Source organism: Coprobacter fastidiosus, from assembly GCF_982245605.1.
Genome location: NZ_CEVCIF010000030.1, coordinates 1 through 45,805, shown reverse-complemented (window position 1 = coordinate 45,805; position 45,805 = coordinate 1). Strand labels below are relative to the sequence as shown.

The 45,805-nt window shown below is 39.2% G+C and carries 40 protein-coding genes and 1 tRNA gene; 18 read left to right on the top strand and 23 right to left on the bottom strand.

What is annotated here, in order from left to right:
- Nucleotides 1–85: 85 nt before the first annotated feature.
- Nucleotides 86–159: transfer RNA gene (locus tag AC0UMU_RS08955), tRNA-Asn, on the top strand.
- Between the two features lie 266 nt (nucleotides 160–425).
- Here the strand turns inward: AC0UMU_RS08955 and tyrS are convergent.
- The 5 genes from tyrS to AC0UMU_RS08930 all read right to left on the bottom strand — a co-directional run bounded on the left by tyrS (nucleotide 426) and on the right by AC0UMU_RS08930 (nucleotide 4,102).
- Nucleotides 426–1,718 carry a tyrosine--tRNA ligase gene (gene tyrS / locus AC0UMU_RS08950; protein ID WP_022600114.1) on the bottom strand — a complete coding sequence of 431 codons (1,293 nt, stop codon included), beginning with the start codon at nucleotides 1,716–1,718 and terminating at the stop codon, nucleotides 426–428.
- Between the two features lie 125 nt (nucleotides 1,719–1,843).
- Entirely contained in the window at nucleotides 1,844–2,500 is a 657-nt protein-coding gene (locus AC0UMU_RS08945) for a TatD family hydrolase (RefSeq protein ID WP_009318398.1), read from the bottom strand.
- A gap of 10 nt (nucleotides 2,501–2,510) precedes the next feature.
- On the bottom strand, nucleotides 2,511–2,732 hold the full coding sequence (gene yidD, locus AC0UMU_RS08940) for a membrane protein insertion efficiency factor YidD (protein ID WP_009318399.1): 222 nt from the start codon (nucleotides 2,730–2,732) through the stop codon (nucleotides 2,511–2,513).
- Complete coding sequence (rnpA, locus tag AC0UMU_RS08935) at nucleotides 2,729–3,154, bottom strand: ribonuclease P protein component (RefSeq protein WP_009318400.1); 426 nt, start codon at nucleotides 3,152–3,154, stop codon at nucleotides 2,729–2,731. Before rnpA ends, yidD begins: the two co-directional genes overlap by 4 nt.
- Before the next feature lie 183 nt (nucleotides 3,155–3,337).
- Nucleotides 3,338–4,102, bottom strand: a complete 765-nt coding sequence (locus AC0UMU_RS08930) for a response regulator transcription factor (RefSeq protein WP_009318401.1) — start codon at nucleotides 4,100–4,102, stop codon at nucleotides 3,338–3,340.
- 82 nt (nucleotides 4,103–4,184) lie between these two features.
- On the opposite strand from AC0UMU_RS08930, the gene AC0UMU_RS08925 reads away from it, so the two are divergent.
- Nucleotides 4,185–4,943: a DUF1349 domain-containing protein gene (locus AC0UMU_RS08925; protein WP_278714789.1), complete on the top strand. Its 759-nt coding sequence runs from the start codon at nucleotides 4,185–4,187 to the stop codon at nucleotides 4,941–4,943.
- A gap of 145 nt (nucleotides 4,944–5,088) precedes the next feature.
- Here AC0UMU_RS08925 and AC0UMU_RS08920 read toward each other — a convergent pair whose 3' ends face one another.
- From AC0UMU_RS08920 to ychF, 4 genes are read right to left on the bottom strand one after another with little or no spacing between them, the layout of a single operon-like run.
- Complete coding sequence (locus tag AC0UMU_RS08920) at nucleotides 5,089–5,844, bottom strand: uroporphyrinogen-III synthase (protein ID WP_009318403.1); 756 nt, start codon at nucleotides 5,842–5,844, stop codon at nucleotides 5,089–5,091.
- Nucleotides 5,841–6,791 (bottom strand): DUF4271 domain-containing protein, encoded by a 951-nt coding sequence (locus AC0UMU_RS08915; protein ID WP_009318404.1) that lies wholly within the window; start codon nucleotides 6,789–6,791, stop codon nucleotides 5,841–5,843. The genes AC0UMU_RS08920 and AC0UMU_RS08915 overlap by 4 nt, the downstream gene beginning before the upstream one ends.
- A gap of 8 nt (nucleotides 6,792–6,799) precedes the next feature.
- Entirely contained in the window at nucleotides 6,800–7,387 is a 588-nt protein-coding gene (locus tag AC0UMU_RS08910) for an LOG family protein (protein ID WP_022389853.1), read from the bottom strand.
- Nucleotides 7,388–7,402: 15 nt separating this feature from the next.
- Complete coding sequence (gene ychF, locus AC0UMU_RS08905; RefSeq protein WP_009318406.1) at nucleotides 7,403–8,506, bottom strand: redox-regulated ATPase YchF; 1,104 nt, start codon at nucleotides 8,504–8,506, stop codon at nucleotides 7,403–7,405.
- A gap of 238 nt (nucleotides 8,507–8,744) precedes the next feature.
- Here ychF and AC0UMU_RS08900 point away from each other — a divergent pair, with 238 nt between their 5' ends.
- Nucleotides 8,745–10,049, top strand: a complete 1,305-nt coding sequence (locus AC0UMU_RS08900; protein WP_009318407.1) for a mechanosensitive ion channel family protein — start codon at nucleotides 8,745–8,747, stop codon at nucleotides 10,047–10,049.
- A gap of 202 nt (nucleotides 10,050–10,251) precedes the next feature.
- On the opposite strand, the gene AC0UMU_RS08895 is transcribed toward AC0UMU_RS08900, so the two are convergent.
- Entirely contained in the window at nucleotides 10,252–11,997 is a 1,746-nt protein-coding gene (locus AC0UMU_RS08895; RefSeq protein ID WP_288641093.1) for a T9SS type A sorting domain-containing protein, read from the bottom strand.
- Nucleotides 11,998–12,197: 200 nt separating this feature from the next.
- On the opposite strand from AC0UMU_RS08895, the gene AC0UMU_RS08890 reads away from it, so the two are divergent.
- The 6 genes from AC0UMU_RS08890 (at nucleotide 12,198) to AC0UMU_RS08865 (ending at nucleotide 18,770) form a co-directional block, all read left to right on the top strand.
- Nucleotides 12,198–12,809: a TetR/AcrR family transcriptional regulator gene (locus AC0UMU_RS08890; RefSeq protein ID WP_122304290.1), complete on the top strand. Its 612-nt coding sequence runs from the start codon at nucleotides 12,198–12,200 to the stop codon at nucleotides 12,807–12,809.
- Nucleotides 12,810–12,871: 62 nt separating this feature from the next.
- Nucleotides 12,872–13,690, top strand: coding sequence for a class I SAM-dependent methyltransferase (locus AC0UMU_RS08885; protein WP_195596123.1), 819 nt, complete (start codon nucleotides 12,872–12,874; stop codon nucleotides 13,688–13,690).
- A gap of 121 nt (nucleotides 13,691–13,811) precedes the next feature.
- Entirely contained in the window at nucleotides 13,812–14,561 is a 750-nt protein-coding gene (gene gpmA, locus AC0UMU_RS08880) for a 2,3-diphosphoglycerate-dependent phosphoglycerate mutase (protein ID WP_009318412.1), read from the top strand.
- Nucleotides 14,562–14,578: 17 nt separating this feature from the next.
- Complete coding sequence (locus AC0UMU_RS08875) at nucleotides 14,579–16,387, top strand: ABC transporter ATP-binding protein (RefSeq protein ID WP_009318413.1); 1,809 nt, start codon at nucleotides 14,579–14,581, stop codon at nucleotides 16,385–16,387.
- Nucleotides 16,388–16,403: 16 nt separating this feature from the next.
- Entirely contained in the window at nucleotides 16,404–17,024 is a 621-nt protein-coding gene (locus AC0UMU_RS08870; RefSeq protein WP_022600130.1) for a class I SAM-dependent methyltransferase, read from the top strand.
- Nucleotides 17,025–17,039: 15 nt separating this feature from the next.
- Nucleotides 17,040–18,770, top strand: a complete 1,731-nt coding sequence (locus AC0UMU_RS08865) for an ABC transporter ATP-binding protein (RefSeq protein WP_009318415.1) — start codon at nucleotides 17,040–17,042, stop codon at nucleotides 18,768–18,770.
- Between the two features lie 149 nt (nucleotides 18,771–18,919).
- Here AC0UMU_RS08865 and polA read toward each other — a convergent pair whose 3' ends face one another.
- Nucleotides 18,920–21,700 (bottom strand): DNA polymerase I, encoded by a 2,781-nt coding sequence (gene polA, locus AC0UMU_RS08860; RefSeq protein ID WP_288641099.1) that lies wholly within the window; start codon nucleotides 21,698–21,700, stop codon nucleotides 18,920–18,922.
- Nucleotides 21,701–21,827: 127 nt separating this feature from the next.
- Here polA and AC0UMU_RS08855 point away from each other — a divergent pair, with 127 nt between their 5' ends.
- Nucleotides 21,828–22,802 carry a polyprenyl synthetase family protein gene (locus AC0UMU_RS08855; RefSeq protein WP_009318417.1) on the top strand — a complete coding sequence of 325 codons (975 nt, stop codon included), beginning with the start codon at nucleotides 21,828–21,830 and terminating at the stop codon, nucleotides 22,800–22,802.
- A gap of 73 nt (nucleotides 22,803–22,875) precedes the next feature.
- Here the strand turns inward: AC0UMU_RS08855 and deoC are convergent, their stop codons facing one another.
- The 8 genes from deoC to AC0UMU_RS08815 all read right to left on the bottom strand — a co-directional run bounded on the left by deoC (nucleotide 22,876) and on the right by AC0UMU_RS08815 (nucleotide 30,886).
- Nucleotides 22,876–23,757: a deoxyribose-phosphate aldolase gene (deoC, locus tag AC0UMU_RS08850; RefSeq protein WP_009318418.1), complete on the bottom strand. Its 882-nt coding sequence runs from the start codon at nucleotides 23,755–23,757 to the stop codon at nucleotides 22,876–22,878.
- 2 nt (nucleotides 23,758–23,759) lie between these two features.
- The gene (locus AC0UMU_RS08845; RefSeq protein WP_009318419.1) at nucleotides 23,760–24,086 is read right to left on the bottom strand and encodes a nucleotide pyrophosphohydrolase; all 327 of its coding nucleotides are present in this window, start codon (nucleotides 24,084–24,086) and stop codon (nucleotides 23,760–23,762) included.
- A 2-nt stretch (nucleotides 24,087–24,088) separates the two neighbouring features.
- Nucleotides 24,089–24,541, bottom strand: coding sequence for a D-aminoacyl-tRNA deacylase (dtd, locus tag AC0UMU_RS08840; RefSeq protein WP_022390205.1), 453 nt, complete (start codon nucleotides 24,539–24,541; stop codon nucleotides 24,089–24,091).
- A 250-nt stretch (nucleotides 24,542–24,791) separates the two neighbouring features.
- The gene (gene uvrC, locus AC0UMU_RS08835) at nucleotides 24,792–26,609 is read right to left on the bottom strand and encodes an excinuclease ABC subunit UvrC (protein WP_022390206.1); all 1,818 of its coding nucleotides are present in this window, start codon (nucleotides 26,607–26,609) and stop codon (nucleotides 24,792–24,794) included.
- Nucleotides 26,610–27,134, bottom strand: coding sequence for an adenine phosphoribosyltransferase (locus tag AC0UMU_RS08830; protein ID WP_009318424.1), 525 nt, complete (start codon nucleotides 27,132–27,134; stop codon nucleotides 26,610–26,612). It lies immediately after the preceding gene.
- Between the two features lie 84 nt (nucleotides 27,135–27,218).
- A complete protein-coding gene (mnmG, locus tag AC0UMU_RS08825; RefSeq protein ID WP_122304286.1) occupies nucleotides 27,219–29,093 on the bottom strand; it encodes a tRNA uridine-5-carboxymethylaminomethyl(34) synthesis enzyme MnmG in 1,875 nt (624 codons plus the stop codon).
- Between the two features lie 25 nt (nucleotides 29,094–29,118).
- Complete coding sequence (gene ybeY, locus AC0UMU_RS08820; RefSeq protein ID WP_009318429.1) at nucleotides 29,119–29,544, bottom strand: rRNA maturation RNase YbeY; 426 nt, start codon at nucleotides 29,542–29,544, stop codon at nucleotides 29,119–29,121.
- A gap of 109 nt (nucleotides 29,545–29,653) precedes the next feature.
- Nucleotides 29,654–30,886, bottom strand: a complete 1,233-nt coding sequence (locus AC0UMU_RS08815; protein ID WP_009318431.1) for a nucleoside recognition domain-containing protein — start codon at nucleotides 30,884–30,886, stop codon at nucleotides 29,654–29,656.
- A 620-nt stretch (nucleotides 30,887–31,506) separates the two neighbouring features.
- On the opposite strand from AC0UMU_RS08815, the gene AC0UMU_RS08810 reads away from it, so the two are divergent.
- The 4 genes from AC0UMU_RS08810 to rfbF all read left to right on the top strand — a co-directional run bounded on the left by AC0UMU_RS08810 (nucleotide 31,507) and on the right by rfbF (nucleotide 35,053).
- The gene (locus AC0UMU_RS08810; protein WP_288641105.1) at nucleotides 31,507–32,472 is read left to right on the top strand and encodes an NAD(P)-dependent oxidoreductase; all 966 of its coding nucleotides are present in this window, start codon (nucleotides 31,507–31,509) and stop codon (nucleotides 32,470–32,472) included.
- A 7-nt stretch (nucleotides 32,473–32,479) separates the two neighbouring features.
- Entirely contained in the window at nucleotides 32,480–33,187 is a 708-nt protein-coding gene (locus AC0UMU_RS08805; protein ID WP_009318433.1) for a DNA alkylation repair protein, read from the top strand.
- Nucleotides 33,188–33,281: 94 nt separating this feature from the next.
- Nucleotides 33,282–34,256: a glycosyltransferase gene (locus AC0UMU_RS08800; RefSeq protein WP_288641107.1), complete on the top strand. Its 975-nt coding sequence runs from the start codon at nucleotides 33,282–33,284 to the stop codon at nucleotides 34,254–34,256.
- 23 nt (nucleotides 34,257–34,279) lie between these two features.
- Nucleotides 34,280–35,053 carry a glucose-1-phosphate cytidylyltransferase gene (gene rfbF, locus AC0UMU_RS08795; RefSeq protein WP_009318435.1) on the top strand — a complete coding sequence of 258 codons (774 nt, stop codon included), beginning with the start codon at nucleotides 34,280–34,282 and terminating at the stop codon, nucleotides 35,051–35,053.
- Between the two features lie 85 nt (nucleotides 35,054–35,138).
- Here rfbF and AC0UMU_RS08790 read toward each other — a convergent pair whose 3' ends face one another.
- From AC0UMU_RS08790 to upp, 3 genes are all read right to left on the bottom strand, one after another.
- Nucleotides 35,139–36,836: a SulP family inorganic anion transporter gene (locus AC0UMU_RS08790; protein ID WP_288641108.1), complete on the bottom strand. Its 1,698-nt coding sequence runs from the start codon at nucleotides 36,834–36,836 to the stop codon at nucleotides 35,139–35,141.
- A gap of 270 nt (nucleotides 36,837–37,106) precedes the next feature.
- Nucleotides 37,107–38,234, bottom strand: coding sequence for an N-acetyltransferase (locus AC0UMU_RS08785; protein ID WP_288641110.1), 1,128 nt, complete (start codon nucleotides 38,232–38,234; stop codon nucleotides 37,107–37,109).
- Nucleotides 38,235–38,277: 43 nt separating this feature from the next.
- A complete protein-coding gene (gene upp, locus AC0UMU_RS08780; RefSeq protein WP_022600149.1) occupies nucleotides 38,278–38,931 on the bottom strand; it encodes a uracil phosphoribosyltransferase in 654 nt (217 codons plus the stop codon).
- 399 nt (nucleotides 38,932–39,330) lie between these two features.
- Here upp and pckA point away from each other — a divergent pair, with 399 nt between their 5' ends.
- From pckA to AC0UMU_RS08760, 4 genes are all read left to right on the top strand, one after another.
- Nucleotides 39,331–40,938, top strand: a complete 1,608-nt coding sequence (pckA, locus tag AC0UMU_RS08775; protein WP_009318439.1) for a phosphoenolpyruvate carboxykinase (ATP) — start codon at nucleotides 39,331–39,333, stop codon at nucleotides 40,936–40,938.
- A gap of 495 nt (nucleotides 40,939–41,433) precedes the next feature.
- On the top strand, nucleotides 41,434–42,096 hold the full coding sequence (locus tag AC0UMU_RS08770) for a succinate dehydrogenase cytochrome b subunit (RefSeq protein WP_031258198.1): 663 nt from the start codon (nucleotides 41,434–41,436) through the stop codon (nucleotides 42,094–42,096).
- Nucleotides 42,097–42,152: 56 nt separating this feature from the next.
- Complete coding sequence (locus AC0UMU_RS08765) at nucleotides 42,153–44,096, top strand: fumarate reductase/succinate dehydrogenase flavoprotein subunit (protein WP_009318441.1); 1,944 nt, start codon at nucleotides 42,153–42,155, stop codon at nucleotides 44,094–44,096.
- Nucleotides 44,097–44,118: 22 nt separating this feature from the next.
- A complete protein-coding gene (locus AC0UMU_RS08760) occupies nucleotides 44,119–44,874 on the top strand; it encodes a succinate dehydrogenase/fumarate reductase iron-sulfur subunit (RefSeq protein WP_009318442.1) in 756 nt (251 codons plus the stop codon).
- Between the two features lie 193 nt (nucleotides 44,875–45,067).
- On the opposite strand, the gene AC0UMU_RS08755 is transcribed toward AC0UMU_RS08760, so the two are convergent.
- Nucleotides 45,068–45,313 carry a hypothetical protein gene (locus AC0UMU_RS08755; protein ID WP_009318443.1) on the bottom strand — a complete coding sequence of 82 codons (246 nt, stop codon included), beginning with the start codon at nucleotides 45,311–45,313 and terminating at the stop codon, nucleotides 45,068–45,070.
- Nucleotides 45,314–45,805 lie beyond the last annotated feature (492 nt).

The window sequence follows — 45,805 nt, the reverse complement described above, 5'->3', positions numbered from 1 at the left end:
TAGAGCATCTGACTGTTAATCAGAGGGTCGTAGGTTCAAGTCCTACCTGAAGAGCTCTTTTTCTTTAAAGATTATATATTGTTATTCTTCAGTAGCTCAGTCGGTTAGAGCATCTGACTGTTAATCAGAGGGTCGTAGGTTCAAGTCCTACCTGAAGAGCGAAAAGTCGGTACATATCATACCGGCTTTTTTTATTTTCTTTTTGTTGTTGAATTGTATAAGGGTTGTGAACAAAATAGAAAAGCGATTTGATTCAAAATCAAATCGCTTTTCTATTGTTGTCTCACCAGGATTCGAACCTAGACAGGCAGAACCAAAAACTGCAGTGCTACCATTACACCATGAGACAATCCTATGCTTTGAGTCTATCTCAAAAGCGATGCAAAGATAGTGTAAAGATTTTTATTGACAAAATTCTTTACTTTTTATTTTGCAATAATTAAGAAATAGTTCTTTTTACCTTTTTGTACCAGAATATATTTTCCGTTTAATAGGTCCTTTTCGGATATTTCTTTGTCGAATTGGAGAAGTTTTTCTTTGTTGACAGATACTCCTCCGCCTTGAGTTATTTTACGCATTTCTCCTTTTGAGGGGAAGACGGCGGCTTTTTCGGTTAAAAGATCGACAGCTTTGATTCCCTGTATGAGCTCGTTTTTAGAGATCTCAAATTGCGGTACACCTTCAAATACGGCCAAGAGAGTGTCTTCATCGAGTTTTTTCAGTTGTTCCGATGTCGAGTTTCCGAAAAGAATATTCGAGGCTTCTACGGCAGCTTCATAATCTTCTGTAGAATGCACCATTATCGTAATTTCCTTTGCCAACCGTTTTTGTATAGGCCGCAGATGTGGTGCAGCATGTTGTTCTTCGATAAGGGCGTCTATTTCCTCTTTGCTGAGAGCTGTGAATATTTTGATATAACGTTCGGCATCGGCATCGCTTACATTCAGCCAGAATTGGTAAAATTTGTATGGAGATGTATAGCGTGGGTCGAGCCACACGTTTCCGGATTCTGTTTTTCCGAATTTCCCTCCATCGGCTTTAGTAATTAAAGGGCAGGTGAGGGCGAAAGCTTCTCCTCCGGTTGTCCGGCGAATTAATTCTGTTCCGGTAGTGATATTTCCCCATTGGTCAGAACCTCCCATTTGCAACTTGCAATTTTTTGTTTTGTACAAGTAGGTAAAGTCGTATCCTTGTACCAATTGGTATGAGAATTCAGTGAATGACAGTCCGTTGCTTCCCTCTCCGGCAAGACGCCTTTTTACGGAGTCTTTACTCATCATATAATTGACTGTGATATATTTTCCTACATCCCGGATAAAGTCCAAGAAAGAGAAATTTTTCATCCAATCGTAATTGTTGACCAACTCTGCAGCGTTGGGTGCATCCGACTCGAAATCTAAAAATTTGGAGAGTTGTTTTTTGATCGCTTCTTGATTGTGACGTAATGTTTTTTCATCCAGTAGATTGCGTTCTTGGGACTTCATAGAGGGATCTCCGATCATTCCGGTAGCGCCGCCGACCAGAGCGATAGGCTTGTGTCCGGCTCTTTGGAAATGCTTCAACATCATGACACTTACAAGGTGGCCGATGTGTAAAGAATCTGCAGTCGGGTCTATACCTACGTATGCAGTCGTCATTTCTTTCTGTAATTGTTCTTCTGTACCGGGCATTATATCGTGAATCATGCCCCTCCATTTTAGTTCTTCTACGAAATTCATTTTTTGACTATATTATGATATTTATCTATTGCAATTTGATAATTGTTGCTTCAGGGCAAAGATACATATTAAAAACAAAAAACGGAGTGTATGGCAGAACCAAAAGTTTTATTATGTATTTTTTCTTATCGGGATAAATCGAAAAGTTCGGAAAAGTTTGTACCGATCGATATGATGAGCTCGTTTTCCGGAATCTGCCGTATTTCGGCAATTTGCCGGTAAACGGTTTCGATATCGATATTACTGTCGTCGGTTTCGAGAAATAATCGGTGCAATGGTATTATTCGGGCGGTTTCGGGATTGAACTTGTGTCCGATCGAAATTCTGAAACCGTGTTGAATGAGTTCTGTTGCTAACTGAGGTTTTCCTCTGAATCCATGAATAATCCATTCTTGACGGGCTGCGGTTTCTTTTCGTAATTTTATCAGTTCATTGAAAGCCTTTACGCAATGGATAATCATCGGTTTTTTACTGTTCTCGGCAATTTCTATTTGTTGTTTAAAGATGGTTATTTGAATGTCTATCGGGGTATCGGTCAATTTATCGAGTCCGCATTCTCCGATTGCAAGCAGTTGCGGAGATTCTGCTATTCGGGATAACTGCAATGTCAACGACATCGGGTCTGTCGAGGCTATATGCCAAGGGTGTATGCCTGCGGAGAAATAGACACCCGGATATGCATCGGGGGAGGTAAAGCTATTTTTATAAGGCAGATTGCATATACTTAGTTTTCGATCGGTTGAAAGGGAAAGGTCGTGTGTATGCAGGTTGTAATAAGTCATATCATTATGTTTAAGGTACAGGATCATAACCGCTTCCTCCCCAAGGGTGACAACGGCAAATTCTTTTTATTGCCAACCAGAGGCCTTTGAACGGACCGTGTTTGCGAATGGCTTCGATTGCATATTCCGAACATGTAGGGACAAACCTGCAGGTTTGAGGTTTGAGAGGAGAAATACATGCCCGATAAAAGTAGACGGGTATTAATAGTAGTAAAGATAAAACTCTTTTCATGAATCATTCGGCTTTGGGAGATTTTTTTCGCAAGATTCTTTACATACCTTTTCTTTTAATTTTTGGAGTAAATCTTTTAGCTTTTTCTCCAATGTTTGATAATCGAGAATTTCCCTATCTAAATAAAGGATTGCCATATCCAAAGCTGTTTCTTGACTTTGAAGCGTATCGGTGAGAATATGTTTATTTTTTCGATAAGCTTCTTTTATTCGCCTTCGGATAAGATTTCGCTTTACCGCTCTTTTAAACCTCTTTTTAGGGATACTGACAAACATAGATACAGGAACATTGTCTGTATCGGAGACAGACCGATATACTATCCGGTAGGGATAGACGATGAATGAATTCCCTGATGTAAAAAGGGCATCTATCCGTTTTTTCCCGCAAAGTCGTTCTGCCTGTGTTAATTTGAAGTTTGCCATTCGATACCAATTAGAAAGCGAAAAATATGGTACAAAGATAGCAAAAATAGCTGGATTTAATTAGTAAAGTATCGGTACGGAATTTTTGGATACAAGAATATTCATTAATGGAATCTGTGCAATATCGATATTGAATGCCATTTTGCGGAGGATATTATGATTTGTCGTGTATTTTAATCGTATTTATATGATATTCAATCTAAATCCTACTTGAATCGCTGCTGCTGTATTGGAGACTTGTAGGGCAGAAAGAATATTTTGCCGGTGTCGGTAAACCGTGTTTGTAGAGATATTCAAAATGTCTGCAATTTGTTTGCTGCTGTGTCCTTTTGCCAATAACGTCAGTACTTCTTTTTCACGTGGGCTTAGTAATAAGTTGTCGTATAATTGATATTCTTTTTGCTGTACTACTTTACCATTCTTATTGTTTACGATTTGTCCTGATGTCAAAGTCGGGGTCTCTATGTAAGGTGTGTATGTGCAAAGTGATAGCCAAATGCTACCGTTAGGCAAACTTTCTAAATAATAAGAACGGTGCAGAACCGGAATCGTATTGCCATTTTGTAATTGAAAGTGAATGAGGCATATCGTGTTATAGTTTTTCCTTTCTCTGATTTCATTTGCACGTTGAAAATGAAAATAACGTAATTCTAAAACGTGTCGTTCGATCAAATCGTCAGCGGGGATGCAGTTGAATATTTCATCTTCAAAAGCAGAGTCGATAATTAGACCGTTTTGAGAGATCCCGATATTTTGACCGAAATTTCCGGCATAAATATAGCTCGTGTTTTTTCGTAAATCTGACAGTACGGCAATCCCGTTGTCTATTTGGACAAATGAGCGGACTTGCATTTTTCTGTTTTCAAGGATTTCATACTCCCATGTTGTTGTCCCAAAATCTTGCTCAGTGAGCAGTGACCTCAATTCTTGTTCCTGATGATTTGGCATAAATTGGTTAATTTTGACTATTGTCTTGTCGAAATAGAGTGACTAATTTTGCTGTACAAAAATACTTATAAAACATGAAATTATGAATAAAACATTTATTTATTGGACTTTATTAGGTATAAGTTTGTGCGTGAGCAGTTGTGAATCGCACCATAATCCTCAAAAAACTACAGACAAGGATAGTTTATCTACGATTGATCAAATTGATGAATTGAAAGGAACAGATTGTGATATTAAATTGGGTAATGTCATCTTTACTAAAGCTGTGAACGGCGCTGATACTTTGGTTCGGATTAAAGATAATGGAATATTGGAATTCAGGTGCGGAGGGAAGCGAGACTTTTTTTGCGATCCGAATGACGGAAAGTTGTCTAATAAGACCGCTCCGCTTTTGTTGACAAAAGTCGATAATACCCGACCTTTTACTTTTATGGCTAAAGTTTCACCTCAATTTACTGCTACGGACACTTATAATGCTGCGGATTTGTTTGTTTTTGTTAATGACACGATATGGCAGAAGTTTGCATTCGAGCAAGATGAGCGAGGTAAACACCGGATTGTCACTGTGCGTACGAGAGGAACCTCGGATGATAATAATCATGAAGAAATAGCCGGCTCTTCGGTTTATTTGAAAATATCTTCTGATACACATACTATAGCCAGCTATTATTCGACAGATAAGAAGACATGGCAGTTGGCTCGTTTGTATAAAAACGATTATCCTCAAGAGTTGTGGGTAGGTATTTGTAATCAATGTCCGCAAGGAGAGGGGAGTGTCAGTTTTTTTGAGGATATTTCTTTAGAACAAAGCAGTGTGAGCGATTTTCGGTTGGGAAATTGATTTGTATCTACTCGAAAAAACGCCTCCCTCTTTATTCATTAAGGATTAAAGAGGGAGGCGTTTTATTTTATAACATATTTTCATTTTAAGTTTGTTCGTTCACAGGATAGCCGGTTTTTGCAAACTCAAAAAGAATGGGGGTGTATTATTTCTTAGACGATTTGTTTTGTTCTTTAAAGAAAAGTTCCAATGCGGCTGTCATCGACGGGGCTTCCGGACGAGGAGCTTCGATGTCGAGTCTGAGTCCGGCATCCCTTACCGCTTTTGCCGTTGTCGGTCCGAAGCATCCGATTTTGATATCTTGCTGCTCGAAATTCGGGAAGTTTTTCAGTAATGAATTGATTCCTGAAGGACTAAAGAAAATCAGCATGTCATAATCGAATTTTTCTTCGGGAGCAAAATCGTTACTTACCGTACGGTACATTACCGCTTTTGTGTAATCGATTTTGTTTTTGTCAAGTAACGGATATTCGCCGTTATTGACATCTGATACCGGAAAAAGGAATTTTTCATCGGAATGTTTTATTAAGGCAGGAACAAGATCGTCCAGTTTCCCTGTATTTCCGAAAAAGATTTTTCTTTTTCGGTAGACGATATATTTTTGCAGATAGAGAGCTACCGATTCGGTCACACAGAAATATTTCATCGTTTCCGGAATCGTTACCCGCAATCCTTCACACAACTTGAAAAAATGATCAATTGCTGTTCTTGCCGTGAAAATAATAGCTGTGTAATCCAGAATAGAAATTTTTTGTTGTCTGAATTCTTTTGGGGTTATTTCTTCTACCTTAATGAAAGGACGAAACTCAATATTTACACCGTACTTTTCTGCAATGTCGAAATACGGAGATTTCTCAGAAGCTGGCTTTGGCTGAGAAACGAGTACTTTCTTGACTTTCAAAATGTTAGTATTTTAAATTCTACAAATTGGTAAATCAAAATCACACCTTTGTAAATTAGAAATAAAGGCATGATTTCAAGGGCGCAAAGGTACAAAATAAAGTACAGAATTCCATAAACATCTCTCAAAAAAATCTTAATCCCTTTATAAATAAAAATAATTCGGGAAAAAATGTAAGATATTGTAACTAATAAAAGCCCGATATTCAGAAAACCAGAGAGATAGATCATGCAGAAAATAATCGGGAATAAGATTATTCCTAATAATAAGTTGATAGATGCGTGATTGTCTATCCATTGTTTTGTGATGCCCGATTCTGTGAAAATAGAACCTAAAATGCGATATGCCGATTGTTGAAAATTGTAGTATAAGGTGGCTAAAACTGCAGCACAAAGTATTTCTTTGAAATATCCGATGTAGGTTAATTCAGGTTTTAGATAATGAATTAAAAATGTAAGTGCAATCCCTTCCATTACAAAAGTTTGAGCAAGTAAAATAAATCGTAACCGTGATTCGATAATCGTAGAATTATCTGCCATATCGGTACGGTTTCGATTGTTTTTTGATGCGGAAAAAGGCTGTGAAAAGAGCTTTATTCCTCGTCGAAAGGATGTTGCTACCAAAATGAAACAACAGAGTAAAATCAAAAATATTCCATCATTTTGAGAAGGATTTTCGATTTTTGGTATTCCTTCGAAACCTTCGGGAATGACAAGTGCGGCTTCTTTGTAATCGGTTAAAGGGTTGTCGATCGGAGCATAGCAATATGCCGACAAGCTTTCTGCGTATTGTGGCGTGAACTTGACGGAATCTTTTTTATAGTGTAAATCCCATTCGGGATGTGTGGTCCGTAATGAATCGGAAATAATTCTGTTACTGTCGGACAGGATGGGAGAGAGGGTGTCCGTTGTTATTACAGGGGCGATATGTATGCTGTCACTTGGCATTTATGCTGTTATATGGCTGCAAATTTACGTACGCTTCCATTCCAGTCGGGTGCAGAGTACAGAGCATCTATTGCATCTTGGGGAGTGGTAGCTACCACCCACATTCTCGTATGCTCCGTACGCATGAAATTTTGTTCAACGGCTTTTTCCAGTAGAGCGAGTAACGGATCGTAGTAACCGGCCGTATTAAGGATTACTATCGGATTGAGGTATAATCCTAATTGTTTCCAAGTGATGATCTCCAATAACTCCTCCAATGTTCCGCATCCTCCGGGTAATGCTATGACAGCATCGGACAAGGATGCCATACGTGCTTTTCGCTCATGCATAGAATTTGTAATTTCTATGTCTTGTAAACGTTCGTAGTGCCATCCTTCTTCGTACATAAAGCGGGGAATGATGCCGGTTACTTTTCCTCCGGCATCTAATACACTGTCTGCAATCGTTCCCATGAGACCTTGATTCCCTGCTCCGTATATGCAACGCAAATTATTCCGGGCAATAAGTTTTCCTAATTGCTTTGCCGCTTCGAAGTAGATAGCATCCACTTTTGAGCTTGAGGCACAATATACGCAAACTGATTGTATATTTCTCATTTGAATCGAATGTCCTTATACATTAAACCGGAAGTGCATGATATCTCCGTCTTGCACGATATAATCTTTTCCTTCTACATTCATTTTTCCGGCTTCTTTACAGGCTGTTTCAGATCCGTATTGGATATAGTCGTCATATTTGATGACTTCTGCCCGGATAAAACCTTTTTCGAAATCGGTGTGAATGATACCTGCGCATTGAGGAGCTTTACTGCCTTTAAGGTAGGTCCATGCCCGAACTTCCTGTACCCCGGCGGTAAAATATGTTTCGAGGTTTAGAAGGCTGTATGCTGCACGAATCAGTCGGGAGACTCCCGATTCTTTCAATCCGATTTCTTCCAGAAACATTTGCCGTTCTTCGTATGTTTCGAATTCTGCAATTTCAGATTCTATTTTGGCAGCAACTATCAATATTTCGGCATCTTCATCTTTTACCGCTTCCCGTACTTGTTCTACATATTTGTTTCCGTTTAAAGCGCTCTTTTCGTCAACGTTGCAAATATACATAACCGGCTTACTGGTAAGGAGAAATAACTCCCGAGCTATTTTCTGCTCGTCTTTAGTTTCGAAACTGACGGTACGGGCAGACTTTCCTTGTTCCAGAGCTTCTTTATACTTGCTTAATACATCGTATGCAAGCTTTGCATTTTTGTCACCTCCTGTTTGTGCTTGTTTCTGAACCTTAGAGATGCGGCTCTCTATCGTCTCCAGATCTTTCAATTGCAGTTCATAGTCGATGATTTCTTTGTCGCGTACGGGATCGACAGAACCGTCTACATGAGTTATGTTGTCATCATCAAAACAGCGTAATACATGTAAAATTGCATCTGTTTCGCGTATATTGGCAAGAAATTTGTTTCCTAATCCTTCTCCTTTACTAGCTCCTTTTACTAATCCGGCAATATCCACGATTTCTACCGTAGTAGGAACTATGCGTTGAGGATGAACGAGTTCTGCTAATTTATTGAGGCGTTCATCCGGGACGGTAATTACTCCGACATTCGGTTCGATCGTACAAAACGGAAAGTTTGCCGATTGGGCTTTTGCATTGGATAAACAATTGAAGAGGGTTGATTTGCCGACATTAGGCAAGCCGACGATACCACATTGTAATGCCATAGTTTATTTTGTTGAATTATTTTCGAAAATATTGTCTTGTTTGCTGAAACAATTCCGATAAGTTAACACCGGAAATAACAGTTATTCTTTCGACCTGCAAAGATAACCATTCTTTTGGTATATACGAATAGAAACAGGTTTGTTCGTTCGAAAACGATCTTTTGAGTTCTGTCTTTGGCTTTTTGTTGAACTTGTACCTCTCTCTCTTTGTTATTATCATGATAAAATGTTTATGATTATGGATGACAAATCGCATAAATTTGCCGGTGAACTTTTGGAGTGGATAAAGTCTATTCTTAGAGATTTGGGTATAGAGACCGGAAGAGTGGATGAAATGGAAGGTATTATATATACAGTTCTGATAGCACTGTTTGCTTGGGCTGTAGCCTGGATATTGCGGTATGTCCTCCATTACGTTTTTCTGAAAATATTAGGGAAAAGTAAAAATGAGATTCTTAGGGTATTGGTAGATCGGCGGGTCTTTTCCGGTGTAGCGCATGTTTTACCTCCTTTGATTATGCTGTCTTTGTTACCTTTGGTATATGACGATTACAGATCGCTTATCGGATGGGTAGAGCGTTTTTGTTGGATTTATTTGGTAATTGCTTTTTTAGTTTATACCAATACCTTTTTGTCTGCTTTGTGGCGGATATTTTCAAGTTCGGATGCTATGAAGGATCGACCTTTAAAAGGGCTCATACAGTTGGTAAAAGGTATTTTGATAGGCTTAGGGGTTATTATTGTCATTTCTATTTTGGTGCAACGTTCCCCGATGAAGTTGATTACCGGATTGGGAGCTTTTGCCGCAGTATTGATGCTTGTTTTTAAAGATAGTATTTTGGGGTTTGTCGCCGGAGTGCAGCTGGCCCAAAATGATATTGTTCGCAAAGGAGATTGGATCGTGATGCCGGGAGGTATGTTGAACGGTGTCGTTATCGATATAACTTTGAATACTGTAAAAGTCCAAAATTTTGATAATACGATTGTTACAGTTCCTCCTTATTCATTGATTTCGGGAACATTGCAGAATTGGAGGGGAATGGCGGAATCTGGCGGACGTCGGATAATGCGCGATTTTACGATAGATGTGACATCTATCAAAGTTTGTACTCCGGAGTTATTGGAGTCTTTAAAGAGCGTAGATTTCTTAAAATCGTATATTGAGGAGAAACAGGCAGAGCAGGCTGCCGGGAAAGTAGAGAATACTGATAATAGTAATGGCTTGGTAAATGGAACGATAGAAACCAATTTGGGATTATTCAGAGCTTATGTGGCTATGTATTTGCGTAAGCATCCTTTTGTTAATGGGGATTTGACATTGATGACTCGGTTGTTAGAACCGACCGAGAATGGTATACCTTTTGAAATATACTGTTTTTCTGCGAATAAGAATTGGGTGAGCTATGAATCTATACAGGCCGAAATTATGGAACATGTGGCAGCTGTTGCCGCTCGTTTCGAATTGCATATTTATCAAAATGCTTCGGGGCATGATTATATTGTTTCTGCCTATATTACTGCCGGTAAAGAGCCTCCGGTCTAAAGAGCCAGTCGTACATTTGTACGTCTAAATTTTCCAATAAGAAAATTGTATCCGATCATTTTTGCATTTTCTTCCGGTCTGTTTTCCCATTTTTCTTCGTTAGATAGTCCGCTATCCTCCTCGTAAAAACAGAAAAACATCTTTGGAAGAAACTTTTAAAACTGACCTGAACAAAATTTAGACAAGTTCTTAATCGGTATATTTATTTCTTTATAAACCGAACACTATTTTGTTCTTTTTCCGAGTCGATAAGGATCATTAAATAATTGCCTGTGGGGAGATGAGAAACATCTACAATGGCGCATTGATATAATGGTAAAACAGATATTAGTTTCCCTTCCGAAGAATAAATTCTGGCCTCTTCGAGCTTTCGTTCTGTTCCGATAAAAAGACGGTCGCTTGTCGGATTAGGGAAGATGGTTAACGTCTCGTTTTTAAAAGAGGATACTATTCCTTCTGTAAAATCCAAGGGAATATATTCTCCAGCCAAATGGGCGAGGTAAGCTTCTAATGCTGTATATCCGCTGTCGGTGATTTTATTTCGATCTGAAGGATCTTCAGGGTTCAGTCCGTTTTCAGTTTCCCATATATCATCCATTCCATCGTTGTCGTTGTCTGTTATATTACCATAGGTGCTATATTCGGGATATCCTCCGACGGCAGCCGGGTCGTCAATAATTCCTAATGTTTTTTGGTAATAACGACTTGTTTTGGTTTCCGATTCGAATTCTGATGTCCCATATCCTGATGCCGTTCCGTTTTCAGTTTCATCTATAATACGTCTATCTACCTCGTCTAAGGGATGAGCTCCGGCTTTTGCCAATACACTCTTAAAGGCATCGGAAGCTGTTTCTGTTTTTATTTGGTAAGGAGTTTTTATTTCAAATGGTGTTTCTACAATGACTTGTTCCTGAAGGTCTGTCGGGTAGGCGCTTTTATCGATTCCTAAGGCATTATCGGTCGTGAAACTATCATTTCCTTCCATTATATTTCCAGAGGCATACCATTGACCTACTTTACGATACGAATCCCCTCCGTAAGAGGCTTGTACAAAATAAGATTTGCTTTTTGCAGGACGTGCAAGTCCCGGTTTATAATAGTTGCCTACCATGTTGATTTCGTTCTTTTCACCTTTTGTTATGTCTCCTCCGTAACAAGAATTTGCTTTTCCCCAGTTATAGATGACATTGTTGACATAGTCTGTAAGAATTTTGTAATCGTTTGTTTCGCGATCGTCTCGTGCACCGTTAAAACGCGGCATGCGATTATGGCAGTGGGCGAGCAGATTATGATGGTAAGAAGAGAAGTCCCCTCCCCATTGGGTGGCATAACTGCGAGAACCTTTGATATGTCCTGCCGAATATAGACCTTCATGTATAATGCACCATTGTACCGTAGTGCGTTTATTATCGTACATTGTCATATTTTCTTCACACGACCATCCGAAAGTGCAGTGATCTACAATGACATCTTCGCAGTTCTCAATCCCGATTGATCCTCCGTCGGTATGTGTACCGTCATCTTTCAGTCCTATTCGAAAACGAAGATGACGTATGATGACGTTTTTTGATCCTCCGAGATTGACTTTTGCTCCTCGTATACAGATACCGTCTCCGGGTGCAGTTTGCCCGGCTAAAGTATAACCGTTTCGAGCACACTTCAGCTCTTCTTTTAATTTTATGATTCCTGAAGTTCTGAAAATAACGGTGATAGGTTCTTCCGGATGTTGAGAGAGAGCCCATCGAAGAGAGCCTTCTATCGGTGTTTCTCCTGTAGCATAATCCTCGGTTGTCGTGACGAAAACTACTTGCCCTCCGCGTCCTCCGGTTGCAAATTTTCCGAATCCTTCTGCTGAGGTGAAAGCTGGTACTTGAGCTTTTGATGAGATTGCAAAGATGAATGTCAGGACAATAATACTTGCTTTGATTATATGTTTTCGATCTTTCATGATATAGGAAATTTACAAGTTTATTTTATGTTGCAAAAATACCGGTAATGCCGGAGGATAATGTGTACTTTTTGTTATTGTTGTAGGATTTTTTGCCTACTCTTTGTAATGATATTTTTATGATGATAAATACCGATTTTTAGGTATTGATATATGCTTATCGGCTTTTTAATTTTGTTCTGTTAAGTCAAATCGAACTTATGCAAGCAGAAAAAGAATATGTGAAGAAAAATATATTGGCTGCAGCGACACCGTTGTTTTATGCAAAAGGGTATGTAAAAGTTCCTATGCGCAAAATTGCGGAAGCTTCCCATGTGGGGTTGAGTAATATTTATAATTATTATGATAGTAAAGAGGATATTTTTCATGAAATAGTGCGTCCTGTAGTGAATTGTTTTTATGAAATGCTCGACGAACATCATGGGAAGAGGGGTGCGGATATACTGGAAATGTTCACGAATGATTATCTCCGGTCTGTTATAGATGAGTATGTTTCTATTGTCAATAAGTACAGGGATTTGTTGTTTTTGCTTTTGTTCAGGTCTCAAGGTACTTCGTTGGAGAGATTTAAAGAGGATTTTTCGGATCGTTCGACTATGCTGGTGAAAGATTATTTTTTGAAGATGAAGTGGAAACACCCGGATTTGAATATTGATGTTTCGGACTTTACGATACGTTTGCATACTGTTTGGATGTTTACGATGTTGGAAGAGCTGATCGTTCACAGGAGAACACCGGATGAAACGGAAAAAATAATAACGGAATATATGATTTTTTGTGTTACAGGTTGGAGAGAGCTTATGAAGAGATAGGCTCTCTTTTTTTTGAATGAAATTGAATAATGTTCGTTTTTAATTATTGAGACAAGAAAGATATGAAAAAAAAAATTGAGTTTGAAAACATTGTGGCGGAGACTCTTCTTATACCACTTTACATGAGGGCTAAAGAGGGTAGGAGAAAGGATGCTGTTCTGAAAGATGAGTTGGCTGAACAATTGATGGAGAGTATAGAATATGATTATTCAAGGTTTGATGGTGCAAAGTTGAATGAAATCGGTTGTGTCGTAAGAGGCAGGTATTTTGATGATGCCGTACGACGTTTTATTTTCGATAAAATAAAACCGGTTGTTGTGAATGTGGGATGCGGATTGGATACTCGGTATCAACGACTGAAAGAGTATGGTGGTGTCATGTTTTATGAATTGGATTTGCCGGAAGTGATCGATTTGCGTAGAAAGTTGATACCGGAATCGGATTTCGATAAGTATATCGCAGCTTCGTTATTAGAAACGAAATGGATGGACGATTTGAAAGAGAAACACCCTGAAAGTTCTTTTATTTTTATAATAGAAGGGGTACTGATGTTTTTTTATGAAGATCAGGTGCGTTCGGTGCTGCATAATTTAGCAGAACGTTTTTCAGGGGGAGAAATCTGGTTTGATGTATGTGGAAGTATGATGCATAGGTTTCACGTGAAACCGGATTCTCTTAGAGGGCATAAGGTACAGATCCGTTCTGGTATTAGCGATGGACATCTCGTAGAGCAATGGGAATCTCGTTTGCAGCTTATTGATCAAGGAGTATATCAAAGACATTTCCCGCATCGCTGGGGTATGGGAATGGTATTGGGATTGTTTCCTCGTTTTAGTTGTAAGTTCAGTTCTATGTTAGGATACTGTATCGAGAATAAATAAACTATAAATATTAATGCAGCCGATTTGAATTTTATAGAAGTATTTTTTTGATTTTTTTGATCGTAATAAGAGATTCTTATTTCGGATAAAATTTAAACAGGCTCTAAAACTTAAAAGTAAAATGAAAAAAATCGTATTGTTACGACATGGAGAGAGTCTTTGGAATAAGGAGAACCGTTTTACCGGATGGACGGATGTGGACTTAAGTGATAAAGGAGTTGAGGAGGGTTATGAAGCCGGAAATCTTTTGAAAGAAGCCGGTATTTCTTTTCAAATGGCCTATGCCTCTTATTTGAAGAGAGCTGTAAAAACTTTGAATTGTGTCCTTGACAGGATGAATGCGGATTGGATACCGGTCTTTAAGTCATGGAGGCTTAATGAGAAGCATTATGGTGCTCTCCAAGGCTTGAATAAAAGTGAGACTGCTGCTCGTTATGGGAATGAACAGGTGCATATATGGCGTCGAAGTTATGATGTAGCACCGATGCCGTTAAAGGATAGTGATCCTGAGAGTCCGATCAATGATGTGAGATATTCTCATGTTCCTCTTTGCGATTTGCCGCGAACGGAATCTTTGAAAGATGCTATAATGAGGGTTATTCCCTATTGGGAATGCGAAATATTTCCTCGTTTGACAGTTGTTGATAATATTCTGGTCGTTGCCCATGGAAATAGTTTAAGAGGTATTGTTAAATATTTGAAAGGTATATCGGATACGGATATTGCGAATTTAAATATTCCAACGGCTATGCCTTATGTATTTGAGTTTGACGAGTCTTTAAATTTTGTTCGCGATTATTATTTAGGTGATCCGGAAAAAATCAAACAAATGCAAGATGCGGTTGCAAATCAAGGTATTGCAAAAAAATAAATTAAGAACAGATACTTATGACAGAGATGAAAAAGAAAGAGGGTTTAAGTCGTCTTTTCCAAATTGCGGGTCAGCGGAAAGGGTTGTTAATCTTATCCGGAGTATTGTCTGCCGGTAGTGCTCTTTGTATGTTGACTCCTTATTGGGCGGTGTATGAAGTTCTGAATGAACTTTTGGTAAATGCGGGAGATCTTGATATGGTAAATGGTTCGTTTCTCATACATTGGGGTTGGACCGCTTTTGCCGGGTTGGTTTTCGGGTTGTTGCTGCTTTATGTTGCACTTATGGCTTCGCATGTCGCTGCTTTCCGTATATTATACGGATTACGTGTGAGATTGTCTGAACATATAGGACGGTTATCTTTAGGTTTTTTGAACGGATCTTCTACGGGAGCAATAAAAAAAACGATGGAACAGAATATCGAAAAGATAGAGACCTTTATCGCGCATACTATACCTGATTTGGTGAATGTGGTGGCTACCGAAATATTTATGTTCATTATCTTTTTTTCGCTTAACGGATGGTTTGCTGCTGTTTGTCTGGCATGCATAATAATGAGTATAGGTTTGCAATATGTTAATTTTATGGGGAAGAAAGCTCGTGAGTTTACTGCGACTTATTTCGATACACAAGAGAGAATGAGTGCTTCGGCAGTGCAATATGTCCGGGGTATGCCTGTTGTGAAAATATTCGGACAAAGTGTGCATTCTTTCCGTCAATTTCATAAAGAAATATTGGGATATAAAAAGTGGGCATTAAAAGTTTGTGATACTTATGAACGAGGTTTTGTTTTGTTTACAGTATTGCTTAATTCTATTGTTACGCTTGTTCTTCCTGTAGGTTTATTACTGATGCAGGGAAATTCTGGAAATCTGGCGTTGGCTGCTGTATGGCTTTTTTTTATTGTGATGGGTCCCGGAGTTACGTCTCCTGTTTATAAACTGATGTTTTTAGGTGGCGGAACAAGGGAAATCGATGAGGGGGTGAAACGTATCGACCGGATATTTGACGAAAATCCGATTCCAGAGCCGGTTGTTGCAAAAAATCCTGTTTCTTATGATATTGAGTTTGATCATGTCGGTTTTTCTTATGAGAATCGTGAGCAAGCAACACGTACAGAGGCTTTACGTGATGTATCGTTTGTTGCGCGGCAAGGAGAGATTACAGCATTGGTAGGTCCGTCAGGTTCTGGTAAAAGTACGGTTGCAAGCCTGATACCCCGTTTCTGGGATGTAGCGGAAGGAAATATCCGAATCGGAGGTGTGGATGTGAGAGATATTGCGAATGAACGATTAATGAATCTTGTTTCTTTTGTTTTTCAAGATACGTTTCTTTTTTATGATACATTATATGAAAACATTGCAGTAGGTTGTCCTGGTGCAACACGTCAGCAGGTAGAAGATGCTGCTCGAGCTGCTCAGTGCCACGATTTTATTATGAATCTCCCGAATGGCTATGAAACTCGTATAGGAGATAAAGGCGTGTATCTTTCAGGAGGTGAATCTCAACGCATTTGTGTGGCACGTGCAATTCTGAAAAATGCTCCTATCCTTGTTCTGGATGAGGCAACAGCTTTTGCAGACCCAGAAAATGAGTATAAGATGCAACGGGCACTGCAGCATCTTATTAAGGATAAAACCGTAATTGTAATTGCTCATCGCTTGTCTTCTATTATTTCGGCACAACAAATCGTCGTTTTGAAAGAGGGTAAAGTGGTGCAAATCGGTACGCATAAGGAGCTCACCTCAATGTCCGGTGTTTACCGGCAAATGTGGGATGCTTATACCGATGCTTTTCGTTGGGAACTCAATGTCGGGAATAAATAATTAGGGGGTAGTATTTATGTTTAAACAGAGTTTTATTAATAAGATTCTCCAAAATACAAGAAAACCGGAAGGCTTTTGGGGACGGATTATTTTACGAGGGATGAATAAAGGACATGCACCGCTGGCCAAATGGGGTATGTCTTATTTAAAATGGTCTCCCGAATGGTCTTTATTGGATGTCGGTTGTGGAGGTGGAGCTAATCTTGCAGAGATGTCGATACGTTGTCCTGAAGGGAGTGTTTATGGTATTGACATTAGTGAAGAAAGTGTGAAATTTGCTCGGAAAAAGAATCGGGATTTGCTCGGAAAACGATGCTTTATAGAGCAGGGAAGTGTAGAAAAGCTTCCGTACGAGAATGAAATGTTCAATGTAGTTACAGCATTTGAAACGATTTATTTCTGGAATGACCTTTTGCAGTCATTTACTGAAATAGCTCGTGTACTAAAGAAAGGTGGAATTTTCTTGATTTGCTGTGAAATGAGTGATCCGTCTAATACAATATGGACGAGTCGGATAGACGGGATGACAATACATCCGGTAAGAGAACTTCGTTCTTTACTTTCCCGATCGGGTTTTACGGATATTTCTGTATATAAACGTCGGAAAGAAGATTTGTGTATTATTGCTCAAAAATAACTTTATAAAAGAATTATGAATGCGATACAAAATATAACTGTCGGGCAACCGGAACGTTTAAAGAAACCTGTTGGTTATACGATCCTTGCCAATTTAGTAAACATTATTCCTTTTTGTCTGTCTATTGAAGCTATAAATATTATATTTCATGCCTTTGACGGAAGCGGAACTTCTCTTGATATTTCTCGTTTGTGGACATTGTTCTTTATTCTTGTTGCTTATGTTTTCATAATGATAGTTGCTGAGAGGGCTTCATATCGTGCCAATTTTCGCGGAGCTTATACCATGAGTGCCGATGGGCGTATTGCCTTGGCTGAGCATTTGCGCAAATTATCGTTAGGGTTTCTTTCTCGTCGTGATCCGGGAGATATTTCTTCTATGATGATTACCGACTTTACTATGGCAGAGACGGGGATTTCACATCATTTACCTCAATTAATGGGTGCTTTAGTAATGCCTGTGTTGGCTTTTTTGTCATTGTTATGGATAGATTGGCAGATGTCTTTGGCTATGTTTATCGCGTTGCCTTTTGCTATATTGGTACTTTGGGTAAGTACTGGGGTTCAACGACGTTTGAGCGGACGGCAAATAGAGGCGAAAATCAATGCTGGAAATCGATTGGAAGAGTATTTGCAAGGTATTAGAGTAATGAAAGCATATAATTTGTTGGGAGAACGTTTTACTCGTTTACGTGATGCTTTTGCCGATTTACGTCGAGCTTGTATTCGGCAAGAGGCGTTACTCGGACCTTTTGTATTGTTATCGGTTACGTTGATACGTTCTGGGTTGACATTGATGATTCTTTGTGGTGCTTATTTACTTATAGGAGGAGATTTGTCATTAGCGACATTTGTTCTTTTTCTTGTTGTCGGTTCTAGGGTGTTTGATCCTCTTACGTCTGCATTGACTAATTTTGCAGAATTTCGCTATTTCTCTATCGCAGGAGGCCGTATACTTGACTTGATGCAAGAACCGGAAATGAAAGGTAAAGATATTGCTCCTGAAGGAGGAGATATTGAATTCCGGAATGTTTCTTTTGCATATCAGGATAAAGAGGTATTGCACGGTATCGATCTTATATTGAAAAAAGGAGCTCTTACGGCTCTTGTCGGACCATCGGGGAGTGGAAAAAGTACGCTAATGAAATTGTGTGCACGGTTCTATGATCCTACATCGGGACGGGTTTTAATGAATGGATTGGATCTTTCTTCTCTTGATCCTGAATCATTGATGCGCCATGTTTCTATGGTATTTCAGGATGTATATCTTTTTCAGGATTCGATTCGTAATAATATCCGTTTCGGTAAAGACGATGCCACGGATGAGGAAGTTATCGAAGCTGCTCGGGCTGCTCAGTGTCATGATTTTATTATGCGGTTGCCTAAAGGTTATGATACGATGGTCGGAGAGGGAGGATGTACCCTTTCCGGAGGGGAGAAGCAGCGGCTAAGTATCGCCCGGGCGATGCTGAAAGATGCTCAGATTGTTCTTCTTGATGAGGCGACGGCTTCTCTTGATCCTGAAAATGAGGTGGAAGTACAACGGGCTATTACGAAGTTGATAACCGGACGTACGGTTATTGTCATAGCTCATCGTCTTAAAACAATTCGAAATGCCGATAAGATTGTTGTTTTAGACGATGGTCGGATTGTGGAGCAAGGTACTCATGAGGAGCTTCTGAAAAATGATCGGTTATATGCCCGTTTATGGAATATTCAAATGAGAACTTCTGGTTGGAAATTGTAGAATTCTATAATTATTTTTCTTTTGAGAGAAAATATAAGATATATATGTTGTATTTCTCTTTTTGTTTTTCCTTCTTTAATGATTTATGATATGTAGGAAAAATTAGCAAGCTGTCTCAAAATATAGGGATGAGACAGCTTGTGTTATCGTTAATGTGCTTCGAGCCAGTTTTTTCCGATACCGGAATCAGCTATTAAAGGGACTTTTAGTTGGTATGCATTTTCCATTTCTTCTTTTACGATATGCTCAACAATTTCTATTTCGTTCTCAGGAACACTGAAATTGAGTTCGTCATGTACTTGAAGAATCATCCGGGCCTTTAGCCCGTTCTTTTCGAATCGGTCGAAAATGCGGACCATGGCAATCTTTATAATGTCTGCAGCGCTTCCTTGTATAGGTGCATTTATTGCATTTCGTTCGGCATATCCGCGTACGATGCTGTTTTTGGAATTAATGTCGGGTAACATCCGTTTGCGTCCGCTTATCGTTTCTACATACCCTTTTTCTCGGGCTATCTGTATGCTTTTATCCATATATTCTTTTATATGGGGGTATGTCTCGAAATATCCGTTTATTAGTTCTTTGGCTTCAGATCGAGGTATGTTGAGCCTGTCTGAAAGTCCGAATACGGAAATTCCGTAGATAATACCGAAGTTGGCGGTCTTCGCTTTTCTACGCATATCGGGCGTTACTTCTTCGATCGGTATTTTGTATATTTTGGCAGCTGTAGCAGCATGAATGTCTTTGCCTGAGGTAAAAGCTTCTATCATATTGGGATCTTCGCTGAGATCGGCCATGATGCGCAACTCGATCTGGGAGTAGTCAGCCGAGAAAAACAGGCATCGGTCATCGGGAATAAAAGCCCTGCGTATCTCTCGTCCTTCACTGTCTCTGATGGGTATATTCTGGAGATTGGGATTACTTGAACTTAATCGTCCTGTGGCAGTTACCGTCTGGTTAAATGAAGTATGTATCTTTCCTGTTTTGGGATTGATAAGTTCGGGCAGAGCATTGACGTACGTGGACAGAAGTTTTTTTACTCCCCGTTGTTCTAATATTTTTCCTACAATAGGATGTTTGGAACGGAGTTTTTCCAGAATTTCTTCGGTCGTAGAATATTGTCCGGTTTTTGTTTTTTTGGCTTTTTCATCGATTTTAAGACGTTCGAACAAAACTTCTCCTACTTGTCGTGCCGAACTGACATTGAATTCTGTTCCTGCCAATTGATAAATTTCCTGTTCGAGTTGCAGAACTTTTTCGGTAAGTAGAATCGAAGATTGGCGCAAAGCTTCGGTATCGACTCTGACTCCGGTGATTTCCATCTCTGCCAATACTCGTATTAACGGCATTTCGATGGAGTAGAAGAGGGGTTCGAGACCTTCTTTTTTTAATTCCTTTTCGAAGACATTTTTTAGTTTTAGTGTTATATCTGCGTCTTCGGCGGCATACTCACTGATCTTTTCGATCGGCACTTGACGCATTGATAGCTGATTTTTTCCTTTAGGACCGATAAGTTCTTCAATGTGTACGGTTTTGTATTTGAGATAAACTTCAGCCAAGTAGTCCATGTTATGGCGTTGTTCGGGCTGCAATAAATAATGGGCTACCATTGTGTCGAAGAATTTCCCTTTTACAGTGATTCCATAATTTCTCAATACGATATAGTCGTATTTTATATTTTGACCTATTTTTAATGAGTTTGTATTTTCTAATGCATTTTTAAATTTATTTACAAGTTGATTCGCTTTATCCCGTTCTGTCGGGATAGGAACATAAAATGCTTTATTTTCTTGTAATGCAAATGACATTCCTACCAATTCGGCCGATATCGGATCGATTCCGGTAGTTTCTGTGTCAAAAGCAAAATATTCCGCATTTTCTAATTCGGTTATTAAATCAGATATTTTGTTCTCATTATCAATTATTTGATAGTCATGTTCTATGGTTTTTAACTCACTGAGAATCGAATATTTTTCTTCTTCTGTATTCTCGTCCGGAAATACGTCAAAGAGAGAAGCTTGAATAGGTGTTTTTGAAACAGTTGTTTTATTAACTGTTGTACCTAATACTCGATCTGCTAAATTTCTAAATTCAAGTTCCTCGAAAATTTCCCGTAATCGAGTTTCGTTTATCGCTTCTCGTAATAATTCTTTTTCATTGAAAATTATGGGGACGTCTGTTTTTATCGTTGCCAGAAATTTGGAAAATTCTATTTGTTGTTTGTTTTCTTCTACTTTTTTGCGTAACGCACCCTTCAACTGATCGGTACAGCAAAGTAAATTTTCGATAGAGCCGAATTCATTGACCAGTTTTATCGCTGTTTTTTCTCCTACGCCGGGACATCCCGGGATATTGTCTGACGCATCGCCCATAAGCCCGAGTATATCGATAACCTGTTCAGGACGTTCGATGGAGAATTTTTGTTTTATTTCTTCAACTCCGCGTACTTCGAAATCTCCTCCTCCGAATTTGGGTTTGTAGATAAAAATGTGAGGACTGACCAATTGCCCGTAGTCTTTATCCGGGGTCATCATATACGTATCGAACCCTTCTTTTTCAGCCAGCTTGGCCAGTGTGCCTATGACATCATCGGCTTCGAAACCGGGAACTTCTATGATAGGTATATTGTAGGCTTTGATAATTTCTTTTATAATAGGTACGGATTGTCTTATTACCTCCGGAGTTTCTTCTCTCTGTGCTTTATAAAGCTCATATGCTTCGTGCCTGAAAGTCGGACCACTGGGATCGAATCCTACTGCAATATGGGAAGGATTTTCTTTTTTCAGTACGTCTTCCAACGTATTTACAAATCCGAATATAGCGGAGGTATTTACTCCTTTAGAGTTGATTCTCGAATTTTTGATGAATGCGTAATATGAGCGGTAGATGAGTGCGTAGGCATCCAGTAAAAATAGCTTTTTTTCTTGCATTTGCAGGCTGTTTTTAATGTACTTTGTTTTTATATCGGGAAAAAATTTCCCTTATTTCCCGGTAAATTTACAATAAATATGGATATTCTTTTGTTTTATTGCTATTTTTGCACATCATTAAAATAATATGGATAAACTATCTATTATACAGCAGCCTATTCTTGATGAATTGGAGATTCTGAACCGGACTTTGGCAGAGACGTTGAATACAAGCAGTCCGATGATGAATACCGTTGTTGATTATTTTCTCGGAACGAAAGGCAAGCAAATACGTCCTATGTTGGTGTTGTTGAGTGCCCGTTTATTTGGGAAAATCAATGCTGTTACTATCGATGCTGCTGCTGCTATAGAACTTTTGCATAATGCCAGTCTTATACACGATGATGTTGTCGATGAATCGAAGCAACGTCGAGGAAAGCCCACGATTAATGGAGTTTGGGATAATCGTATAGCAGTGCTGGTAGGTGATTATTTTGTCTCTTGTGCGTTGAAGCGTTCTATTTCTACCGGGATTCTGGAGGTTATTAATACGCTGGGATTTTTAGGTCAGGAATTGGCGAAAGGAGAGATCGACCAACTTTCGATAGCTCAAGATCATGTTTTGAATGAAGAAGCCTATTTTAATGTAATCCGTCAGAAAACGGCGTCCTTGTTTATCTCCTGTATGAAAATGGGGGCTTTATCGAATGGTGCATCTTCTGAAGCTATCGAACAATTAATGGTTTTCGGAGAGAAACTGGGGCTTTGTTTTCAGATAAAGGACGATACGTTCGACTATTTTTCGGATGATACTATTGGTAAACCTACCGGAAATGATTTGAGGGAGGGCAAAGTTACTCTACCTTTGATTTTTGCGGTTCGGAACGCTACGGATGTTGAAAGGGATGAGGTAATGGCAATTTTGAGGCAAAAAGAATTATCCGCTAAGGATATCGATAAGTTGACCGAATTTGCAAAATCTCATGGAGGGATAGAGTATGCTAAGAAGGTTATGGAGCGTTTACGAACAGAAGGCTATGCGGCTTTGGCTTCTTTTGGCGAAAATCCCGTTGTGACTTCTCTAAAAGCTATTTTAGATTATACGATCGATAGAACAAAGTAACTGAAAATAGAATATTTGAGAGAAATAAAAAGGGATACTTCTATTCGGAAAAGTATCCCTCTCTTTTTTGTATTTAGAAAAATTTGACCGGGCTTCCGGCTATGGAGCTTAACAAATTGTTTGCTAAACGACTGGCACCTAAACGGAAATATTTTTTATCCAACCATTTTTCTCCGAGAACTTCGGCGACAATGCAATAATATTTTACGGCATCTTCTGTGGTAGATATTCCTCCGGCCGGTTTGAATCCGATCATTGTTCCGGTTTTATCGTAATATTCTTTGATTGCCTGGCACATGACATAAGCAGCTTCGAGGGTTGCCGCCGGTTCCATTTTTCCTGTTGAAGTTTTAATGAAGTCTGCTCCTGAATAGATCGCCAATATAGAAGCTTTTTTTATGTTTGAGGCTGTTTTCAGCGCTCCGGTTTCAAGAATTACTTTCAGGTGTGCATCTCTGCAAGAGTGTTTGATTTCTTCGATTTCATCGCACATTTCTTCGTATTCTTCCGCTAAAAAGTTCCCGACATTGATCACAATATCTATTTCATCAGCTCCATCGGCAACAGCTAATGCCGTTTCTGCAACTTTTACTTCGGTAAAGGTCTGAGAAGAGGGGAATCCTGCCGAAACGGCAGCGATATTTACATCGGACACTTCCAGATTCATGCGGACTGTTCCTGCCATATTGGGATATACACATATCGCGGCAACGTTATTCATTTCGGGATGTTCATTTTCGAAATCGTTTACCCGTTTTGTAAAATTCGTGATATGTTGTGCTGTGTCGGTTGTGTTGAGGGAAGTCAGATCTATACAGCCGAAAAGGAATTTATAAACATCCGTATTGCTGTATTTCGATAGATTTTCCCGAAGGATCTGTTCTACTTCTTGTTTCACTACATCATCGTTCAGATTGGTGTTGTAGTTTTGAAGAGCTTCGTTGTACTTGTCCATAATTAGTATAGTTTAGGATTATTGATGTGTCTCTCTTTGTCCCGATTTGTTTTTTTTAGGAGATTTTTCTCGAATGCTTCCGTGAGGTTTATTCCTGTTTGATTGGCAAGGCATAGAAGTACCCATAAAACATCGGCCATTTCGTCTCCGAGATCACGTTCTTTATCGCTTTCTTTGAATGATTGATCTCCATATTTACGGGAAATAATACGGGCGACTTCTCCTACCTCTTCTGTAAGAATCGCCATATTGGTGAGTTCACTGAAATATTTTACTCCGAACTCTTTTATCCATTGATCTACAGTGATTTGAGCTTCTTCGATGGTCATGGTTATTCTTTATTTTTAGAGTCTATCCAGATTGTTACAGGTCCGTCGTTGACCAATTCTACTTGCATGTCGGCACCAAATTCTCCTGTCGCTACGGATTTTCCGATTTCTTGTTCTGTGTAGTGACATAAGGCTTCGTACATAGGTATTGCATGCTCGTGTTTTGCCGCTTTGATATATGAGGGACGATTTCCTTTTTTGGTTGATGCGTGCAAAGTAAATTGGCTTACAATGAGTACTGATCCGCCAATATCCTTTACCGATCGGTTCATAATGCCGTTTTCATCATCGAAAATACGTAAGGATGTCGCTTTTTTTGCCAACCATTCTGCATCTTCTTTTGTGTCGGCTTCTTCAATTCCGACCAAAATCAGCAGTCCTGTATCTATTTTTGATTTTATTTTTCCGCTAATAGTTACGGAAGCCCGTTTTACCCGTTGTATTAAGATTCTCATATCGACTTCTTATTGCTCTATTAATACAAAGTTACGAATAAAGTTTTAAGAGCCAGTCTAAATTTTCCGATAAAAAATGCAATCAGGGTATCTTTGCTTTTTCTTTCGGTCTGCTTTTTCTGTTTTCATTTGTCAGTTTAGACTGCTATCTCTCTTGTAAAAACAAAAAAACTCTCTCGAAAAAATTCCCGAATCAGACTTGATTAATGCTAAAAAAACTGTTCAAAATTTCTTATGTTTATTTTATTCATTAATGTTGAGAGTTGAGATTTTGTATTATTATTTTGGCTTTGGCTTTACCGATTATGCTTGCTATCTCTTCGAAACTCGCTTCTTTAACTCGTTTCATGCTTTTAAATTCTTTCAGGAGGGCGGTCTTTGTTTTATCTCCTATGCCTTTTATATTATCGAACGCAGATGCGATTTGGCGTTTACTTCGTTTGTCTTTATGAAATGTAATGGCAAACCGGTGTACTTCATTTTGTATCTGTTCCAATAGTCTGAAAAGTTGGCTTTGAACTTTTATTCCAATTACTTTGGGGGGAAACCCGAATAGAAGTTCGGAGGTTCTGTGTCGGTCATTTTTTACTAATCCGGCGATAGGAATTTCAAGGTGCAGTTCATCTTCTATTACTTCTCTGATTATCTCCATTTGACCTTTTCCTCCATCTGCAATGATGAGATCGGGAAGAGGTGCTTCTTCTCGGATTAGGCGCTGGTAACGGCGTCTGACGACCTCTTTCATCGAGGCATAATCATCCGGGCCTACGACAGTTTTTATGTTGTATTTACGGTATTCTTTTTTTGCCGGTTTACCCATTTTGAATACGACGCATGCAGCAACAGCGTCACTACCCTGAATATTCGAATTATCGAAGCATTCGATATGTACAGGAGGTTTATTCATGCAGAGTTCTTTTTGTATTTCTTTAAGCAGCTTCATGCTGCGGTGCTCGGGATTAAGCTTTTCTGTCTGTTTTAGCTTGTCGATTTTGTATTGTTTTACATTTTGCTCCGATATTTCGAGTAATTTTTTCTTGTCTCCGCGTTGAGGAACGATAAATTCTACATTTTCAAATTCAAGATCAGGTAGAAACGGAACGACTATTTCACGAGACAGACTCTTAAAGCGAGTACGTAATTCTGCGATTCCCAATGCAAGAATATCTTCTTTTGCTTCATCAAGCCTTTTCTTGTATTCGATTGTGAAACTTTGTACGATCGAACCGTTGCGGATATGCATGTAATTCACGAATGCGGCATCATCCTCTTCATCGTAAGAAAATATGTCGATGTTATGTATTGTCGTGCTTACAATGACTGATTTTGCCCGGTATTTTTCTAATAAGAGGTATTTCTCTTTTAAGACTTGAGCTTCTTCGAATTTCAGGTTTTCCGAGAGTTTCCCCATCTCTTGTAACAAGTGTTCGCTTAATTGCTGTATATTGCCGTTAAGAATCTGTTTTACTTGAGAAATATATTCTAAATAGGTCTTTTCCTCTTCAAGGCCTTCACATGCGCCTTTGCAATTTTTGATGTGATATTGGAGACAAATCTTGAATTTTCCCCGACGAATGTTTTCCGGAGTAAGGTTATGCGGGCACGTGCGTATCGGATAGAGTGTACGAATAAGCTCAAGAACGGTTTTTGCTAAATGCACATTTGCATACGGACCATAATATTTAGAGCCGTCTTTTATAACTTTTCGGGTTAAGAATACTCTGGGGAAATGCTCATTGCGAACGGTGATCCATGGGTATGTTTTATCATCTTTCAATAAAACATTATATCGGGGTTTGTATTCCTTGATCAGGCTGTTTTCAAGATGTAGGGCATCTTCTTCGGTTTTTACTACGATATATTTTAGATCGCGAATATTCCGCACTAAAACATTCGTCTTTACCGAGTCATGAACTTTATTGAAGTAGGAAGATACTCTGCGTTTTAAATTTTTTGCTTTCCCGACATAAATAATTTTGCCCTCTTTATCGAAATATTGGTACACGCCAGGAGTTTCGGGTAGGAGGGCAATGATGCTTTTAATATGTTCGCTTGTTGTTTCTGCCATTTAGTATTTAATGAGAGCTTCGATTTCTACTTCAGGAGGAAAAACATCTCTTCCTTTTAAAAATTCCAGTTCTACGATAAAATTTACATAGACTTTTTTAGGATTAAACCGTTTTACTAATTTGTATGCAGCCAGCATTGTCCCACCGGTTGCCAGCAGATCGTCATGCAATACAATTATGTCTTCTGAATTGAGCGCATCTTTATGTATTTCGATTGTGTCGGTACCATATTCTTTTTCATAGCTTTCACTCCATGTTTCGGCAGGAAGTTTTCCCGGTTTTCTTAATGTAACAAATCCTGCCCCTAAATTGTTGGCGATAATCGGGCCCATTATGAACCCTCTGGATTCTATCCCTACAACTTTTGTTATCCCTTTTTCTTTATATAGTTTTGTCAGTTCTTCACTAAGGGCATGTAGACAGTCTTTGTCTTTAAATACTGTTGTGAGATCTCTGAAGATGATTCCTTTTTGTGGAAAGTCTTTTACATCCCTGATCTTTTCTTTAATGTTTTCGATGCTCATGGTTTGTTTTATCTTGTTGTTTTATTGATGTTTATATTGTTTATTTAAAGGGTTTCTTTCTATTGTTTCACGTGGAACTAAAAGTTATCTTCCGGATAATACCAATAAAATATTGATGTCGCTTGGCGAAATTCCCGGGATTCGAGCAGCCTGAGCAATTGTTTCCGGATCGATTTTGTCGAGCTTTTGTCTTGCTTCAGTCGAAAGTTGTTTTATCGAATTATAGTCGAATTTCCCTTTTATTCGAATATTCTCAAGACGAGATATTTTATCGGCAATCATTTTTTCACGATCGATATATCCTTCATATTTTATTCGAATTTCCGTAGCTTCTATGATTTCATCTTTACGATTCTTGATTTTATCGATTTCTTTATGTAGGGCAGGGATTAGTTCTGCAATTTTAGAAATGGATAATTGAGGCCGTAAAATTAAGTCGATCAGTTTTATTCCTTGTTTTAACGGGGATGTTCCGAGTTGCTCTAAGCCGCTATTTATGTATTGAGGCTTTACGGAATAGTTTTTTGCGAATTCTATAAGATGATTGATATGCTCTTTTTTCTCGATGAGAAGACTGTGCCTTTGGGTAGAAGCTAATCCTAAATTATAAGATTTTTCGGTAAGACGCATATCTGCATCGTCTTGACGAAGTAAAATGCGATATTCGGCTCTGGATGTAAACATTCGGTAAGGTTCATCTACGCCCTTTGTTACCAAATCATCGATTAATACTCCGATATATGCTTCGTTCCGAGCTAAAATGAACGGATTTCCCCCGTGGCAGTTGATATGGGCATTTATTCCTGCAATTATACCTTGTCCTGCAGCTTCTTCATATCCGGTCGTTCCGTTTACCTGTCCGGCAAAGAAAAGATTCTTGATTTTTTTTGTTTCGAGATTATGCAAAAGTTGCGTCGGATCAAAATAATCGTATTCTATCGCATATCCCGGACGATAGATTTGAATGTCTTTAAATGCCGGTATTTTTTGCAGAGCATTCAGTTGAATTTCCAGTGGTAAAGAAGATGAAAATCCGTTCAAATAAAATTCTCGGGTGGTTTCACCTTCCGGTTCTAAAAATAATTGATGTTCTGTTTTATCGGGGAATGTGACGATTTTTGTCTCGATACTGGGACAATAGCGTGGCCCGATACTTTTGATTTGTCCGTTAAATAGGGGAGAATCGGGTAGTCCTTGACGGAGTATCCGATGCACTTCTTCGTTCGTATATGTCGCCCAGCAGCTTTGTTGTTTTAATTTGCGCGGCTCAAAATCTAAATATGAAAATTTATGGAAGTCGTTTTCTCCCAGTTGTTCTGTCATTAATTCGAAATGGACGCTTCTCCCGTCTATTCGTACTGGAGTCCCTGTTTTCATTCGCCCGACAGTGATTCCTAATTCAGATAATTGTTCGGTGATTCCGTACGATGCAGGTTCAGAAATTCTACCTCCTCGCAGTTGAGTCTTTCCGATATGTATTAGTCCGTTCATGAAAGTTCCGGAAGTGATAACTACGGATTTTGCTGAAAACTGGACATCCATGTTTGTAAGAACTCCGGTTACCGTATTATTTTTTATGACCAACTCTTTTACCGAATCTTGCCATAGATACAGATTGTCTGTATTTTCGATTATTTCTCTCCATGTGTGGATGAACTTTTCCCGGTCGCTTTGTGCTCGAGGACTCCACATGGCAGGTCCTTTAGAGCGGTTGAGCATCCTGAACTGTATCGCCGTCTTGTCGGTTACGATTCCGGTGTTACCTCCCAGTGCGTCTATTTCCCGCACAATCTGTCCCTTTGCAATACCACCGATAGCCGGATTGCAACTCATTTGTGCGATTTTATTCATATCCATTGTAATGAGCAGGGTTTTTGAACCTAAATTTGCGGCTGCACAAGCAGCCTCGCATCCGGCGTGTCCGGCTCCAACAACAATTACGTCGTACTTGAAAGTCATTTTGCTGTATTTGTTTATAAACAGGTCATTTTTTGTCAGACAAAAGAGCAAGAGCTTCGTTTTCTTTTTGAGTCATTATCTCTCTTTCTCCCGGCCCTTTGTCGTTGATTCCACATAAATGTAATATCCCGTGTATTATGATTCTATGCAATTCTTCTTCGTATGATACTTTAAATTCATCGGCATTGCTCTTCACCGTATCGATGCTGATAAATATATCCCCGCTGATACGATTTTTTTCGGTGTAATCGAATGTAATGATGTCTGTGTAATAGTCGTGATCGAGATATTCTCTATTTATTTCTAATATTTTCTCGTCCGAGCAAAAAATGTATGAGATATCACCGCATTTTTTGCCATATATTCCGGCTACATTTTTTATCCAGTCTCCGGTTTCTCTTTTTTTTATTGCCGGAAGCTTTACCCCTTCGGCAAAGAATGTAATAGCCATGTTCCTATTATCTTTGAGATTATAAACGAAATTACAAAGATAGGGCTTTATCCTGTACATAGATGCCTGATAATACGAAAAAACGTTTATTCGGTATCTTGAGAAGCAACTATTTAAAAAAGATATATGCAACAACGATAGCTGCAATGATTCCTACGAGATCGGCAAAAAGTCCATACCCGGCAGAATAGCGGGTATTGCGGATACCTACGCTTCCGAAGTATACCGCCAGAATATAAAATGTCGTGTCTGTCGATCCTTGTATCGTTGAAGCTACACGGGCGACAAAAGAGTCTGCTCCGTATGTGTTCATCGCATCAACCATCATTCCCCGAGCACCACTACCGCTTAACGGTTTCATGAGTGCAGTGGGGAGCGCTCCTACAAAATCGGAATCGATACCGCAAGCATTGATACCTGCTGTTATTCCGGATATTATGAAGTCCATAGCTCCGGAAGCTCTAAAAATAGCTATGGCGACTAACATCGCTACTAAATAGGGTATGATTGTAACTGCAGTTTTGAATCCCTCTTTTGCGCCTTCTATAAATGCGTCGTATATGTTTATTTTTTTTCGTATTCCTGCAATTATGAAGCTGATGATTATACAAAATAATAGACAATTTGCTCCGAATTGGGAATATAGAGATACTTTTTCTTGAGGAAGTCCGGCAAAAAAGTAAAGTATAGAACCGATTATGGCGGTAAGTCCCAAAATAGAACCCATGATTACCCGATCAAATAAATTTATTTTTTGTTTAAGGCATACTGCGATAAGCCCGGCTAATGTGGAGCAATATGTTGCTATCAATATAGGCAGAAATATGTCAGAAGGATTGGCTGCTCCCATTTGTGCCCTGTATACCATTACTCCTAAAGGGACTAAAGTCAGTCCGGTAGTATTTAATACAAGAAACATGATCATCGGATTGCTTGCCGTCTCTTTATCGGGATTTATCTCTTGCATTTCTTTCATTGCTTTCAGACCGAGGGGTGTTGCCGCATTATCGAGCCCCAGCATATTTGCAGAAACATTCATGAAGATAGATCCGAATGCCGGGTGGTTCTTGGGAAGGTCAGGGAAAAGTCTGCAAAAAAGAGGGCTGATAAGTCGGGAGAATAAGGCGATGATACCTCCTCGTTCTCCTATTTTCATTAACCCCAGCCATAAAGATAGAACCCCGGTAAGCCCTAATGATATTTCGAAAGCCGTTTTGGCTGAAGTAAACGAAGAATTCATGATATCGTTCCAAATTGTCAGATTCCCGAAAAATACAGATTGAATTACTGCAACTCCAAAAGCAATCAGGAAAAAAGAGATCCAAATATAATTTAAGACCATGGGGATAATTTTTACGTGATGTGAACAAATTTATATATTTTGTGCGAATACGGCATATTTGAAGTTAAATAAATTGATGGCAGATTTATTTGAGAAAAAAAATGGTTGTTGTATTTCTGTTATAATATGCTGTTAAATAGGTATTTATTGAAAATTTATCTTCTCCAGAATTGCTTAATTACGGATTTCCCGTATTTCTGTCCGATTTATTTTAAGGAAAATGAGGAATAAAGTTGTATTTTACAAATGTTATGAAATGCAACTTTCTCAAGGGCTTGTCTAAATTTTCCGATAAGAAAATATTATCAGAACATCTTTGCGGTTTCTTTTGGTTTGTTTCCCGGTTTTGATTTTCGAATCAGACCGAGCAAAATTTAAACAGACTCGCAAGAATATAAAAAATAAAAGGCGGAGGCTTTTGTATAGCATTTTTTTATACTTTTGAAAATTCTCATTTCAGGATAAGACCTATGTTTAATCTTGTTCGAAGTGAAATAAAAATGCATTGTCGGGTTTGCTATATCTGAGATAGACAATGTAAGAATTAGACCGTGTTAAGTTTGGGTTTGACGGGTAGTATTATTGTCTGTGTAGAGATAATCTAAAAATTAAAATCATATATGAAGAAAAAAGTCTTGGTAACATATAATATGTTTCGGAGCGGTTATGCAGAGTTAGTCGAGAAGTATGACGTCACTTTTCCTCCGGACGGAGCAGAATCTTTTACTTATGAAGAGGTTTTACGAATGATTCCGGAGTATGACGCATTGCAATCGATGTTTAATTTTCCGGTAGATAAACAGTTGATGGATGCCGGTGTGAAGTTGAAAATAATTTCCAATTATGCAGTGGGATATGACAATATCGATATTCCTTATGCAACGCAGAAAGGTATTCAGGTCACGAATACTCCCGATCCGGTAACAGAGCCTACCGCAGATCAGGCTATGGGATTGCTGTTGGCTGTCAGTCGACGTATTTCGGAGTTGGACAGGCGTCTTCGAATAGGAGAGGTAAAGGTCGGATTATTGGAGAACCTGGGACATTCTCTGTATGGCGGTACGATCGGTATTATCGGTATGGGACGTATCGGACAAGCGTTAGCCCGACGGGCGGTTGTGGCCGGAATGAAGATCGTTTATTGTAATCGTCATCGGGTCGCAGAAACGATAGAGAATAAGTATAAAGCTGTTTATTTGTCTTTGGATGAGTTATTGCGAGTTTCCGATGTCGTTTCGGTAAATGCGCCATATACGACGGAGACTTATCATTTGATAGGAGAAAGGGAGCTTTCTTTGATGAAACCGACTTCGATTCTAATTAATACGGCAAGAGGTCCTTTGGTCGATGAAAAAGCTTTAGTTAAAGCGCTACGTGAAAAAGTAATATGGGGAGCCGGATTGGATGTTTTTGAATTCGGGGATTATCCTTCAGAGGAGCTGTTATCGATGGATAATGTCGTTTTGAATCCGCATACCGGAACTCAAACGTTTGAGGTGCGTAATGAAATGGCCGCTTTTGTATCAAGGAATATTATTCATTTTTTTGAAGGAGGACCGGTTGCTAAAGTAAATCGCATAGATTAACGGAAATATGTCGGTAGCAAAAGAGATAAGGGAAAGTTTGCTTGTATTTGCCGATCCAGAGAAAGCTTCTGTGTTGCGAGGCTTTTTTAAAACGGCAAAAGGAGCATATAGCGAGGGAGATAAGTTTGTCGGGATTCCTGTCCCGAAAACGAGGTCTGTTGCAAAGCGATATGTACATATTGCACCGGAGGATGTCCTTCCGTTGTTGTCGGACGACATTCATGAATGTCGATTACTGGCTCTTTTGATTTGGGTCGCTCAATTTCCTAAAAGTGACGAACAGCGTCGGAAAGGGATTTTTGATTTGTACTTGTCGAATACCGATAAAATAAACAACTGGGATTTGGTCGACTTGTCTGCTTATCAAATCGTCGGAGAATATTTGAGAGATAAAGATCGTACTCCTTTATATCGTTTGGCTGAGAGCGGTTATTTATGGGAACAACGAATTTCGATAGTAGCGACATGGAAATATATCCGGGAAAAACAATTTGAAGATACCTTACATTTGGCGGATAAGTTGTTGCGACATCCGCATGACCTGATTCAAAAGGCTGTAGGATGGATGTTGAGGGAAGTCGGAAAACGAGATAAGACGGTTCTTCTACATTTCTTGGAATCTCGTTATCAAATAATGCCGAGAACTATGCTCCGGTATGCAATTGAGAAATTTTCTCCTGAGGAACGGGCTTTCTTTATGAAAAAGGAGAGATAAAGGGGGTGATGTCGATGTTTATATTGTTCGGTTTAGACCGTATTTAGAATGAAATCATTACCTTTGCATCGTAATCTAAACATTGTGTTCGGGGATGAATCTTGATGGATACGATTTGTTGACGATATGTGTACCTACTTGCAATCAAGTGGTTATTCTTTGTGATATGTTGGAGGATATGATTCCCAAGATAAGTTTGTATCATATTCGTCTTCTTATTATCGATAATTGTTCTTCGGATAATACACAAGGGGTTGTCGCCGGTTATTCTGATCGTTATGAGGGTTTGTCTTACGTCCGTTTGGATAGACAGTTAGATAACGATGCTCTTTTCGAGAAGGCGTTGAAATTGCCCAGTACTCCTTATTGTTGGGTTATTCGGGATATTAATCGGTTGAATGGTAGTTATTTATGTTCTGTTATAAATACCTTGAGTAATCAGACTCCCGATTTATATGTTATCGCTTGTAATAAGCGTTCGTTCGGGATACCTTCCCGTGTTTATAACGATGCGAATGCTTTTTTACATGATCTCGGATGGTGTCTGATTTATTCCGGAGCTGTTATTTTTTCTCGTAAGATTATTGATATTGCGGATTTTGAGAAATGTCGAAATCCTTATTTTTTTAGTTTCAATATCGTATTCGAGACGCTTTCCCGATTAGACCGTATCTCGGTATTTTGGAGCGGTTTGGATTTGCTGAGCGAATCATCTCTTTCACGCGATAATTCCCGTAATCCGAGAGGTGTATTTCATATTTATGGAGTTCTTTGGACTAAGACGGTTTTAGCTTTGCCGGATAGTTCTTATTCTAAAAAAGCCAAATTGCGTTGTATAAGAGTATTGGGGAAAAAGAACCATTTATATTCTGCCCATCATCTGAAGCGTCAGCGTGTGGTTGGTTCGCTTACTCCTGAAATATATAAAGAGTGTTATGACTATATCCGGTATTTTGCTCCGGGAAATGAGTTGCGTTTTTTCTTTTATTCGAGATATCCGAATAGACTCAATAAATATTATCGGAGGTATCACCGATATTATAGAAATACGGGATCTCCTTTATTTTGACTATTTTAAAAAATTAAATATACATGAAGGCTGTAATATTAGCAGGTGGGCTCGGTACACGTATCAGTGAGGAGACGGATGTAAAGCCGAAGCCTATGGTAGAAATCGGAGGTATGCCGATTCTTTGGCATATTATGAAATGTTATTCGCATTATGGAATCGATGAGTTTGTCATTTGTCTCGGGTATAAGGGATATGTTATTAAAGAGTTCTTTGTAAATTATTTTATGCACAGAGCGAATATAACGATCGATTTGGGCAATAATACGGTACAAACTTTAAATACGACGAGCGAACCGTGGAAGGTAACTTTGATAGATACCGGTAATGAGACGATGACCGGCGGACGTATCAAGCGTATCAAGCCGTATATCGGTGATGAACCTTTTATGCTGACTTATGGTGACGGTGTGTCGGATATAAACATTGCCGATTTATTGAAATTCCATAAGGAAAACGGCCGTTTGTGCACTGTTACTACGGTTCAACCTACTGGACGTTTCGGAGCTGTGACTTTGGGCCCGAATAATAGTGTTGCCTCTTTTGCCGAGAAGCCGAAAGGTGACGGTTTGTGGATCAGTGCCGGATTTTTTGTTTGTCAACCTCAGGTATTCGATTATATCGAAGGCGATATGACTGTATGGGAACGAGAACCGATGGAACGTTTGGCCAGAGAGGGACAGATGAGTGCTTATCGTTATGAAGGATTCTGGAAACCTATGGATACGCTGAAAGATAAGAAGGACCTTAATGAGATGTGGAATAACGGACTTGCAAAATGGAAAATTTGGGAATAGACGAGTTTTGTGATAGATAAGAAAACAGCCCTTTGCTTTTAAAAAGCAAAGGGCTGTTTTCTTGTTTTCTATGGAATTTTTTGGGTTATTTAGGTTGAGCTTTTAGCTCTGAAGCCATTATATTGGCTTTAGCAACAGCTTTATGTATGTTATCGAATATATATTCGTCTCCTAATAAGGCCTCGACACCCATTCGTTCCAGCGATGCATGTACGGTGGGGTTTACGCCCGACAAGATGACATGAATGTTTTCTTTACGAGAAGAGTTGATAAATATTTCGAGGTTGTGTATTCCGGTAGAGTCGATGAACGGAACTTTCCTCATACGAATGATACGAACCAACGGTTTATCTCCCAAGATACGCATCTGTTCGTCGAATTTATTGGCAATACCGAAGAAAAACGGCCCGTCGATTTCATATACTTCGACCCCTTTTTCGAGAGAGAGTTGCTCTTCCGACAGCGTTTCCGTCTTATTCGCACTTTGATCCAGCTCATTGCGTAATACAGAAATATGGGTGTTTTCCGTCACTCGGCGAAGGAATGAGAGTACAGCAAGCAATAACCCGATCTCGATTGCTATTGTCAGATTGAAAATAACGGTCAATATCAAAGTTACCCACAATACGGCAATATCCGCTTTTTGATTTTTCATCATTGATTTTACGGTCCTCCATTCACTCATGTTATATGAGACAATAATCAATACCCCGGCTAAGCAAGCCATCGGTATATGAGTGGTAAGAGGAGCGAGAAATAATAATATAAGCAGCAGTACTATCGCATGAATGATTCCGGCAATAGGAGTAATACCTCCGTTATTGATGTTTGTCATCGTACGGGCTATTGCTCCGGTTACGGGGATTCCTCCGAAGATCGGAGAAACGATATTTGCCGCACCTTGTGCGATTAATTCCGTATTCGAATTATGTCTATCTCCGGTAACTCCGTCCGCCACGGTTGCCGACAGCAATGATTCGATAGCTCCGAGCATCGCTATTGTAAAAGCTGCCGGTAACAGTTGATTGATCGTTTCCATATTGATTTGTAAACCGGCCGGTTGCGGTAAAGAAGAGTCGATCGTAAAACGGTCTCCGATCGTTTCGATTCCGGTAATTCCGAAATGATGTTTCAATACATAAGCAATGATTGTCATAATGATGATGGCGACCAATGACCCGGGAATTTTTTTAGATAATTTCGGGGTTATGATAATCAGCAATATGCTTATAAGTCCTATTCCAAGAGACCAGAAGTTCGTTGTTCCGAAACTTTGGAAGTAGGCGATCCATTTAGATATGAAATCTGCCGGTACTGATTCCATCGTAAGACCGAACAGATCTTTGATCTGTGTCGTGAAGATCGTTAAAGCAATACCGCTCGTAAAGCCGATTACGATAGGATAGGGGATAAATCTGATAATCGTTCCGAGTTTGAATATTCCCATCAGCAATAATATGATTCCCGCCATGGCTGTGGCTATTGCCAATCCTTCTATTCCGAAAGATTGAATAATTCCGTAAACGATTACGATAAATGCTCCTGTCGGTCCTCCGATTTGTACCGAACTTCCTCCAAGAAAAGAGACGATAAAACCTCCGATAATGGCTGTGATAAGCCCTTGCTGCGGACTTACTCCGGAAGCTATACCGAAAGCTATAGCTAATGGAAGAGCTACGATTCCGACTATAATTCCGGCCATGAGATCGGCCATAAATTTTTCTTTAGAATAATTTTTTAACGCACTGAACAAGCGTGGATGGAAATCTAATTTGCTATCCATATCTTTATTTAATCTGTTTTTAATTTTCACCGATTAGCTTTTATTTTTAAGAGGGGACAAAGGTAGTTAATTTTCGTCAAAAAATGAAAGAGAATACTTCTAAAATAATCCATTCCCTAAAATATTCTCTTTTTTGCTGTATTATAAAGGCTCTTGCCCGATAGTTTATAAAGGGAAATAATATAATAAAAACGGGAAGTCTTATTGGCTTTCCCGTTGATTTTTAAATTATTGTAGATTGTTTAAAATTCAGATAGCCTCTTAGTCGGTTTATAATCGCTTTTTATAAGCACGACGGCGTTTGTGTTGCACGTTTTCAAAATATTGCCATTGAGACTGAACTTTCCCGTTTTCTTCCAATTCAGGATTACTTTCGGCATATTTATATCCGTTTTTTATAAATACGGGAATCAAGTCGGAGAATAACAATGCATTCGCTCCTGTATTTTGGTAATCGGGGCGAAGGGCGACAAGAAGAAGATCTACAACATCGTTTTTACCACGAAGAGCTTTTAAAATATGAATAAATCCGAATGGGAAGAGTTTTCCTTTAGCTTTTTGTAGAGCCTTTGTCATGGACGGAATGGCGATTCCTACACCAACGAGTTCCTCTTTTTCATTGACAATGAGGGACACGTTTTCGAGCCTTACCATAGGAACGTACATTTTTACATAATAGTCGATCTGTTTTTCAGATAATGCCGAATATCCATATAGGTCGGCGTATGCCTGATTTATAAGTTCGAATATCTTGCGTCCATAGTCCTTGACTATTTTTTTTATACTGTTATATTTTAATACTTTCAGTTTGTATTTTGCTTGAACGATATCGGATATGCGTTTGTGTTTTACCGGAATCTCTTCGGGTACATATATTTTGAATTCTACCCAATCGTTATCTTTTTCATATCCGAGCCGGGTAATATGATTTACATAATAAGGATAGTTATAGATAGCGACCATTGTTCCGGGCTGGTCATATCCTTCGATTAGCAGCCCCTCAGGGTCCATATCTGTAAATCCTAACGGCCCTATGATCTCTTCCATTCCCTTTTCACGAGCCCATTTTTCGACTGCATTGAATAGTGCACTGCTGACTTCTGTGTTGTCTATGAAATCTACGAATCCGAAGCGGGCGCTTTTTTTTCCGCATTTTTCATTTACCTTATGATTGATAATACCGGCGATACGTCCGACTGGTTTTTCTTCATCATAGGCCATATAATAGACCGATTCGCAAAATTCGAATGCCGGGTTTTTGTCCGGGCTTAATGTTCCTATTTCGTCAAAAATAAGAGGAGGAACGGCGTACGGATTTTCTTTATAAAGGTCTATATTGAATTGTACATATTTCTTCAGCGCTTTTTTGCCTGAGATTTCACGAATGGTTATCTCCATAGATTTTTGAGTTTAGCACTTTTATTAGACGAAGTTGATATGATTATTCTTTTTCACCGTAAGCCAGATCTCCGGCATCTCCCAATCCGGGTACGATATAAGAGTGTTCATTAAGATCCGGATCGATAGCTCCGACCCAAACCGTTGTCTTCTCTTCGGGAAAATGGGTGGTGATATATTCGATCGCTTTTTGACTGGCTATTACCGATGCTATGTGAATATGTTCCGGTTCACCTTTTGTGAGCAGAGCTCTGTATGAGAGTTCCATAGAACCTCCGGTGGCCAACATGGGGTCTGTCAGAATCAGAATTTTCCCATCGATACGCGGAGAGGCAATGTATTCTATGAAAATCTCGAAATTCAGTTTGTCTTTATATTTCCGGTACGCCGAAACAAATGCATTTTCGGCCCGGTCGAAATAGTTCAGAAATCCTTGATGATAAGGTATTCCGGCACGTAGTATCGTTCCGATTACTATTTTGTCATCGGCAGTGTTTACACGGGCTGTGCCTAATGGAGTCGTAACCAGTTTTTCGCTATAACGAAAGTCTTTGCTGATTTCATAAGACATAACTTCTCCTATTCTTTCCAGATTTTTTCTGAATCGGAGACGATCTTGCTGGATATGTATATCCCGTATTTCTGCAACAAAACGATTTAGTTCCGAATTTTTTTCTGCAAAATTAACGATCTTCATTTCGTAACTTTTAAAATGGAATGCAAAAATAGATATTTATTGCGAGAAATCAGTGTATTAACTTCTGAAAAATGATATAAGGGACTGTTTAAATTAAATTATATCAGGTTATCTATGGGGGTACTTCTGATCTGTTTTCCCGTTTTTATTTGTCGGATAGTATGCTATTCTCGATGCAGAAACAGGAAATGCCCTCGAAAGAGACTCTTAAATCCGGACCGAGTGAAATTCAGACATGGGAACTAAAACTTCCCGATCCGGAATAAAAAAATGAGTCAATTAGCGAAAAATTTCTTTAATTAGAGTAACCATGTACCGAAATTATATTACTTTTGCATCGGATTTAGAAGAGAGATAATTAATTATATTCAGTCAATCATTTAATTCAACCAAAAGAAAATGGCAAATTTAGATTTAAGCAAGTACGGTATTACTGGTACTACTGAAATCCTGCACAATCCGTCATACGACGTATTGTTCGCAGAAGAAACCAAACCGGGTTTGGTAGGTTTTGAAAAAGGTCAGGTAACTGAACTGGGTGCTGTGAACGTAATGACAGGTGTTTATACCGGCCGTTCTCCTAAAGATAAATTTTTTGTGAAAGATGCTACCAGCGAAAATACAGTATGGTGGACTTCTGAAGAATACAAAAATGACAATAAACCGGTTAGCGAAGCAGCTTGGAAAGAACTGAAAAATATCGCTGTAAAAGAATTGTCAAACAAAAAATTGTTTGTTGTAGATGCTTTCTGCGGTGCTAACGAGGCTACTCGTCTGAAAGTTCGTTTCATCGTTGAGGTTGCTTGGCAGGCTCACTTTGTGACCAATATGTTTATTCGTCCGACAGCAGAAGAGTTGAAGAATTTCGGAGAACCTGATTTTGTCGTTTACAATGCATCTAAGGCTAAGGTAGAAAATTATAAAGAATTAGGTCTGAACTCTGAGACTGCAGTCGTATTTAACTTGACTACTAAAGAACAAGTTATCATTAATACTTGGTATGGCGGTGAAATGAAAAAAGGTATGTTCTCTATCATGAACTATCTAAATCCGTTGCGTGGCATCGCTTCGATGCACTGTTCTGCCAATACCGACAAGGCTGGTAAAAGCTCGGCTATTTTCTTCGGATTGTCCGGTACAGGAAAGACAACTTTATCGACAGATCCGAAACGTTTGTTGATCGGAGACGATGAACACGGTTGGGACGATGAAGGCGTATTCAACTATGAAGGCGGATGCTATGCAAAAGTTATCAATCTTGATAAAGAAAGCGAACCGGATATTTATAACGCCATCAAACGTGACGCTTTGCTTGAGAATGTTACTGTCGCTGCCGACGGTAAGATCGATTTTGCAGATAAGAGCGTAACTGAAAATACTCGTGTTTCTTATCCGATTTATCACATCGAAAATATCGTAAAACCGGTTTCGAAAGGTCCTCATGCAAAACAAGTAATTTTCTTGTCTGCTGATGCTTTCGGTGTATTGCCTCCGGTATCTATATTGAATGCAGAACAAACTAAATATTACTTCTTGTCTGGATTTACAGCTAAGTTAGCAGGAACGGAACGTGGCATTACCGAACCTACTCCTACATTCTCTGCTTGTTTCGGTGCTGCTTTCTTGTCATTGCACCCGACAAAATACGGAGAAGAATTGGTGAAGAAGATGGAAAAAACCGGTGCTAAGGCTTATTTGGTTAACACAGGTTGGAACGGAACAGGCAAGCGTATTTCTATTAAGGATACACGTGGTATTATCGATGCTATTCTTGATGGTTCTATCGATAAAGCTCCGACTAAAGTTATTCCTTATTTCGATTTCGTTGTTCCGACAGAATTACCGGGCGTTGATCCTAAAATTCTTGATCCGCGTGACACTTATGCAAATCCTGCTCAGTGGGATGAAAAAGCAAAAGATTTGGCTGGTCGTTTCATCAAGAACTTTGCTAAGTTCGAGGGAAATGCTGCCGGAAAAGCATTGGTTGCTGCCGGACCGAAACTTTAATATCGTTTCGATAAATAATTATTTATCATATTCAAAAAAGGAGATGCCAAAGAAAGCATCTCCTTTTTTTGTAGCTGGGAGACCGTTTTTTGTTTTAAGTCTTTATCCGAATTTCCCGATAAAAAAGCTATCAAGGCCATTTTTACGAAGATGATAACGGGTCATCTGACAAGGAAAAACACAAAAATGACCTGATAATATTTTTTGTCGGAAGATTCGGACAGACTCCTTAAACAAACTCTGTAATTCTTTTTTTTGACTTGAGGACTAAGCTCGATCTATTCTCTTGTTATCTTTATAATCTGTAATCTGCTTAAACAGAGGCCTGTTATTGATATTTATTCCGGTACGGAAGTTTTTTAAGGTAGCCTTCTTTATTTAAGGAAAAAATTCTTTAATCACTTGTTTTGTACGCAATATTCACCTAATTTTGCAATTTGTAAAAATGCGGTAAATCTACATAACATAAATAAATAACTTAAAACTTAGAATCCTATGTGGTTATTCAATTCTTCAATCGGGAGAAAGCTGGTCATGAGTCTGTCCGGGCTTTTCCTCATTTTGTTTTTAACCTTCCACTTAGCAATGAACTTTGTTGCGGTGTTCTCCGGGGAAGCCTACAACATGGTTTGTGAGTTCTTGGGAGCCAATTGGTACGCATTGGTCGGAACTCTTATCTTAGCTTTGGGTTTTGTCGTGCACATCATCTATGCATTCTGGCTTACGATTCAGAATCGTAAAGCCCGGGGGAATGACCGTTATGCTGTGGTTGCCAAACCTAAACAGGTAGAATGGGCATCTCAAAACATGCTGGTGTTGGGTATTATCGTCGTTGTTTTCTTTATTCTGCATCTTGCTCAGTTTTGGTATAAAATGCAGTTTAATGAAATTGCAGGTTTAGATTTGGGCGTTGATCCTCACGATGGCTACCAATTGATTCTGGACACATTTAGCAATCCGTTGTTCGTTATTTTGTATTTGGTGTGGTTCGTTGCTATCTGGTTTCATCTCACCCACGGTTTCTGGAGTGCTATTCAGACGATCGGATGGAATAATAACGTGTGGTTGACTCGTTGGAAAGCGATTTCGAATGTTTATGCAACGATCATTTGTGCAGGTTTTGCTTTTATTGCGATTTATTTCGGTTTTATCGCATAATCGGAAGAGACCTTTTGATAAAGATTTTATATTAATTCAAACGAAAACAAACAAATATGTCTCAAATAGATTCTAAAATCCCTGAAGGTCCGTTGGCCGAAAAGTGGAGTAATTATAAAGCTCACCAAAAACTGGTGAATCCCGCAAATAAGCGTCGTCTGGATGTTATTGTCGTAGGTACCGGTCTTGCCGGAGCTTCGGCTGCCGCCTCATTAGCTGAAATGGGATTTAACGTATTGAATTTCTGCATTCAGGATTCTCCCCGTCGTGCGCATTCAATTGCTGCACAAGGCGGTATTAATGCTGCGAAAAACTATCAGAATGACGGCGATAGCGTGTATCGTCTTTTCTATGATACGATCAAGGGTGGAGACTATCGTGCCCGTGAAGCGAATGTATATCGTTTGGCGGAGGTTTCTAACAATATTATCGATCAGTGTGTAGCTCAGGGAGTACCTTTTGCCCGTGAATATGGAGGTTTGTTAGATAACCGTTCTTTCGGTGGTGCTCAGGTATCCCGTACATTCTATGCTCGTGGTCAGACCGGTCAACAACTGTTATTGGGCGCATATTCCGCATTGAGCCGTCAGATCGGTAAAGGTAAAGTAAAAATGTTTACCCGTCATGAGATGTTGGACGTCGTGTTGGTAGATGGTCGTGCACGGGGTATCATTACCCGTAATTTGGTAACCGGTAAAATCGAACGTTATGCTGCACATGCTGTTGTCGTTGCAACAGGAGGATATGTAAATACATTCTTCTTGTCGACCAATGCAATGGCTTCTAACGGTTCTGCTGCATGGCAATGCTATAAAAAAGGAGCTTATTTTGCCAATCCTTGTATGGTACAGATCCATCCGACCTGTATTCCGGTGCATGGAGATTTCCAGTCAAAACTGACTTTGATGTCCGAGTCTTTACGTAATGACGGACGTATTTGGGTACCGAAGAAGATAGAAGATGCAAAAGCTTTGCAGGCTGGGAAGAAACAAGGAAAAGATATTCCGGAAGAAGATCGCGATTATTACTTGGAACGTCGTTACCCTGCATTCGGAAACTTAGTTCCGCGTGACGTTGCTTCACGTGCCGCCAAGGAACGTTGTGATGCCGGTTTCGGTGTAAACAATACCGGATTGGCAGTATTCCTTGATTTTTCTGATGCTATCAAGCGTTTAGGTAAAGAAGTGGTAAAACAGAAATACGGTAACTTATTCGATATGTATGAAGAAATTACAGATGAGAACCCGTATGAAACTCCGATGATGATTTACCCGGCATTGCATTATTCGATGGGTGGTTTATGGGTAGATTATGAGTTGCAGACCTCTATTCCGGGCCTATTTGCAATCGGAGAGGCAAACTTCTCGGATCATGGGGCTAACCGTTTGGGAGCTTCTGCTTTGATGCAAGGTCTTGCCGACGGTTATTTTGTATTGCCTTATACAATCCAGAATTATCTTGCCGACCAGATTCAAGTACCTCGTTTCAGTACCGATCTGCCCGAATTTGAAGAAGCAGAAAAGAATATTGAAGCTCGTATTAATAAATTGATGAGCATAAAAGGAAAAGAATCGGTAGATTCTTTACATAAGCGTTTAGGTCATATAATGTGGGAACATATCGGTATGGCTCGTGATGAAAAAGGTCTGAAAGAAGCAATCGAGATGTTGAAAGATCTGAAGAAAGAGTTCTGGAGTAATGTATTTATTCCGGGTTCGGGCAATGATCAGAACATCGAACTGGAAAAAGCATTGAGACTTGCCGATTTTATCGAAATCGGTACATTGATGGCTCATGATGCTTTGGATCGTGCAGAATCTTGTGGTGGTCACTTCCGTGTAGAGCACCAGACTGAAGAGGGTGAGGCATTGCGTCATGATGATAAATTCTCTTATGTTTCTTGCTGGGAATATCAGGGAGAAGATAAAGACCCTGTAATGCTGAAAGAAATGTTGAATTATGAATTTGTCGTTCCTCAAACCCGTAACTATAAAAAGTAATAATCAGTAACAAAGAATTATCATGGACAAAAATATAAATGTAACCCTTAAGGTTTGGCGTCAGAAAGGTCCGAAAGAAAAAGGCCGTTTTGAAACTTACCAACTGAATAATATTTTTCAGGGTGCTTCTTTCTTGGAAATGCTGGATATTCTGAACGAACAGTTGATAAAAGAAGGTAAAGACCCTGTCGTTTTCGATCATGACTGCCGTGAAGGTATTTGCGGTATGTGTTCGTTGTATATCAACGGTCATCCTCACGGAGCTGCGACCGGTGCTACTACTTGTCAGTTATATATGCGCCGTTTTAATGATGGCGATACGATCACCATTGAGCCTTGGCGTTCGGCAGGTTTCCCTATTATCCGTGACCTGATGGTAGATCGTTCGGCTTATGATAAAATCATTCAGGCAGGAGGATTCGTCTCGGTAAATACCGGTGGCGTTCCCGATGCTAATGCGATAGCCATACCTAAAGAAGATGCCGATTTGGCAATGGATGCAGCCGCATGTATCGGTTGTGGAGCTTGTGCAGCCGCATGTAAGAATGGGTCGGCCATGTTGTTTGTTTCGGCTAAAGTAAGCCAGTTGGCATTACTGCCGCAAGGACGGGTTGAAGCTACCCGCCGGGCAAAGGCAATGGTTGCTAAGATGGATGAGCTCGGTTTTGGAAATTGTACCAATACCGGAGCTTGTGAAGCCGAATGTCCTAAAAATATCTCTATTTCGAACATTGCACGTTTGAATCGGGAATTTATCTCGGCTAAGTTAAAAGATTGATAACATCATTGGATTGATTATTTTATGGAACGGGATTTAGTTTGCTAAATCCCGTTTTTATTATCTGCTTTTTCTGTTTTTGCACGTTTTATATCTTTATCAAAACAAAAAGCAATTCTCGAAATATTTGAGCCGAATTTGAACTCTTTATGAATAGATTACCGTATGCGGCTAATAGCGTTTCTGTATCGAGTTATTTCTTTTGTTTCGTGATCCTCAGTAGCGCTTCCCGAAGATTTTCATCTTTTTTGAGATTCAATTTGTTGCGTATGTGAGAACGTGTGCTGGTTATGTTAGATACCGATTTGCCCGTTATTGCACTGATAGCCGAAATATTTTTGTTATCGAGTATCAGCTCGCACACTGAGAGTTCCGAAGGTGTCAATGTCTTGGCGTGTTGTTTTAAATACTCGATATTTTGTTCTTTATTCTGTATCATCATTTTTACACCGGACTCGATCTTTTCTCAGATTTCTTTTCCAAGCAATTCAAGGACCTTTTCGGTTTGAGATATAGTCAACCCTTTTATTTCTCATGATTTCAATAAAACGGGATACCTGTTGCTTGTCCATCTTTAAGAATCCGAGAATCGTTTCTTGCTCTATCTCGTATCTGATATTTTCTTTCTGTATATCCGAATATTTGGGGATAGATGCCCAGCCTTATGAACAGGATAAGTGGAATCGGGTAGTTATTGTTACTACCATTGATTTTTAAGATCGGTTTAAAACAATGTTTGAATACCTATTTATGGGTAATGAGTTCTTGTTTTTTCACCGAATGTGGGTATTGTGGATGCATTATTCCGATATTATTTTTGTATCGAAGAATTTGAATTACAGCAAACATTGTTCTTAGGTCGTACTAATTTATGTGTAAGGGGCTGTCCAAAAAGTCGGATAGCCCCTTTTGCTATTGTTTATTTCGGTAA

Excerpts from the sequence above, each read along its gene's own strand:
- ychF (WP_009318406.1), bottom strand. The coding sequence starts at position 8,506 with ATGGCATTACAATGTGGTATCGTCGGCTTGCCTAATGTCGGCAAATCA.
- dtd (WP_022390205.1), bottom strand. The coding sequence starts at position 24,541 with ATGAGAATCTTAATACAACGGGTAAAACGGGCTTCCGTAACTATTAGC.
- AC0UMU_RS08870 (WP_022600130.1), top strand. The coding sequence starts at position 16,404 with ATGTTTAAACAGAGTTTTATTAATAAGATTCTCCAAAATACAAGAAAA.
- AC0UMU_RS08755 (WP_009318443.1), bottom strand. The coding sequence starts at position 45,313 with ATGATACAGAATAAAGAACAAAATATCGAGTATTTAAAACAACACGCC.
- AC0UMU_RS08855 (WP_009318417.1), top strand. The coding sequence starts at position 21,828 with ATGGATAAACTATCTATTATACAGCAGCCTATTCTTGATGAATTGGAG.
- AC0UMU_RS08885 (WP_195596123.1), top strand. The coding sequence starts at position 12,872 with ATGAAAAAAAAAATTGAGTTTGAAAACATTGTGGCGGAGACTCTTCTT.
- AC0UMU_RS08875 (WP_009318413.1), top strand. The coding sequence starts at position 14,579 with ATGACAGAGATGAAAAAGAAAGAGGGTTTAAGTCGTCTTTTCCAAATT.
- AC0UMU_RS08790 (WP_288641108.1), bottom strand. The coding sequence starts at position 36,836 with ATGGATAGCAAATTAGATTTCCATCCACGCTTGTTCAGTGCGTTAAAA.
- AC0UMU_RS08910 (WP_022389853.1), bottom strand. The coding sequence starts at position 7,387 with ATGAGAAATATACAATCAGTTTGCGTATATTGTGCCTCAAGCTCAAAA.
- AC0UMU_RS08760 (WP_009318442.1), top strand. The coding sequence starts at position 44,119 with ATGGACAAAAATATAAATGTAACCCTTAAGGTTTGGCGTCAGAAAGGT.
- AC0UMU_RS08890 (WP_122304290.1), top strand. The coding sequence starts at position 12,198 with ATGCAAGCAGAAAAAGAATATGTGAAGAAAAATATATTGGCTGCAGCG.
- mnmG (WP_122304286.1), bottom strand. The coding sequence starts at position 29,093 with ATGACTTTCAAGTACGACGTAATTGTTGTTGGAGCCGGACACGCCGGA.
- AC0UMU_RS08785 (WP_288641110.1), bottom strand. The coding sequence starts at position 38,234 with ATGGAGATAACCATTCGTGAAATCTCAGGCAAAAAAGCGCTGAAGAAA.
- rfbF (WP_009318435.1), top strand. The coding sequence starts at position 34,280 with ATGAAGGCTGTAATATTAGCAGGTGGGCTCGGTACACGTATCAGTGAG.
- polA (WP_288641099.1), bottom strand. The coding sequence starts at position 21,700 with ATGCAAGAAAAAAAGCTATTTTTACTGGATGCCTACGCACTCATCTAC.
- AC0UMU_RS08765 (WP_009318441.1), top strand. The coding sequence starts at position 42,153 with ATGTCTCAAATAGATTCTAAAATCCCTGAAGGTCCGTTGGCCGAAAAG.
- AC0UMU_RS08865 (WP_009318415.1), top strand. The coding sequence starts at position 17,040 with ATGAATGCGATACAAAATATAACTGTCGGGCAACCGGAACGTTTAAAG.
- AC0UMU_RS08900 (WP_009318407.1), top strand. The coding sequence starts at position 8,745 with ATGGATGACAAATCGCATAAATTTGCCGGTGAACTTTTGGAGTGGATA.
- pckA (WP_009318439.1), top strand. The coding sequence starts at position 39,331 with ATGGCAAATTTAGATTTAAGCAAGTACGGTATTACTGGTACTACTGAA.
- uvrC (WP_022390206.1), bottom strand. The coding sequence starts at position 26,609 with ATGGCAGAAACAACAAGCGAACATATTAAAAGCATCATTGCCCTCCTA.
- AC0UMU_RS08845 (WP_009318419.1), bottom strand. The coding sequence starts at position 24,086 with ATGACCATCGAAGAAGCTCAAATCACTGTAGATCAATGGATAAAAGAG.
- AC0UMU_RS08800 (WP_288641107.1), top strand. The coding sequence starts at position 33,282 with ATGAATCTTGATGGATACGATTTGTTGACGATATGTGTACCTACTTGC.
- AC0UMU_RS08925 (WP_278714789.1), top strand. The coding sequence starts at position 4,185 with ATGAATAAAACATTTATTTATTGGACTTTATTAGGTATAAGTTTGTGC.
- AC0UMU_RS08810 (WP_288641105.1), top strand. The coding sequence starts at position 31,507 with ATGAAGAAAAAAGTCTTGGTAACATATAATATGTTTCGGAGCGGTTAT.
- ybeY (WP_009318429.1), bottom strand. The coding sequence starts at position 29,544 with ATGGCTATTACATTCTTTGCCGAAGGGGTAAAGCTTCCGGCAATAAAA.
- AC0UMU_RS08945 (WP_009318398.1), bottom strand. The coding sequence starts at position 2,500 with ATGACTTATTACAACCTGCATACACACGACCTTTCCCTTTCAACCGAT.
- AC0UMU_RS08805 (WP_009318433.1), top strand. The coding sequence starts at position 32,480 with ATGTCGGTAGCAAAAGAGATAAGGGAAAGTTTGCTTGTATTTGCCGAT.
- AC0UMU_RS08895 (WP_288641093.1), bottom strand. The coding sequence starts at position 11,997 with ATGAAAGATCGAAAACATATAATCAAAGCAAGTATTATTGTCCTGACA.
- rnpA (WP_009318400.1), bottom strand. The coding sequence starts at position 3,154 with ATGGCAAACTTCAAATTAACACAGGCAGAACGACTTTGCGGGAAAAAA.
- upp (WP_022600149.1), bottom strand. The coding sequence starts at position 38,931 with ATGAAGATCGTTAATTTTGCAGAAAAAAATTCGGAACTAAATCGTTTT.
- AC0UMU_RS08815 (WP_009318431.1), bottom strand. The coding sequence starts at position 30,886 with ATGGTCTTAAATTATATTTGGATCTCTTTTTTCCTGATTGCTTTTGGA.
- AC0UMU_RS08770 (WP_031258198.1), top strand. The coding sequence starts at position 41,434 with ATGTGGTTATTCAATTCTTCAATCGGGAGAAAGCTGGTCATGAGTCTG.
- AC0UMU_RS08830 (WP_009318424.1), bottom strand. The coding sequence starts at position 27,134 with ATGAGCATCGAAAACATTAAAGAAAAGATCAGGGATGTAAAAGACTTT.
- AC0UMU_RS08930 (WP_009318401.1), bottom strand. The coding sequence starts at position 4,102 with ATGCCAAATCATCAGGAACAAGAATTGAGGTCACTGCTCACTGAGCAA.
- yidD (WP_009318399.1), bottom strand. The coding sequence starts at position 2,732 with ATGAAAAGAGTTTTATCTTTACTACTATTAATACCCGTCTACTTTTAT.
- deoC (WP_009318418.1), bottom strand. The coding sequence starts at position 23,757 with ATGGACAAGTACAACGAAGCTCTTCAAAACTACAACACCAATCTGAAC.
- gpmA (WP_009318412.1), top strand. The coding sequence starts at position 13,812 with ATGAAAAAAATCGTATTGTTACGACATGGAGAGAGTCTTTGGAATAAG.
- tyrS (WP_022600114.1), bottom strand. The coding sequence starts at position 1,718 with ATGAATTTCGTAGAAGAACTAAAATGGAGGGGCATGATTCACGATATA.
- AC0UMU_RS08915 (WP_009318404.1), bottom strand. The coding sequence starts at position 6,791 with ATGCCAAGTGACAGCATACATATCGCCCCTGTAATAACAACGGACACC.